We start from the raw sequence: 55,721 nt of genomic DNA, 5'->3' as shown, positions 1-55,721 counted from the left end.
TTCATCAGTGAAAAATCCTATCCGCCGGTGAAAACCATCCGCAGGATGATCGAGGAGCGGGGATTAAACCTCATCTGCTATACCCCCGAGCAGATCCAGTATTACTACAACATCGCGGCCAGGGAGGACGACATCCGCGAGGACAGCGTCGAGCATTTCAGGCGGTGCATCTATGCCGCCGCCGAGATGGGCGCGCCCAAGATGCTCATGACCTGCGGCTGGGGCTACCAGGACGAGGACCGCGAGGAGGCCTGGAAGCGTTCGCGCGAGTCGCTGCATAACCTCGGCGAATACGCTGGGAAGATGGGGATCATCCTGGCGCTGGAGAACCTGCAGCAGGTGGAGAGCAACCTGATCTATACCCTGCCGCAGCTGAAAAAGATGCTCGACGAGCTTCAGTGCCCTGCCTTCAAGGCGATTGTGGACACGGTGCCCATGCACCTGGCTGGTGAGACGATGAAGGACTACATCGAGGCCTTCGGGGACGACCTGGTGCACACCCATCTGGTGGACGGCAACCCGACCGGGCACCTGGCCTGGGGCGAGGGCGAGCTGCCGCTGGACGAGGACGTGCAGACGCTCTGCGACCTTAGCTACAAGGGGACCATGTCCTTCGAGGTCTGCGGCGGGAACAACTTCGACCCCGAGGGCGAGATGAAGAAGAGCTTCACCCGCATAGGGCCGTATCTTGGCTAGGAGGGCGATATGAACAAGCTGAAATTTGAGCAGTTCGCCATTGGGAGCTTTCATTACCCGCGCTATCCGCTTTGCTATTTCCTCGATTCGGTGCAGCGGCTGGGGGTAAAAAACATCGAGCTCTGGGGCGTGGCGCCGCACCTCTATGTGGACGACCTGACCGGCGCGGACGTAAAGGCCATCAAACGGGAAATCGATGCGCGGGGGCTTCGGCTCATCTGCTACTGCCCGGAGCAGAACACCTATCCCTTCAACATTTCGAGCACCAACAAGGCCCTGCGCGAGCGCAGCATTGCCTTTATGGAGCGCTCGATCGTACTGGGCGCGCAGCTCGGCGCCCCGACCTTCCTGCTCTGCCCGGGGACCGGGTTCTTAAACGAGGACCCCGGGGAGGCCTTTAAGCTCCTGTGCGACGCCGCGCAGCGCCTGCTGCCCACCGCGCACCGGGAGGGGGTCACCATCGTGGCCGAGACTCAAACCTGGCACGACTGCAACATCCTGCACACCGCGGCCGACCAGCGCCGTCTGCTCGACGAGGTGAACGACCCGGCCTTCAAAGCCATGCTGGACGTCAGCCAGATGACGATCTACGGCGACACCATCGCGGACAACCTGCAAATTTTGGGCGACGACATCCGGCATATGCACCTCACCAGCTCCTACAGCGATTCGCTGGACCTGACGCTGCAAGGGGACGCGCTGCGCCAAAAGTACCCGGACGGGCGGCCGCTGAGCACACATATCGGTTTTCGGGCCGGGAACAACCCCATCATCGACTACCTGCGTCAGATGGGAGAGGGGGGTTACTCCCACTACATCAGCCTCGAAATCTGCGCGCGGGAGTGCTTCGGCGACCCGGAGTTCTATGCGCGCGAGGGGCTCGAGATGATGAAGCAGGCACTCTAAGCAAGCTTACTCATTACTATCTCCATTTTATTTTCCGGCCGTCCCGGGACGGCCCTGCCCGGTTCTGAGTGGAACCGGGCGTCTTTTTATCCTTACGGGGGCCCGCTTTCGGTTGACAGCGGGTAGCGCATGTTGTACACTAAGAGGGACAAATCAGCCGCCAGAAGGCTATGCTGAAATACAGAATACGGGGTGGTCAAAATGGATATCAAAGAGTTGCAGCGCCTGAATCCGGACAAGAAGATTTATTCGATCGACGACGAGGCTTATAAGCCCTACGGCCGGGTGCTGGGCGACGTGTGCGTCAAGGACCTGGTGGAGTACATCGACAAAAACATCGAGATTCCCGCCTCCGGCAGCAAGTATGTGCCGAGCGTGCCCGAGCTCGAGGCATTCGATTGCGTCAAGAAGATCGAGGACCTGGTCTATGGCCAGATGGAGGTCGAGGCCGGCTACTGCGCGGGCTACAACGACGTGCTGGGCGGGCTGGAGTTCCATCAGGGCAGCGAGGTGGCCGTCACCACCACCGACACCCTCTTCATCGTGGGCAAGAAGCAGGATATGTCCGACGAGGGCGACATCGACGGGAGCAAGCTCGAGTACTTCTACATCAAGCGCGGCCAGGTCGTGGAGATGTATTCCACTACCCTGCACTACTGCCCGGTCCATGTGGACGATAACGGGTTCTTCACCCTAGTCATCCTGCTCAGAGGAACCAACACCGCGCTGGACCATCCGAGCGCGAACAAGCTCTTCACCAAGAAAAACAAAGGATTTATCTGCCACACCTCCAACACGGCGAAGATCGAGGCCGGTTCCTATCCGGGGCTCAAGGGCGACCTGATCAAGATCAACCTGAAATAAGCCGGGACAATGCTCTTATGCCGCGGGCGGGTACCTTTCGGGTATCCGCCCGTTTGGGGTTTTTTCGGGTGACGGGAAAGGAATGGTGATCAACATGGAGAGACGGTTTCACACGGTGGGGATCGCGGGCCTCGGGCTGATCGGCGGCTCGCTGGCGCTGGCGCTGCAGCGCCTGGGCGGGATCACGGTCTGCGGCTACGACCTCGACGGGGATACCCTCGAAGCGGCGAAGCGCGCGGGTGCGATCGTGCGGGCCAACGAAGGACTGGAGGAGTGCGACCTTGTGGTGGTGGCGCTCTATCCCGGCGCGGCGGTGCACTTTGTCGGGGAGCATATCGCGGAGCTTCGCCCGGGCACGGTGGTGGCCGACTTCTGCGGGATCAAGCGCTTTCCCTGCGCGGTGCTCGAGCCGCTCTGCCGCGCGCGGGGGCTGTATTACCTCGGCGCCCACCCGATGGCGGGCAAGGAGATCAGCGGCTTTGCGGCGGCCGACGCGAACCTTTTTCGCGGCGCGAGCCTGATTCTGACCCCGACCGAGGAGACCGATCCGGCGGCGCTCGCCGCCTTCCAGGAGCTGTGCCGGGAAGTGGGCTTCGGCCGCCTGGTGCGCAGCACCCCCGAGGGGCACGACCGGATCATCGCCTACACCTCGCAGCTCGCGCACATCCTCTCGAGCGCCTACATCCAGAACCCGCTCTCCAGCGACTTTAGCGGCTTCACCGGCGGCAGCTTTCAGGATTTGACCCGGGTGGCGCGGATGAACGGCGAGATGTGGGCCGAGCTCTTTGAGCGCAACCGGGATATGCTCATCGAGCAGATCGATGAACTGACCCTGAAGCTCGGGGAGTACCGACAGGCGCTCGAGAATGAGGATTCGCGGGCGCTTTGGGCGCTGATGGAGCAGGGGACCGCGATCAAGAACCGGCTGCTGGCGGGGGCCAGCGACCCGAAGTGGGAAGAGGTCTGATCCTCTGCGCCGGCCGCGAAAAAGAAGTAAAATTTTGCGGACAAGGTGTTGACAGGGCGGGATTTTTATCGTATAATTATTAGCGTTGTCGGTATGAATCGGCAGCGGTTGCGGGAGCATAGCTCAGCTGGGAGAGCACCTGCCTTACAAGCAGGGGGTCACAGGTTCGAGCCCTGTTGTTCCCACCAGCTAACAAAGGCTTCTGCCGCTGACGGTCGCACCGGCCTTTGTTAGAAATTTGGCCCGGTAGTTCAGTTGGTTAGAACGCTAGCCTGTCACGCTAGAGGTCGTGGGTTCGAGCCCCATCCGGGTCGCCAATTTTTCTTTTTGCACAGTCTTTGCCCCGGATGGGGCGAGAACAGGCCGACCGCTCGCAAGAGCGGGGAAATCGTGCCGGTGGCACGATTTTAGGCCGCGGGTAGAGCCCGTTTATCCGGGTCGCCAATTTGTTTTTCCTGCGCGCGGGCGCATCTTGCCTTTGTAGCTCAGTTGGTAGAGCAGAGGACTGAAAATCCTCGTGTCGTTGGTTCGATTCCGACCGAAGGCACCACGCCGCTGCTTGTGCAGCGGCGAACATGCGGGTTTAGCTCATCCGGTAGAGCGCCACCTTGCCAAGGTGGAGGTAGCGAGTTCGAGCCTCGTAACCCGCTCCAAAGCGCTTGTATTTTCTGCGGAAAATGCAAGCGCTTTTCACATTGTTATAAGCGCGAAGCGCTTCGCGGGCGGAACTAAGCTCCCCCTCGGACCACCTCCGGCCTTCGGCGGGAATAAGGGCAAGGAACGAAGGCAAGTATGTTTCATCTACAATGACCCAATGGCATAAATAAAAAACGATTTGCTTTTGCAAGTCGTTTTTTATTTATCTTGCCTTGACGGGGAGCGCAAAGATAAACCGTAAAGAATGGCGCCCCTTGAAGCAGCACCCTTTACATTTCCTGCCTTCCTATTTTCCTTATGATGTGTTATACTGTAGTCGATTAAATGGAGAAAGGAAGGGTCAAGGAAATGGATCAAAACGTCGAATTTATCCTCGAGCGCCGCGTGGAGCGCACGATGGAGGCCCTGGTGAAAAACCGGATGGAGGCCTACTACGCGCCGAGCGCCGGAAAGGCGAAGGAAGCGGTAATATCCCTCCTGAGAGAGGGGGCCGTCGTCAGCCACGGCGGGAGCCAGACGCTGATCGAGTGCGGAATCATCGACGAGCTGCGCAGCGGCAAATACAACTACCTCGACCGCAGCGCACCGGGGCTGAGCAAGGAGCAGGTGACCGAAATCTACCGGCGTTCCTTCTTCGCGGACTACTACCTCGGCAGCGCCAACGCCATCACCGAGGAGGGCGAGCTCTTTAATGTGGACGGCAACGGCAACCGGGTGGCCGCCTACATATACGGCCCGCAGAACGTCATCCTGGTCGCCGGGATCAACAAGATCGTGCCGGATATCGAGAGCGCGCTGACCCGTCTGCGCAAGATGGCGGCCCCGGCCAACGTCAAGCGGCTGGAGTGCGAGACGCCGTGCTTCCGCACCGGCGAGTGCATGAACTGCCACACGCCGGGGAGGATCTGCTGCGACTACGTGGTGCAGGGCTTCCAGCGGGTTCCGGGGCGGATCAAGGTGGTCCTGGTCGGAGAGCCGCTCGGCTACTGAGGAAAAGGAAAAAGCTGTCCGCTGATGGAATCAGCGGACAGCTTTTATTTTTGGTCGTGTTCAGCCTTCCAGCGCCTTGCGCTCGTTGAGGATATTGTCCAGCAGCTCGGTTTGGTACTGGTAGTTCTCCTTTGCCTTCTTGTTTTTCGACGCGGCATGGGTGTCCGCCGCGCGGAAGGTCAAAAAGAGGCTGTCGCCCAAGGCTTCGGTCAGCGGGTCGTCGCAGAAGACGGTATCCGAAAGCGGGATCTTGCGCCCGTCGTCGAAGGCTTTGTCGCTGTAGGCGCTCAAATCCACGAAGTTGAGCGGGTCGCCGATCATATCGTAGGCGTAGTCGTCCATGATCAGGATCATCGACTCGCCTTCGGTCATCTCCACCGAAAAGCGGGTCTGGGCCGCCATGAAGACCTGGGCGTTCATCCCGGTATCGTCGTCCTCGGGGAAGCCAATCGCCACCACGTCGACGTTGACCTTCCCGTCGCCGTCCCGGTCCACCTCGTACTGCTCGGCGATCTCGCAGAGGCGCTCGCGCTGCTCGTCGCTGATATAGGCCTTGCCCACGATGGTGATGGTCGAGTCGAACTTTTCCTTGGACAGGATGTCGTAGGCGAAGGAGACGAGCATGATGGCGGCCACCACGCCGATGATGGTGTGCCATTTAAAATGGTACCAGTAATTCTCAAACCACTTCTTGGTGCCGAATTTGGGTGGGCCGTTTTCCCACTTTTCCATAATGATAGCCATTCCTTTCTCGGGGAGAAGCGCCCGGGCAGCCGCAGAGAGCCCGGGCGCGGAATCCATGAGTTTGAATCAAAATAATTGCCGCGTGGAAAACACGTACCCTCTCTATAACCTCAGTTTTCGCGGGGCTTCATGGTCGGGAAGGAGATCACGTCGCGGATCGATGCGCTGTTGGTCAGCAGCATGACCAGCCGGTCGACCCCGATTCCGAGCCCGCCTGTCGGGGGCAGGCCGTAGGACAAAGCGTTCAGGAAATCCTCGTCGATGTCGCAGGCCTCGTCGTCGCCCGCCGCCTTGAGCGCCGCCTGATGCTCAAAGCGCTGGCGCTGGTCGATCGGATCGTTGAGCTCGGAGAAGGCGTTGGCGTACTCCCGCCCGGTGATGAACAGCTCGAAGCGCTCGGTGTAGTCGGGGTCGTCCTTCATGCGCTTGCTCAGCGGGGAGATGTCCACCGGATGGCCGGTCAGGAAGGTCGGCTGGACCAGCTTCTCCTCGCAGTACTCCTCGAAGAAGAGGTTGAGGATGTCGCCGATCCCGTGGCGCTCCTCGTATTCGAGATGGTGCTCCTTGGCAAGCGCGCGCGCCTGCTTGAGGGTGGAAACCCCGTTAAAGTCCACCCCGGCGTACTTCTTGACGCATTCCTTCATGCTGATCCGCTCGAAGGGCTTCTCCAGATCGATGGTCAGCTCGCCGTAGGGGATAACCGCGGTGCCGAGCACCTCGTGCGCGACCGTGCGGATCAGTTCTTCGACCAAGTCCATGATCCCGTTGTAGTCGGTGTAGGCCTGGTAGAGCTCAAGCATGGTGAATTCCGGGTTGTGGCGGATGGAAATCCCCTCGTTGCGGAAGACCCGGCCGAGCTCGTAAACCTTGTCGAAGCCGCCCACGATCAACCTCTTGAGGTGCAGCTCGAGGGCTATTCGCAGGTACATGTCCATGTCGTGCGCGTTGTGGTGGGTGATAAAGGGCCGCGCCGCCGCGCCGCCGGCCTGGGTGTGCAGCACCGGGGTCTCCACCTCGATGAAGCCCTTCCCGTCGAGGAAGGAGCGGATGGCGGTGATGATCCGCGAGCGCTTGACGAAGGTGTCCTTGACCTGCGGATTCATAATCAGGTCGACGTACCGCTGGCGGTAGCGCATTTCGGTGTCCTTGAGCCCGTGGAATTTTTCGGGCAGCGGGGAGAGGGACTTGGTCAGGAGGGTGACCTCCGTCGCCTTGATGGAAACCTCGCCCCGGCGGGTGCGGAACACCTCGCCCCGAACGCCGATGATATCGCCGATGTCCCAGTATTTCAGCTGGGCGAAGCACTCCTCGCCGATCATGTCGATCTTGACGTAGAGCTGGATCCGGCCGCTGGAGTCCCGCAGATCGAAGAAGCTGGCCTTGCCCATGTCCCGCCAGGCCATGATCCGGCCCGCCAGGGAGACGCTCTTGCCCTCGTACTCCTCGAAGTGCTCCTGGATGTCGTTTGCGTAGGCATCGGTTTTATAAGAGGTCTGCTGGAAGGGGTCCTTCCCCTGGGCTTGCAGATCGCTCAGCTTTTCGCGGCGCACCCGCAGCACCTCGGAAAGGGATTGCTCCTCGCTTTCCGGGGTTTGGTTCTGTAGCTCCTGGTTGTTCTCTGACATTACACAACACATCCTTGTCGTTTGGGGCGCTCGCCCACGTTTTAAAGCAGAGACACCTCTGCTGCCAATATCCCTTATTATAACAAAAAGCGGGCTTTTTGCAAAGCCCGCAAAGGATTTTCTTTGTAAAATCCGCTCTCAGATCGAGATTTCCAGGATTTCATACTGGACGGTGTCGCCCGAGGGGAGCTTGACGTCCACCTTCTCGCCGACCCCGTGGCCGAGCACGGCGGCACCCACCGGGGACTCGTCGGTGATGGTGTCCATGTCCGCGCTGCTCTCCACGGCGCTGACGATGCGGTAGCTCTCGATATCCCCGAATTCCATGTCCTTTATTTTAACGGTGGTGCCGATGGAAACTGTGTCGGTCGAGAGGTGCTCGTAGGAGATGACCTTGGCATTCTTGAGCTGTTCCTCCAGCTTTTGGATGCGGGCCTCCACTAACGCCTGCTCGTTTTTCGCCTCGTCGTACTCGCTGTTTTCCGACAGGTCGCCGAAGCCGCGCGCGACCCGGATCTTCTCCGCGATCTCCTGACGCTTTTCGACCTTGAGGTTCTCCAGCTCGTCAACGAGAGCCTGATAACTGGCGCTGGTCATGATGAGTTCTTTCGCCATGAACCGGTTCATTCCTTCCGTAGTCAGATTCGGCCCCCGCGCGGGAGCGCGGGAGCAGGACGGGCGGGAAGCGCAATTGCCCATCCCGCAAAAAAGGTCCGGCGGGAGGGATATTTGGCTCCTCCCGCGGACAATAAGAGTATTATATGCAAACCGGGAGAGGTTGTCAAGCTGTAAACGGTGAAATTATCTAAAAATTCACCTTTTTCTCGGTTTTGTTCTAGTATACCCGATGAAATTTTATATTTCGCGCAAAAGTATTCCAGCTTATTCCAAAATCCGTACCTGTTCCTGGTTTTGCGACAGCTGAGCGGCGATCTGGGGCACCGTGACGCGGCGGCTTTTGCAGAGCATCGAGCTGGCGCACAGCCCTCCGACCGCCTCGACGCCGCACAGCTGCCACAGGGCGGTGTAAAATTCATCCCGGTCGATCCCCGGCGGAATTGCCTCGTCCGCCTCGGGCAGGCCGTAGTGCGGCAGTACCAGGGAAAGGTTGTGCTCAATCGGCTCGGCGCGCATGGAAAATACCGGCACCGGATAAAAGGAGGGGAGGGGCAGGGCGCCGAGATCGAGCAGTGCGGCGCAGCCGCCGAGCGCCGGGAGCTCCCCCGTGAAGGTGATGGGTGCGCCGTATTCCTCGAGCATCCGCTCGGCGTAGGGGGCGTAGCGTTCGGGGCGGTCGGTGCAGACCAGGACGACGGGACAGTACTTGATCAGCTTTTCGAGCAGGAAGGGGTAGAGGCACTCGGGGTCGATCAGCCCCACCCGCCGGCAGTAGAGGGGGAGTGCGCTGCGCTGCAGCGCGCGCAGCAGGGTGTTGCAGAGGACTTCGGCGCGCAGACGCGCGACCTGGTCCTCGCTGACGGCTAGGCGAAAGCCCTGCGGCAGGGTGAGGCCGCGCGCCGCCAGCGCGCCCCGCCGCCCGGTGAGCAGGCTGCGCTCATGCGCTTGCAGCAGGCGGCCGTCCTTCCAGTAGGCGCGCACGTCGAAAAAGAAGCTGCCGCAGACTTCGATTTTTTGTATCTCGGGCTTCGGCGGCTTTATTTTGTCCCGCAGCGACCGGGTTATTCTCCGCAGCGCGCCGCCCTGTGGCGGCGGCAGCTCATCAAAGGTTACGAACATCGTACGTCCTCCCGCCCATCTTGTCCGGAACAGTCCGGCTTTTCATCCGCACCCTATACATATGCCCGGCCCTTTCAAAAAAGTCGCGAAAGGGCGCGCCTTTTTTCTTCAGGGCGGGGGTTGACGCTGCGCCCTTCTCAAAGTATTGAAAGCTGCGCTTCCAATACTTTCATATGGGTGCTCCCGGAAAGGGCGGGTGTTTTTTGGAGGGCCTGAGGTTGCCGCATGGCTGTTCCTGAAACGGAATTTTTGGGGGAAGCGGGGTTGTCCAAAATTTTATGAAAAACCTTCTTGACAAGGGAATGGATATTGGGTATAATATCAAAGGTACTCACGGGGGCGTAGCTCACTTGGGAGCCCGGTTGAAGCGGTAAACAACCCCCGTACAGGGAACATAAAAATTAAACATCACAATCTCTCTTATCTGGGGGTATAGCTCAGCTGGGAGAGCGCTTGAATGGCATTCAAGAGGTCAGCGGTTCGATCCCGCTTATCTCCACCATCACCAAGAGATTGTGAACGAAAACCTCACTTCTTCGGAAGTGGGGTTTTTGCTTTATGCAGCGATGGCAACGATGTCCATGCCCATGCTGAACTGCTCAAAGTCAATGTTAAAGTCGATATGCAACTTGTAGTCCCGGTAGACCTCCACCCGCTTGATAAGGCAGTTGACGATCATTTTCTTTGCCTCCATGCTGGCGGTGTCGTACATATCAGCCCAAGAGATAATGTCATCGTATTGGGCGTTCAAGTGTTCCAGCACAGCCTGTCCTTCGTCATAGGCCAGTTGCGCCGCCTCAAGCTGCTGCTGAACTTCGAGACATTTTGTCTCACAGTCAGAAATCAGAGAGCCGAGCAAGTCCTGCGAAAAAGCACTTTCGCCGCGCAGGGATTTAATGACCTCGGCCTTCAGCATATTCAGCTCGGCAGATACTTTTGTATGTTCGGCCCGGATGCTGCGGAGCAGCGCTTTCCGTTCCTCCATCTTTTCTTTGTATCGGATATTGACGATCTCACTTTTGGGGACAGCTTTCATACGCTCAAAGATCTGTCGCACCACCTTATCAATGATGCCGTCAAGGGTATGTGCCGTGTACCCGGTCTGACCGTCACATTCCGTTTGCTTGCGGGTTTTGCCGTAGCAGATATACCGTACACGCTTTACAATGCGGTTTGGATCGTCCTTGCAGGGATAAGCCTTGCCGTTTGTGGTGAGTGAGAGCCGGGAGCCACAATGACCACAAAACACATTCCCGGCCAGCAGGGACTGGCCTCGGGTGTTGAGAGGAACACGGCGCTCCTGTTCGGCAGAATTGGCACGGGAAGTGCGGATATGCTGTGCGGCCTCAAAGAGTTCCGGCGGGATAATCTGCAAGTGCAGCAGCACTTGGGATCGGCTATCGCCGCTGCGGAGTACGCCGGTATAGGTGAGGTTGCAGATGATACCCCGGATGCTGGCGTGGTGCCACATCTTACCCGACCTTGCCCGATACCCGAGCTTATTCAGATAGGTGGCGATCCGCTGGGCTCCGTAGCCCTCATGCACATACTTGTCAAAGATAATCCGCACCACAGCGGCCTCGGCCTCGTTGACAACCAGCTCATAAACCTCATGCTTTCGCTTGTTGAAGCGGCCACTTTTTACGAGATCGTAGCCGTAGGGAGCAAGCCCGCCTTTGAAACCGCCGTCCTCGACAAGCTGGCCGAGGGCGGTTTTTGTGCGGATAGAAGTCTTTTCGCTTTCACCGTCAGCTTGCCAGAAGCGGATATAGTTGGTGAGTTTGTCGGTGTGGGTATCAAAACGCTGCTCACCCTCTTGGGTACTCCATACCCGGATGCCGTTCTTGACAAACCATTCCACCACAAAGGGCGTTTCGTCAGCGATACGCCCGATGCGGTCAAACATGAACACCAGCAGAATATCGAACTTGCCCTGCTTGGCCCGTTCTTTGATGATTTGGAGTTTGTCGCGGTTTTCGGCCCGTACCTTGTGGCCGGATACGCCGTCCTCCTGTTCTTCGTGAACAATCGTCCAGCCCATCTTTTCACAGAAGCGGTGGCACTCTCTGCGCTGCATGGGGATGTCGGCTTGGCTTTTATCGTCATAGTCCACTTGCTTGTCGGTGGACACTCTATACAAACAGTCAACGCGAGTTCCGATAAGAATGTTATTTTCCATATTGATCCGTCCTTTCATTTGTCATAAGGGCAAACCAAAAGAGCGAATCAATACGCGGGAGATATGAACTTTTCAAGGTACATAGGGGCTACCCCCACTATTATTATCGCTCCGATTGGGGTGGATTGCAAGGATGTCGCCGTGGGTATGCTTGGCGGCATTGTTGGCAAAAGAGGATAGCAAAATCTGTTTCACATGGCCGAGGGCCGTTGTGTTTCTGCTATCGGCAAAGGTAGCGGATATTTGATAACCGTCAATGGCGAAAGTGGTTAATTCTCTTGTGCGCTCCATAGATGACCTCCTTCACAAATGGCGTAGAACTGATTGATCCCCGTTGTCTGTTGGGGAAACACGAAAAGGCGGCACCCGCGATTGGGTGTCGCCCTTTTGCCTTTCTCCACATTGGGACAATTTGTCTCGAAGTTAGAATAAGGAGCGCCGCGCTCATTTTCTTGGCCCGTCATAAGACAGCTATACTCGGCGCGACGCTCCTTGCTGGGGTGGTGCGGCAGCTCCGGGGGACAGGCTGCCAGCCTGTCCACTCGCGGATCGTGGCCGTGGGGTGGCAAGTCCCCACTTGCGGCGTTGGTGTGGATCGCTCGTCCTCCGTGTTGGAGAAGTCCTGGCGCACCCGCCGCCCGGCTCCTCGCACTATGCCCGGAGCCGCCGCTATTCAGTTGTGGAGAGGATCAACTCCTCTCATATACCAAGGACATTTGGAAGATGTTTTTTAACCCCCTACATCAAACATTTTGCAAATATTTTTTCATGGACTTCAAACCCTGCTGGATAGATTTATGTACGGCGGCCACGCTTACGCCATCGGCCTCGGCAACCTCAGTCATGCTCTTGCCTTCAATGATACAGGCATCAATGCGAAGCCCCTGCGTTTCGGGCAAAGTGTTCAGCGCGTTCCACAGATCGCAGAAACGCTCCATGCGCTCCAGCAGCTCCTGCGGGGTCGGCTCGGAAAGGCAGGCAGAGTATTCGATCCCATCATCACAGTCGAGGGAATACTGTGCCTTATTGCGGATTATCCGCCGCTGGTAGGCAGCCTCATACAGCTTGTCGGCCCGCAGCTCGGCGGCCACTTCATCGGAAACTTCGATATATTCATCATGGGTGTGCCAAGAGTAAAAGTCCTTCAGATTGATAGTAGTCATTATATTTTCCTCCGTTCAGATTTTTGTTGTGGGTGGACGATCTGAACGGGGGATGGCGGGGATCGGCAGCCGGGGCCGCCCCTGCCTACCTCGGGACAACTTGTCCCAAGGTGGGTATAGAAAAACGCGCTCGCATGGCGTGATGCCACACAAGCGCGTGAAATGACATTATTCTTAATGTACTGGCAAATTTCGCGTCCAATGCCGGACTTGCCCGGAGGGGGAGCTACGCTTTTTTTAGCTGGTGAAGATCATGCGTACTATGAAAAAGCAAAATGAACACGACGATCCCTCCTCGGAAACCGCCGTGTTCCTCATAAAGTCGTCGTATAACGCGGCGGCTTTAATTGACAGCCGCCGAAAACAAAAGAGCCGATAATCCGCGCCTGAGGGCTAACGGGTTATCGGCTCTGCGTCTGTGCGTCTGGCTCTGTGATAACTAAAATCTTAAATTTTTCTACGCTGATTAAAGTTTCTTGTTTGCATTTAGGACAAAACAAAGGAAAGTTTTTCAGCTCAGTATCTAACCGCAGCTTGATACGAGTTTTACTGTTACAGACAGGACATAGCAGCCACTCGAAGCTATCCATATCGTTCATTTCAAATTTCCCTGAGCGTCCAAACTTTTTGAGCTGTGATAACAGAACCAATCGCAATTATCATAGCCAATAGGAAGAACGAAAACTGTATTCCACTTATTGCCACTGTGTAAACATCGAAGAATTTTAATGGCGTTAAGCAGTACAGCATTGGAGCTTCAAGATATTCGGCGGTGATGCTGATGCCATAAAAGAGCAATAATATTCCCGCGCCTATCCGAACAGCCCCTTTATAGGTTCTCGTCAGGCTGGAGGCCAGAAGCGTGATTGCAAACAAAGTCAACCCTGTCAAAAACAGGCCCAATGTGGTGGTAAAAGCAGCGTTTCTTTGCTCTAAACCGCCTAGCGGTAAAATGGCGGTAAAATAATTACATAACCCGCTGAATACCGCAAGTGCAAGCAAATTACATACACAGGCAACTGCTTTGGCACAGACAACCTTGTTGCGACCCACTGGTTTTGTAAATAGATATTCTGCCGTTCCCTGCGCCTGTTCTTTCGCTACACACGAAACACCGAGATAGACCGCATAGCTGTTGGTTAGCATCGTGACCCAATAATACATACAGCCATACCAGCCCAAAGCAGAAGTCAGATCACCGCTCACACCAAACATAGCTTTCAGAATTTTCGGAAAATTCGATATTAGCCCTGTCAGCTCATTGAGGCTTTCCTTTAGTGACAAATACTCAAAGTAAGCGAAGCCACACAAAATCAAGACAATTCCCATCCAGATCAGCAGTAGTTTTCTTGTTAAGCGCAGCTCGTTTTTCACTAACGCCTTCATTCGTTTCCTCCTTTACACAGCCAACGCAATATCCCGCTTCAAGATTTTCCAGTATGCCAGCAGCGCAAACCCAAACAGCAGGAGCAGATACCAGAGCATATAGTCCCATGAATAAGTTCCAGCATTGTGGATTTCCGCTGGACTGAAAAAAGAAAACGGCGATAAAAAGCCGATTGCCCGGATATTGACAGTCCTCGAAAAAGAAGTGATACAATATTCCACAAACACAACCAATCCGGCTGTCAGAAGTGGGGAACGATTATTGGGGTGAAATATTCCAACCATCAGTCCCAATAGTGCAAAAAAGAGGGAGATGAGAATAAACGAACCTGCCACCAAGAAAAATTCCCCGATGGGAAATCCGAAACGGAACAGAGTCATCGTTAGAAATGAAGTCGCCAGATAAAAAATCCCTGTTACACATATTCCGGCAAGCGCACATAGCAGCTTTCCCATATAAATCTGTTTCCGTCCACAAGGCTTTGTGTATAAGTATTCAGCCGTATTTCCCGTACACTCTTCTGTATGTAACGACAGCCCCAAGTGCATCCCGAAAATCCCCCCTGCAACCATAAAAAAGCCTGTGAGGAACGAGTACATACCAAGTGGCTCCATCAATAGCTCCAGAGAAATACCAACCGTTTCAAAAAAGCCTCCCTGTGTAAATTCCACAGGCAAAGTTTCCACCGTTTCAATCATGCCATAATACACTGGCGTCATGGAGAAGATACAGACCGCAAGAGTTGCGGCCCAAATCAGAATATATTTTCGTTTTCGTTTCCATTCAAATCGAAAAATCAACATAACGACCTCCTATTCGTAGTAGTGGAGGAATACTTCTTCCAATGACGGTTCCTCAATTAAAATATCCTCCAGCTCCAGCCGATGAAGCTGGTTCATAATCATCATAACTGGTCCGCTGAACATAAAGGATACAGAAGTCTTGCTCTTGTCCCACTCTAAATTAGCCGTACCGGGAACAGAAAAGAAATCCTCTGGAATGGCGCTTTTTGCTGTCAGCGAGATTTTCTTGTATCCGTTTTCCCGCAGTTCCTTCATGGATTGAACACTGATCAGCTTCCCCTCCCGCAGAATGGCTACACGGTCACAAAGTCTTTGCACCTCACTCAAAACGTGGGAGGACAGAAAAATGGTCACACCTCGTTTGTTTTCTTCTTTCAGAATATCATAGAAAGCCTGCTGGATGAGCGGGTCAAGGCCACTGGTAGGCTCGTCCATAATCAGCAACTTCGGAGAGGGTAACAGAGCCGACACAATGCCAACTTTTTTCTTGTTCCCTAAAGACAAATCGCCAATTCGCCTGGATAAGTCTAAATTCAACCGCTCCGCTAATTCTTCCATCCGGCTGTGGGCATTCACACCATAGAGTTCTGCTGTGTAGAAAAGCATTTCTTTTACTTTCATATTGTTGTAGTAACAGTTTTCGCTGGGAAGATACCCCACATCCTTTGCGATACGGGCGGGCTCCCGACTACAATCTAACCCAAAGATAGAGGCTCCTCCGTTGGAGGGTTTCAGCAGGCCCATTAGAGTACGGATTGTGGTAGATTTTCCTGCTCCATTGGGGCCAATAAAGCCGAAAACCTCGCCTTGTTCAACAGTAAAGCTAATGTTTTCAATTCCTCGATGTTTTCCATAGCTTTTTGTAAGTTCGTTTAGGACAATTACCGGCTTGCTCATGGCAAATATTCCTCCTTGTAAAAGTTGTGTTTCAACATATCTAGGATGTTTCGAAACTCTTTCATCATGCTGTCATAATCCACTCCACTTTCCAACTGAACGGACATACCCTTTGCAAGCATCATAAGCATCTGAAACACTAATTCTGCATCCTCCGGGTGTCTGAATTTTTTATAATCCCGCTCATGCAGAACAAGCGATGCGATATATTTTTCATTTGCTTCTGAAAATATGGCACTTTTCAATTCAGGCGTTGGTTCCACTGCCACACTTGCAATAAACGACGCAATATGCGGGTGCTTTTTTAAGATTTCCACTTTCATAACGCTGGCTTCCCATACACGGTCAAAGAAATCCGTAGTTTCCTCCAATGCACTCGTGTTATAGGCTTGCTTCATTTGGGCAGCGCAGTAATCAAATAAATACTGGTAAAGTGTCTGCTTATTTCCAAAATACTGGAATATAGACGCCTTTGAGATACCTGCCGCTACCGCAATATCATTGATTGACGTTTTTTCATATCCATGTCTTGCGAAACAGGCAAGCGCCGCATTACGGATTGTTGCCTGTTTCTCCTGTGAAAGCGCTAAAAATTTTTCCATTACTATTCTGCTCCTTCAAATAACCGAATCGGTTATTTGTATACAGTGTAACATAAATAACCGAATCGGTCAAGACGTTTTGCGCTATTTTGAGAGGAGCGCACGAATGGCAAGCAGGGCAAGTGTAGCCACACTTGCTATTTTTGCATCCCGTGGGGGCTGCAAAAACGCTTGTTGGGGAGCCTCCCCAAACCCGGCACTTTGGGACAAGTTGTCCCGAAGTCTGTTGTCTGCGTCACCGTTGCTTATCGCTCCTGTTCCTTATTTTTGCGCTCGTCCGACAGGCCGAGCAGATGATCGATATTCGCCTTGACCGCCACGGCCTCCCGCATTTCCTGCTGGGCCGCCCGGTACTCGGCATAGAGGGCTTTTTTTCGCGCTGCAAGTTTGCGGCGTTTTTCTTTTAGCGCGTCCATCTTCGGGAGCTTTTCACCGTCCAGCAGCTCATTGAGTGCCGCCTTCGCTGCCCGGTAGTCGGCCAGCTCCGGGCCATGCTCGGCCAGATATTTCTTGCTGTACCGGGCCGCCTTGTACCCCTCGAACACAGGCCGGGACTTGGCGTACTGCACCACAGCCTCCATCAGCGCGGAGGTTTTGGCGAGGTCAGCCTCGGTCTGACGCAGTTCCCCGGCCAGCGCATGAAACCGCTGGGCCGTTCCGTCAGCTTGCGCAGCGAGCTGGTCATACTCGGTGAGCTGGTGCTCCTGCAAAAACATGAGGGCTGCTGCCATCTGTTTGAGGTTATACACCTTGGCCCACCGTTCATAGGCCGGGCCTTTGCCGGAGCGCAGACGCTCCTGTATATCCACAATGAGATTGACACGCCTGGGCGTGGGAGCCGCCGCATCGTGGATATGCGGGACGGGTCGTTTCCCGGCAATCACGGCTCGAATGTTCTCGGGATCGTAACCTTCCCCAAGGGTGGATGCCCGGAGCCGCGTTGCCCGTTCCTGTCCGGGAACAAGGAACGAGATCACACCGCCGCGCCCATGCTTGACCGCATACCCGGACTCCGCCATGAGCCGCAGAAAGTCGGCAAAATCGGCGGGGCCTTTTGCGAGAGCATCGTTGATGGCAAGGCGCAGCCTTTCTTTATAAGAGGGCTGGCGCTCGGCTCCCAGCCATGCCCCATAGTGAAGAAAGCGGCCCTTGCTATGTAGCTTGGGATTGAGGATCACGGACAGGTCATTTTCCAGACACACCCGATCCGAGAGCCGCCGCACAGCGCGGGCCGAGCCGATGAAATCCCGGAACTTCCGGGTACAATCCAGCGAAGTAGAATTGTAGTAAATATGGTTATGGATATGCTGGCGGTCTGTGTGGGTGGCAACGAAAAAGGCGTACTTGCCCTTCGTCCAGCGCATCGCCGTTTCGTAGCCGATGCGATTGGCCTCCTCCGGGGTAATCTCTCCGGGCTTGAACGCCTGCCGGATCTGATAGCACAGCACATCGGCATCCCGGCGCTGCTCCCGGCCCGTGACAGCCCGGTACTTTGCCTTGCTTAACAGGAACTCCGCATCGGCGGTCATGTGGTCGCAGGCATAGGAAGAAATCAACTCGCCACCCTGCGTCTTATCCGGGTTTTGTCCGTATTCAAACCGATCCTTCAGCGATTGCGCGATAGTTTCTCCCTTGCTGATTTTGTGCTTTTTGAGATAGGTCGTTGCCGTAGGCAGCCCTCCTTCCTGTAAGAAAAACGGCGGCTGTGTTCAGCCGCCGTCATGCTACCTTGGGACAAATTGTCCCGAAGTATCAGCCTGTGATGAAGCCCCGCAGAGCAAAGTTGAGATTGTGCAGCTTATCCACCAGCCACTCCGCGATGGCCGGGATGCCATAGGGAGAGATCAGAAACGCAAGGACAAGGAACACGATCCCGCCCAGCGTCTGGCCGCTGATGAACAGGGCCACGGCAAGCAGGGTCAGCACCACACAGGCCACAACGAAAACCGCAGTTGCCATACAGAACAGAAAAGACACCACGGCGGCCAGAACGGTGAGCACCACCACAAAGGGGGCGGCAAGGATTTTCAGAACGATCATAAGCGGCTACCTCCTGTAAAAGTTGATGGGTTTCCTCCTACCAATATTATAACTCCGCCCATATAAGCAAACAAGGATGTCGATGGCCGGGCTACTTTGGGACAAAATGTCCCAAGGATTATATCTCAATGATGCGAATTTCCTTTTCGTTTGCCTGTGCAAAACGAATGGTGTAAAAAGTGCCGCCCGTGGATCTCCCGTCATAAACGGCAATTACCCGATCCGAGGAAAGTACCATGTAGCGGTTGCGTTCATGGTAGCATTGGCGATTGGATTTTTCAGACTGAACATACACGCGATCACAACAAGCAAGCAATTCTTGAAACAAGGGAGATTTAGCATTGATACGGTTTCGATATGGGAGCGCGGCCTCCAACTGCAAACAGCTATTTTGTTTCTTTTCCGCTGCAACTATGGCGGCAAAAGTGAGATCAACACCATCGGCAAACCCGGAGATAAAACGGGTATATCCCGCTGCAATCGCAGCCAGCACTTCTTTCCGTAGTGCTTCTTCCACATACTGCTCCTTGCCGACTGGCACATCACGATGGCCTGTTACACAACAAGTTTTCTCTCCCATTATCCAAACCTCTTTTCTGAAATTGCCCCGCCTTGGTATGGGCAATATTGCCTATCACGCTTTAGGTCAATTATAGGCAATAATGTTTATATAAGCAAGCGTGAAAGGAGGTAGGCCGGATGATCTCATACGCCCCATTGTGGGAAACTATGAAGCGCAAAAATGCAACCACATACACTTTGCAGGTCAAAGGGGAGATCAGTAGCTCCACGGTGCGTAGGCTGAAAGCGAATGAATCCGTTTCTACCAACACGCTGGATGCCCTTTGCAGAATACTTGATTGTGAGCTTGACGACATAATCGCATATTTGCCCGATGAAACAGAATAATGCGGGGAGCAAGGTATAAACCTGTGCTCCCCGCGTTTTGTTATAGCTCCACCACCTCCGACAGCTTTTTAATCAGAACGGACAGCGGCCCCCACAGGTCTGCATAGTCCTTTTGCAGCGCAGCGATCTCCGAGGGGTAGATGCCGTAGGTATTGGCATGGATCGCCACTTGGTTGAGGTTGTTTGCACACCGCCGCTGCAAGGACACCAGCTCCCGCACATCCGCAAGATCAACATGGAGCACATACCCATTGAGGGCCATTTTCCGCATATATGCTCCCATATTTTGAATACCCGCCTCGGCCATGCGCTCATAGATCAGCTCCTGCTCCTCGGGCGTTACCATGACATTGAGATGGACGCAGCGACGGCGCTTTTTCGTCAACGCTCCTCGCGCTCCCTGCTGCGGCGTTTGGGCGGGATCTCCCGCACCTTATCCAGCGGCTTTTCCTCGGGCGGGAGCACCGGGGCCGGGCCGTTGTTCAGAATACCGTCGATCATATTATAGTTCTGCTCGGTGGTGAGTTCCGCGCTTTTCAGCGGGTCATACTTTTCGGGCATAGCGATCCTCCTATCTGTCGCCCCTGTCGGGGGTAGTCTTTTTCGGGGCAGCGCGGCCCCGGTCAGCCTCGGCCAGCTTTGCGGCCTCTTTCATCTGCTGGGCAATCGTGCGGGGCTTGACCTCCTGCACCTTATACATCCGCTTGTAGTCGGCGGCTCGATCCTTGAAATCCTTTTGAGCCGATGCCTCGTCTGCGTGGTAATGGCCCCAATAATAATCCCGCCGCCCGTTCTCTTCGGCAAACTGCCATGTGACAAAGGGAGCCGGGACTTTGGGGTTTCCATGCTCCGCGATGGCAAATCCCCGTTTGTTGTCAAAGAGAACGGACTCGCGGATCACATATCCGGCGTTTTTCTCCACGGTACACCTCCTTCAAAAAGTGGAAAGTATTTTGCGAAAACAGGGGTGGGGTATGAAATGATACACCCCACCCCACAAGCGGCCCCGAAAAGCCTTGATACAGGCGGTTTTTTCGGGCCTAATTTTCCACGGGTCAGCGCCTTGTTTTACGCATATAATCCCGCTTCTGTTTTCGCAGGGCAGTAGCGGAACAGGCCGCAGAGCAATACCGTGTCCGGCCATCCGGGAGGAAAGGTCGCCCACAGATCGGGCAGGGCCGCGTTTCCGGGACCGGGCCTTCGGCGGTCAGCGCCGCCTCCAGCACCGGATCATTGGGCAGAACGGCATCCCGGAAGTAGCGGCAGTAGGCTCCCGTCCAGCATTTCCCCAGCATATAACAGGGGCCGTCCAGCGGTAAGCACCCATACTCCCGATCATAGTTCGCACACAGGGAAAACACCAGCTTGCGGATCGCCCTCTTTTCCTCGCGGGTCAGTTCCCGGCTCATACCTCGTCCTCGTCCCAAGGGGGCGTATCGTCCTCGAGATCGTCAAAGGCATCCAGCTCGTCCCCGTAGTCCTCCTCAACCGCTTCTGTGGCCCGCTGCTGCTTGGGGCGGTAAACCTTGAAATACCAGCCAGCACCGCCGCCCACGGCGGCAATCGCCAAAATGAGCAGGATCGTACCCATATTGCCGTCTGTGTCCTCGGGCTGCTCCGGCTCGGGATCGTCCACAGGCTCGGTGTCCTCCACCGGCTCGGGCTCCACGCCCACGCACTCGGTCATGTTGGTGGCGCATACGGGGCAATCGGTGTTGATGGCCCCGGCCATGCACTTATCCGTACAGGCACAGGCGGGGACTTCCATCCCGGCGGCTTCCATAGCAGCCAGCAGATCGGCCTCGTCCACAATGCTGAAAAAGTATGTTTCGTACTGTTCGCCGTCCTCGTCCACGGGCTTATCGTAGTCAATGACGATATAGAATGTATTGCCGCCGCTGGTCTGGACGGTGATAAACTGCTTGTTGGTGTGCTCGTCATAGAGCAGATCGCGGGTGACAAGGTTGCCCTCGTCAGAAAAGCCTACCCCCGGCTCGGTGGTGGGGGTAGGCTCCTCCAGCCCTTCCCACTGGTCGGTAGGCTCGATGTACTCGTCACCGCCCCCGGCATGGGCCGTCACGGTAAAGCCGCACATGAACACGGCCACGCAGAGCGTCAGTAAAAGAACACGCAGCTTTTTCATTCCGCAGCCACCTCCTCGGACTTCGGGACATTTTGTCCCAAGGTTTTCCCGGCCCGGAGCTGCTGGAGCACCAGCGGCAGCTCCGCGAGAGGGATGCTCATGCCGCGCACGATGTCCACGATCTCGCTGTTTTCAGCCTCCACCTTGCGCTGTTCCAGTTCTTTCAGTTTGGTCTGCTGTTCCGCGATTTTGGCCTTGACCTTTTCGATCTCGGCTTCGATTTTCGCGCTTTTCGTAGTTGCCATAGATAACCTCCTTCACGATAACCGCCCGTAGGCGTAGAAATGAGACTGCCAGTAGCTTGTGTTGAGATTGGCATACCCGATGGGATCGCCACAATGGAGCATCCAGCCATCGCCCACATAGATACCCACATGGGAAACGCCGGGGGTATCATAAGTCCCGGTGAAGAACACCAGATCGCCGGGGCGGGGTGAGCTGGTGCGGCGGCTGATGTTATACAGCCCCTGCGCCCCCAACCGCCCAAAGTCCCAGCCGCATTGATTGTAGACATAGGACACGAAGCCGGAGCAATCAAAGGATGTGCTGGGCTTGTACCCACCCCATACATAGGGATAGCCGATATATTTCTCGGCCTCCTCCAAAATGGCGGCAAAGGTTTCGTCGGCCAAATACGCCTCCGGGATCTCATGCTCCACGGGATCGGCGGTGTACTTTGCCACATAGGGGGACGATGGAAACAGGTCTGGACGGTTGCCCAGCGCCGACATATACAGGGCGTACCGGGAGAGCTGATCCTCGCCCATAATGTAGATGGGCAGATGGGACAGGTTGAAGTTTTCCAGCGTCACGGTGCAAATGTAGTAATCGTAATAGACCCGGTATGTGTCGGTATGGGTGTTGCCCTCTTCGTCCGTCCATGTGTCCGTTTCGAGGTAGTAGCGGCGCTCCGTCACCACCGTTTCCGTCAGAATGTACTGCTTTTCAAAGAGCATTTGCAGCGTTCCCTGTACCTCGTCCACCGTCCACGCCCCTTCGTGTATGGCGCTGATAATAGACAGCAGCACATAGGGATCGTGTTCAATGTCATCCAGCTCAAAGTGGTATTCGTCATAATCGTGAGTGCTTTCGTAGCTGTCCAGATAGTCTTGCAGCTCGGCCTCCAGCCCGCAGTAGGCGGCCTCGGCCCCGCGCAGATCGGCATCCTCGGCGGCATAGGTGGACGCGCCGATGGCCCCCACCACGCCGTTGCCAATCGTCACCGCAGAGGACATACACGACTGCATGAGCACCAGCAGCAGAAAACAGGCAAGGAACAGCAACACCCCCACAGGATGCCGCTTGACAAAGGCCACGGCCCGGGCCGCCAGCTTTTCCGTTGTGACCGCCGTTTTCTCTGCGGCCTTGGCCGTCTGCTTTGCAGCCTCCCGCGCTTGCTTTGCGTATTGCCGCTTGATTTTCTGCTTTTGGATATACCGGGACACCGCGCCGCCCTTTTGCATTTCCGGGTGGGCCTCCACCGTGGCCCGGTACCGATAATCCGCCGTAGCCTTGATGTGCCTGGACTCGGCCTTTTGCACCGCTTTGGCCGGGTGCTCCCGGATTTGCTTTTTTACATACCGGGATGTGGAGCGCAGGGCGGCCTCACCGACCAGCTCGGATCGGTGGGCGCTTTCGGTGCCGACATTCTCATGCTCTACCTCATATAGCTTGCCATGCACATACCCATGAACGGTTGCACCCGCCGCCCGGCCCGCCTTTTTCACGGGGCCGGACTTTTTCGGCGGTTTCTGCTTTGCCAGCTTTTTCTTGGCCTTATCCAGTTGTTCGCCGCGCTTTTCCATACGCAGCTTGGACTCGGCGGTTTGCTCCTGCTGGCTTTTGGCTCTAAACTTGCTTTTGGGGGACTTTGGGACTTTTTGTCCCGAAGTGGCCCCGCCCTTATTCGTCCTTTCGCTCATGGGCCATATCCTCCGGGCGGGTGGTCAGCAGATTGTAAATCTCACCCTTGGGGAAACGATCCACAAACGGGATGGTCACGGAGCCGTAGAACAGCAAACCCTCGCCGGAATTGCTATGGGTGATATAGGAGAGCTGATGCTCGGAAATGCCGAGCTGCTTTGCGAGGATCGCCCGGTCACTTTGGGCCTGTGACAGCAGGATCATAAAGTCGGTGTTATCCAGAATGGCCTCGATTTCCCGGCTTGCCAGCAAGTCCTTCACATTCTGCGTCAGCGCCGAGGGGACGCAGCCCTTTTTACGGAGCATCTTCCACACGGCCACAAAGTAGCTGGCCGTCAGCGGATCGCGGAGCAGAATATGGAACTCATCAAAGTAGCACCAAGTAGCAAGGCCCTCGGCATGGTTGGTGTTGACAGCCGATGTGACAAACTCGTTTGTAATGTGCATGGCGATCTTGCGGAGGTTTTCGCCCATGCCTTTCAGAACGATGCACACCACACGGGCATCCGTCTGGACATTGGTGGGGTGGTTGAACAGGTTGAGGGAGCCTGTGCAGTAGAGCTCCAGCGCCGTTGCCACACGCCGGGCCTCCGGCTCCGGCTGTTTCAGCAGTTCCTCATACAAGTCCTGCAGCAGCGGCATATCCCCGCTACCGATCCCCAGCGCCAGCTCCCGGTAGACCAGCCGCACACAGCGGTCAATGACCGTCTTTTCGATGGGCTGCAAGCCCTCCTTGCCGCCCACGATCAACTCGCACAGGGACAACAGGAAGTCGGCCTTCATGGACAGGGGGCTGTCCTCGTCATTGGTGGATAGCTGGATGTCCATAGGATTGATATGGTTGGGGCTGTCCGGGGCGATCTCGATGACCTGTCCACCCAGCCGCCTCACCAGCGGGGCATATTCGCCCATCGGGTCTACCACCACGATCCTGTCGCTGGTGGCAAGGAACACATTGATCAACTCTCTTTTTGCCGCAAAGGACTTGCCCGATCCCGTGGAGCCGAGGTACATTCCGTTGGCCGATTTCAGCTTTTTGCGGTCAGCCATGATGACATTATGGGAAAGGGCGTTCATGCCGTAGTACAGGGCCTGTCCGTCCATACGCAGCTCACGGGTCATAAAGGGAATAAAGATCGCCGTGGAGCTGGTTGTCATACCGCGCTGGATCTCAATGCCGTTGTACCCCAGCACCAGCGAGGACAGGAAACCCTGCTCCTGCTGCCAGTCCAGTCTTTTCAGAGCGCAGTTGTATTTCTGCGCGATGCCGGACACGGTAAATACATCGTTTTCCAAACGCTGGCGGCTGGGCGCAAGGTTGATGACGGTAAAGGTCAAAAGGAACATTCGCTCGTTGCGGGATTGCAGATCGGCCAGCAGCTCTGCCGCATCCTTGGAAAAGGTAATGAGGTCGGGGGGCAAAATCTCCATATCGTACCCGGCCCGGACAGCCTTTTTCTGTTCCTCGGCCTTCATGCGTCCAATATCGGAGATTTTACCCTTGATGGTTTTAATGGCCTTGAGCTGATCCACCGTCTGAACATGGAGCGTCACCGTCAGCTCGGCATCCAGCTCCAAGATTTCAGCCAGCAGCTTATCCGACATTTCCGACGCCAAAATCTGCAAGTAGGACGCAGCTCCCCAAGACTGGCCCACCCGGAATGTACGGCTCTGCCGGAAGTCGAAGCTGTCCGGGGCAATAAAGTCTTTCGTACCCATGCCAGTTCTGGGAATATCCTTCCACGCAAATCGGAAAGGCTCCCGACTGCCGGGGTGGAGCTGCCCATGCAAGGCGGCCAGCCGATCCCGGCCATCGAGGGGCCGGGACTGTACCCCCAGCCGCTTGAAGTTGCCCATCACATCGGCCTCTACACGATCCAGACGGGGCCGGGCCTCGGCCACGCTGCCAGCGGGCAGACCAAAGGTGATGTATTTGGAGCGTTCAATGCCGTTGTTGCTTTTGGCAATCTGGCCTTTGAGCATATCCACGAACTCGCCCCGGATGCTGTTGAACGCATCCTGCTGGGCCGGGATATTCACCTTGTAACGGTGGGTAGACCGGGAACGCCGATTGACGAAAGAAAGCTGGAACGGCAAGGAACTGTCAAAGTAATTGAGGAATGAGCTCCAGCCGCCAAAGATAGCAGTCTGATCCTCGGTGGACGCAACGGCATAATTGATGTCCTCATATTCCACCGTTTTCGTGTAAAGCCCGCCGGGGAGCTGACAGATGCCGTCCGGGTGCATCGCCACATAGGGGATCGTCTGCTGGGCAGACACCACGGCCCGGCGCTTACTTGCCTTTGGCTTGCTTTTACTTTTTGTTTTCTGCAATAGGCTCCTCCTTTCCTGTGAATGACGCATAGATGTTCTGCGTCTTGTAGGGCCTCACACCGGGCCGCAGAAACCGGGTGTTGAGGATGTTTCGCAGCACCTTTTCAAAGGGCAGCCCGTCTTTTTCATACATGGCCATCATAAAGGCCGGGAGCATGATCACCAGCATGACGAACAGCGCCCCGGTGTTGCCGATGGCACCACGGGAGAGCAGATAGGCCGGGACGCCCACCGCCGCGCCGATGCCGAAACAGACAAGCTGGCGTTTGGTGAGGTTAAAGGCGATTTTCGTTTTGATTTTGGATAGGTCGTTGGGGACATTTACATAGGGCATCCGTCACACTCCTTCCTTGGGACAAATTGTCCCGAAGTCCCGGATTGTCGGCTCCACCTCGTTGCCCCATACATCCCAGCCGGGCGGGGTCTGACGGGCGAACAGCTCCACACGGGGCAGATCGCCCATGAGGGAAATAATTTTGTCCCTCGTTTCGTCCGGCTTTTTGCTATGGGCCTCGATGGGAGAAATGATAAACTGGTGGACATCGGCGGCCTGCCGTTTGGGGTGGCCCCGTGTGGCAAGCAGACAGATCTCCGCGTTGCCCCGCGTCCAGAAACCCAGCCCATAAAACCAGCTATCGGCCTTCTTGTTCTTTTTCAGCCACACAAAGGCCACGGATTTATAGTTGAAGCCCCACGCCTTAATGAGCCGCAGGGCCTCCGGGAGCTGCGGGAATGTTGCCCACATGAAAAGTGCGCTGTCCGGGGCCGCAATCTCGGCCACAGGCAGCGCACATAACTCGTCTATGCTCATGGTGGGGTAATGGTTTTCAGCCGCCCCCTGTACCTTGCTCCGCTGGTACTGCCAAGGGGGATCGGCATAGATGATGGAATATCCTCCGATATTGTCACACTCCTTTCCCGCCCCCGGCCACGGCCAGCCGCGCCTGTTCAATGCGTTCCACGGCGGGGCCGTAGAACACGGGGGCATTTTCAAAGCAGATGAAGCGGCGGCCTGTGTTCAGCGCGGCAACGGCAGTTGTGCCGGAGCCGGCGCAGATGTCAGCCACCACCTCGCCCTCGTTGGTATAGGTCTGAATGAGGTACTCGCACAGCTCCACAGGCTTTTGTGTGGGGTGGATCGTGTGCGACACCGTAGGCACAAAAAGGACGTTGCTGGGATAGCGTCGCCCATCGCTGGACTCGGTGCCGACCCGTTCAAACTTGCCATAGTTGGGACTGCTCCCGCTTCGGGCATGGGTTTTGCGGTACGGCTCCCCATAGGTGAACTGCGGATTATATACCGGGGGCTTTTGGTAGAACACCAAAATGTTCTCGGACTTTTTCAGCGGGGCGCGGTTGGCATTGAGAAAGCCTGTTCCGCGCTCTTTGTACCATATCCACTCATAGCGGAGCATGGCAAGGTTGGATGCCCCCAGCACCTTATCATAGGGGCATTGGGAAAACAGCAGCACCGCGCCGTCCGGCTTGACCGCCCAGCGCACCGCCTCCCAAAACTCGATCAGCGGCAGCGGCACATCCCAATAGTTCCGGGTCGTGCCGTATGGGGGATCGGTCAAAAGCATATCCACCGAATGACGGGGCAAGGAGCGCAAGCCCTCGATCCCGTCCATAAGGAACAGGCCGCTGGGCTCCAACACCCGGCCATCCGGGGCCTTTGGGACTCGTCGGCACAAACTCCGCTCTGCTACTTCGGGACAATTTGTCCCGAAATCCGCCCGCTCCGTTGCGCCTCCTCTCCCCACAAAGTCTGCCGACTTTGCGGGGTACCCCTTGTTTTCCAAAGTGGTTTTGTTCATGGCGTTGTCCTTTCTTAATGCGCGCCGAATATGCTCTTTGCCACCGAGCCAGTTTTGAACAGGGTGAAGCACAGCAGCACCGTATAGCCGATGCAGCTCCAGATCGCCCCGATGGGATCGCCGCTAGTGGCAATACCCTGTACCAGCACCGCATAGATGGCCACGCACACAAGGATCAGCAGACCTTGGAAACCGACAGCAAACAGGGACTTGATATAGTTCTGGCCCATACTGCCAATTTCACGGTTGGAGAGCGTAGCCACGGGTATGGGGGCCAAGCTGGTGAGCAGATATATTTCAATCATGCGCCCATAGACGATGACGAAAATAATAATGTTCAGCGCAAGCATGGTAATGTGAATGAGGAACGACTGGAGCCACAGACCCAGCAGGGGGCCGACTTCCATCGCCTCCAAGGTAGCCTCCAGATTATCCAGCATGGACGCGCTGATGTCGGTGGAGCCGCGCACCAGCCCTGCGGCGTTGGCAATCACGCTCTGGGACATATCAAATACCGCCATGACGATATTGAATGTATTGGAGAGAATGAGAATAGCCGCCGCCGTTTTGAAAATCCACTTGAAGAAAATCCAGTAGTCCAGATCGTGTAGGTTGTTCTTTTCGATAATGAGCTGGATCAGCTCATAGGTGGCAACAAAGGTTAAAATCAGACCGGCAATCGGCAGTATCACCGTTTCAGAAAGCTGCCGTATGAGGGAAAAGACCCCGGCGTTCCAAGCCGCCGGGGTCGTCCCTACTTGCACCGCAATCTCTCCGACACGGGTATTGACCGTATCAAAAAGGCCCGTGAGGTTGCCCATGATACCCTCAATCAGCAGCCCTTTTATCCAGTCTGTAAGCCAGTCGGTGAGAAATCCCATAAGCTAAACCCTTAAAACAGGGAGGACAGCAGGGGGATCAGAGTGGTGCCGAGCACGATGATGCCGCCGCCAGCCATGAGCTGCTTCATACCCTGGCTCTTCGCGCCGGGGTTATCGGAGCCGTAGCCCTCCAGCAGGTTGACAACGCCCCACACGCCAAGGCCAGCGCCGAGGGCAATAACGAGGGTCTGCAAAGTGTTGATGGCAGAAGCGAAAAACTGCATATATTACTCCTTTTCTCCGGGCTATACCCGGCCATGAAAAAAGCCGCCCCGTGTAGGGCGGCAGCGTCCGTACCTCGGGACTCGTCGGCACAAACTTCGCTTTGCTACTTTGGGACAAAATGTCCCAAACTCCGCACGCTCCGTTGCGCCTCCTCTTCCCACAAAATCGCTGATTTTGCGGGAACCCTAAAAGCCCAAGGTTTTATACAAAAGCGTCTGGATCGTCGAGGTCGTCATAGTTGAGGATGTCCTCGTCCTCTTCTGTGAGCGCCTCGGCGGGCACATCCACTTCGTACACCTCACAAGCCTCGTTGGGGCCGGGCCGCCTGCGGCGGTTTATCAGCCTGTCGAGGTTAAAGGCGTTTTTCTTGTCGGCCTCAGCCGTAAACTTGTAGTTGGGGTGTTGCTTCAGATCGTATTTGCGGGAATAGAACGGGGGCAGGCCCCGGAGCTGCAAGATGCACCGATCACCGGGCATTGTGGCAAGCTCGCTGGGGGTCATCAGCTCCCGGCCCAGCCGCTGGATGTTTTGGCTGTAACTTTCGGACTGGCCCCGTGTGCGGCCATCCGTCTGCATGGAGATCGTGGACTTGCCCAGCCAGTTTTCCGATATTTCCTTGATAGTGCTGGCCTCGCGGCCACCGAGGAATATCACGCTGTCCATGTTGCCGAGGATCGTTTCCGCATTTTTATCGTAAATGGCCTTGCATTGAGCAAGCTGCTGATAGAGCAGTACAAGGCTCACCTCGCGGGAACGAATGACGGCCACCAGCTTTTCCAGCCCCGGCACTTGGCCCGTATTGGCCGCCTCGTCCCACAGGACGCGCACATGATGGGGCAAGCGGCCCCCATGCACATTGTCGGCCCGTTCACACAGGAGATTGAACATCTGCGAAAAAGCGAGAGCGACCAAAAAATTGTAGGTGCTGTCCGTATCGCTGATGCAGAAAAATGTTGCCGTCCGTCTGTCACCCATACGGTCAAGTTCCAGTTCATCGTAGCTCATAATCTCCCGGAGCTGGGGGATGTCAAAGGGAGCCAGACGAGCACCGCAGGAAATCAAAATGCTTTTGGCCGTCTTGCCGCTGCTTAACTTGTACTTTTTGTACTGCTTCACAGCAAAGCAATCCGGCTTTCGCTTTTCCAACCCGGCAAACATATAGTCCACCGCGTTCATAAAGTCCTCGTCATCCTCCTTGACCTCCATGCCGGAGATCATGTCCACCAGCGTATTCATATTGCGATCTTCCTCCGCGCCCTCGAAAATGATATAGCCCAGCAGGGCGCAGTATAGGAGCGTTTCGGCCTTCGTCCAGAACGGATCGCCCTCTTTGCCCTCGCCCTTGGTGTTGGAAATAAGGGCATTGACGAACTTTAGGATGTCGGACTCGTTCTTGATATACGCCAGCGGGTTATAGTGCATGGACTTGGAGAAGTCGATGCTGTTGAATACCTTGATTTTGTACCCCCGCTTTTGGAGAAAGCTGCCCACTTGGGACAGGACGCCGCCCTTCGGGTCTACCACCACGAAAGAGGAATGGGCCTGTAAAAGCTGGGGCGTGAGCCAAAAGCGGGTTTTGCCCGAGCCGGACGATCCGATGACACAGGTATTGAGGTTTCGGGCGTTGGCCGGGATCTTGGGCCGGGTGTTCATGGTGAGAAACTCCGTCCCGGTCAGAATGACATTGTTTTCAAACTTGGGATCGACAAAGGGCTTGATGTCCTTTTCGTTTCCCCACCGGGCCGAGCCGTACTCCTCGTCACGCCGGAACTTCTTGGCTTTTTTACTTTTCATGTGGATGAACAGACGGAACGCCACGGCTCCCACGATACCAACCAGCCAGTCAACAGGGTTTAGCCCCGGCGCGAAATCGGCAAAGGCCGGGCCGATAGTCTGGCCGATCCCCATCACTTTTGTTAGGAAACCCGCACCAGCGGCCAGCCGATAGGCCGTACTCAATTTGAGGAACGCCCAGCCGATGAACACATACGGGATATTGGGAATGAGGAATTTTCGGAGCTTATCTGTTTTCATGCGCCGCCTCCTTCACACGCTCCCGCTGTTTGGGCTTTTCACGGGTGAGCTGATCTCCGGCCCGCTTGATCTGATCCCGGATGGGGATGCGCCTGGACTTGGACTTGTTCAGCACCTTTTTGGAATACTCCGAGAAACAGGCGGTCATGGCATCAGCCTGTCCCGCCTTGAAAAACAACAGGTATTTGTCCGGGCCTGTCTTGTAAAAGGCATAATCCACATTCCACTTCCGGGCCACCCGGTCAAAACTTTTGGTATCGCCGGACAGCTCCAGACTGTTGGTAGACACGCCATGCCGCATAAGTTGCTTGACCGTCTGTTTGCCGTGAGGGATCTGCCGGGCGCGGTGTTCTTTGGCGATTTTGCGCCCCACAGCGGCCACCACATAGGCAAGGCTCCGCGCCGTCAGCTTACTGGCCCGGACGGAAACTGCAACAGTACGCCGGGAAATATCTTCTTCTATCAGCTATGCCGCCTCCTTTCTCACCTCGGGACAAGTTGTCCCAAGGTGGGGTTATCGTTCCGTATGGCCCAGCGTGGGCCGTTTCCGTTCCCCCTCCAGCGAGGAACGGTCTATAATTTCCTTGAAAGCTGACATCTGCTCCCGGATGGACAGCTTGGGCATGGAGAAAACGCGGTGCTCGTCGGGAATGTCATCCCGGCCCGTGTAGTGCTCTATAAAGCTGCTGCGGTTGTCGGCCACATATCCACCGGGGGCATAGTGGCCGCCGTCATTGATCCGCACATCCCGCCCGTATGCCTCATAGTCGATATAATCAATGAGGTGTTCCGGGACTTCCACACCGCCGAACTCCAGCACATACATACGGCCCAGCTCCTCGTCACTACGGACACCGGAATAGAACTCAAAGCAATCCAGATTTTGCGTGAGGTTGATTAAGTCTTTTACGCTACCTGTGTATTCGCCAGCGTCTATGACCGCCTCAAACTTTTCTATATCGCTCTGATCCATTTCCGACAGCAGCGCGGCCAGATAGTTGAGCTCGTCAATGCTTTCATATTCGCCCAAGTGCTCATGCAGCCCCAGTACATCGCCGTCAAAGCTGGTTATGAAAATCTCCTCATACCGTATGCCGTCCACGCCGATGCGCTTTAAGAGGGACTGTACCTCCTCCGCCGTGGTGGGAAATTTCAGCGTTTCGCCCACAAGCTGCCCCTCGGCATATTTGCCGAGGTTGGTAATGTAGGCTTCCAGCAGGGCCGCCATATCAGCGGCGGCCCTGTCCCTTGACCGTCAAGATGCCCTCCAGCGTGGTTGCCGTGATACCCAGCCGCTGGGCAACAGCAATATCGTTCTTCATAGCCTCGGTGACGGTATGGCCGCACACCACCAGCACATGAGAGCGTTTGAGCAGATTACGGGCCATGTCGATCCCGCTTTTATGCTCCTCGGGAATGGCATCATTGAGGAACAGGGGATGGAACAGCGTGGGGCAGATGGGCGAAAAGCCCGCCTCATACACGCTGCGGCAATACTGCGCCGCCTGTTTTGCGTTTTCGGCATCGCTGCCGCACCACGCAGCGGTGATATATGCGAGGGGTCGTTTCATTGTTAAAACCTCCATTCAATGAAAAAACCTCGGGACAAATTGTCTCGAGGTTACAGGCTCTTATCCGTTTTCTTTTCGGGCTTGCCCAGCTCGGGGGGCTGCTTGGCCTTCCAGTCATCCAGCAGGGCCATGATCTGATCCTTCATCTGACGGGGGGACTTGTCCTTGCCGAAATACTTTTCCAGTTCCGCGCTATTGATAATCACCTTATCAACCTCCTTCTTTTCTTCCATCAAAATGCCGTCGATCACATCGCCGTTCAGCTTGCCCTCTTGATCCAGCTTGCGGAGCCGCTGGGCTTGGGATAGGGACGGAGAGGACTGCTGGCCCTCAATGGACACGGCGATATACTTCTGATGTTTGGGCCGGATAAAGGAAATCTCCACGGCGGGGGTAAATGCCAGCTTTTTTTCGTCCAGCATTTTCTGCAAATCCGGCACCAGCTCGGTCAAGCGGATATACCGCTGTACCTGTTTGTAGTTCATGCCGTTGCGATCACCCACGATCTGCGTGGAGCGTTTACCCGCCTCCTGTGCGTCCTCACCGGGACGAGCGCCTTGGTGCTTGATGGCCTCCACCTGCATTTTCAAAGACTGTGCCTTTTCCGTGGGCAAAATCTTTTCGCGGTGGCGCAGGTTGTCATCCGTCATAGCGAGGATGGCCTCGTCATCGGTCATGTTACGGACAATACAGGGCATATTCACAAACCCGGCCAGCTCGCTTGCCCTCTGGCGGCGGTGGCCCGCGATGATCTCATACCCGCCATCCTCGGTGGGGCGCACCAGCGCGGGCTGGTTTACACCACTTGCCCGGACGGACTCCACAAGGCCCTGCATCTCGGCATCGTCACGGACACCAAAGGGATGGTTTTTGAACGGGCGCAGCTCGGACAGATTGAGGTAGACAATTTCCTCTTTTTCTGCGCGGGTAGCGTCACGGGGCGCGGCGGGCTGCTCCGGCGCGGCAGGGGCGGGAGCCTCCTGCGGATTGGGTGCAGCATTTTCCGGGGCAGCCTTACTTTGGGACATTTTGTCTCGCGTGGGCGGCTTGGCCTTGTCGGGGGCCGCCTTGTCAGCCTTTGCCGGGCGGCCCTTGCTGGCCTTGGCCGCTGCTTTGTCCTTCGACTCCGTGGTTTTCTGCTTGGGAGCCTTTTCCTTCGGGGCCTTGTCCTTTCCGGCCTCCTCACGGGCGGCGGCGAAATCCACCACCTTGCCAGAGGGAGCAGGGGCAGGATCACTCTTGTCCGGGGTGGCAGTCTGCTTGGCCTCCTTGTCGGGCTTGAGCGGCTCGGGAGCCGCAGGGCTGGGAGCCTCCGGGACGGTGGGCTCCGCCTTTTCTGCGGGAGCTGCCTTTTCAGCCGGGGCGGGATCTGCCACAACGGGCTCGGCCTTGCCGGGAGCAGGCTGCTCCTGCGCGGGGGCCGTGTCAGTCGTTTCTGCCTCGGGGCCGATATTCTTTTTATCGTCTGCCAATGTCAAACCTCCTTTGTCTTGAAATGAAAAAAGCCAGCCCGATGGCTGGCAGCAGATAAGGGACTCCTCCTTTCAAGTTGTGGTGTATGAAAACGCCGCCCATAGTCTCACTCGGGCGGCGTAATGCTCAATATGAAATTGTTTTAGAATAAATACCTTGCTTGACAACTCGGATTTAATTTTAGATTAGATTTTTTCGCGGTGGCCTTCGTTCCACATTTTTTCATCGACATCGGCCATCATCAGCTTTAACAGGATGTCCGACATACTTTCACCGTTTTTATCATAACGGGGCTCCACGATAAAAACGCGATTGCCGATCTCATATCTTTGCGGCTCACCAGCTATATATTCTTTCTCCATACTCAACACCCCCTTTCGCTATGGAACAAGGAAATTATACCATGCGAAAAGGGAATTGCGGTATCGAGCTTGTTTTCAAATTTAGTATTGATATGCGGTCTGGCCCCAGCTATAATGAATTTCAAGAAAAACGCCGATGGTTTTGCGGCTTTTGGTGGGGTGTCCCGCGTATTGAACGCTCTATTGGCCCGATTTAGAGGGGTATGTAACCGATCTAACCGGGAGAGCGCTTGAATGGCATTCAAGAGGTAGTCGGTTCGATCCCGATCGTCTCCACCAGTAAAGACCGCACAGGAAACTGTGCGGTCTTTCTCCTTTTAACGCGAAGCGCTTTCCACTGCGGCGGAAAGCGCTTTTTATTCTGCTACCCGGAAGCTGACCGCTGCCTCTCCCGCCCCCAGGGCCTCAGACAGTCCGGCGGGATCATCTATCCGGCCAATCGTGGTATAGCGGTGGGAGGTGGAAAAGCTCTCATAAAAAAGCACCAGGCAGTCGGAGCCGTAGAGCATGAGATCCCCCGCCTGGATTTCGGATGGGCGGCCGGCGTCGGCGGGCAGGCTGTCGGAGAAATAATAATATTTTTCATTCCCGTTCATCTCGCTCATGCGGAGGGTCAGCGGCAGCATTTGCATCAAGGCGCGGGCCGTTTCGTTGTCGTTCAGGGTGACGGCGAAGCGCTTGTCGCCCACCGTGATTTGTAGCTGCGGCATCGCAGTGTTTTCCATTGGAGAAGCGGGCTTCTGTTGAGGGGCCTGTGGAGCCGGGGCAGGGATTTTGGCTTCCTGCGGCAAGGCGTCCTCTTCCACCTTATCGATCTGTACCTCCCCAGCGAGGGAGGGGATCAGCTCGGCGCCGGACACCGCCTCCCCGAGCGCATACAGCCCGGAGGCTCCGCCGCAATTCCCATAAAAGAGTGCCACGTCCCCCCAAGGCTCGTAATAGGCAAGGGTACCCGCCGGGCCCTGCGCCAGGGGGGCGCCGCTGGTATCAAGGCCCTCGGGCGGGTAGAAGATTTTTTCGCTCCCCGCATAGTCCTCGATCCCGACTGACAGAGGAAGCTGCCGGTAGAGGGAACTTGCCGCGGCGCTGCCGTTGAGCCGGAACATGACGGCAGCGCCGCCGTCCATCTGCACCTGGATCAGCGGGCCCTGCGCCTCGTCCGGTGAGGAGGTGGGCCCGGTGGCGGCAGCTTCGCTTTCCGGTAAAGAGCCGGACGAAGAAGGTGGGCTCTCATCCGGTGGGGCCTGCGGCGCGGGGCGCGCCTCCACGTCCCCGCCGCAGGCCGCCAGGGAAAGGGACAGCAGGAGCGCAGCTAAGGGGCGCCCAATATTTCTTCGGGACGGGGAGTGAAACTGCGCCCCTCCCAAAATATTGAAAGATGCGCCTTCAATACTTTCATATGGGTGCCTCCGGAAGCGCGACAGCCTTTTCATACCGCTTCCCTCCTTCAAATCGCCCTGCCCATCTCAAAGGCTTTCTCCAGGGCGTGGTTCCCCCGAATGGCGCCGACGGCATCGGCGCCGCCGCCGAAGACGGTGCCGGCCAGCCGCGCCTTTTCAAAGCAGGCGATCCAGCCCCCGAGGCCTTTGATGGCGCCGTCCATGGCGCTCTCCTCCTGCTCTGCCGCCGCGGCCAGCAGGTAGATGTCCCGGAAGGCGTAGCCGGCGCTGTACAAGGGGTTGGAGCGGTCGAGCATGGTTTTCATCTGACCGCACATCTCGTAGTAATAGATGGGGGTGGCGAAGACGATCACGTCGGCGGTGCGCATTTTCTGGGCGATGGTGTCCGCGTCGTCGCGGATGACGCACCGCTGGGTCTTCTGGCAGCAGAGGCAGCCGGTGCAAAAGCCGATGGTTTTGTCATGCAGGCAGATTTTCTCCACCTCATGGCCGGCTTCCCGGGCGCCGTGCGCGAAGGCCTCGGCCAGCGCGTCGGAATTGCCGCCCTTGCGGGGGCTGGTGGAAACGATCAGGATCTTCTTATTCATCAAAGTACCTCCTTCAGCCGGCTATAAACTGGCCTTCAAAATCCCCAGGACCTCTTCCCGGCTCAACACCTTATAACCACCCTCCATGATGAAGGTGCCTTGGGCTATACCCTCGAGCATCTCCTCGGTGACCCCGAGCTCCCGCAGGCTCATGACGAGGCCCAGCTCCTTCATCCAGGCTTCCATCCGCCCGAGGCCCAATGCCGCGATCTCGCGGTCACTCCCGCCCTCGGGGTCCACTCCCCAGACGTTGACGGCGAAGCGCCAAAACTTGGGCAGGCCGTAGGGCAGCAGGTAGCGGTAATAGGGCAGCGAAACGGCGGAGAGGGTCATGCCGTGGGTCGCGTCGGTATAGGCGCCGACCGATTGGCCGATCATGTGGACCATCCAGTCGGTGGCTTTGCCCTTTGCCACGAAGGTGTTCAGCGCCCAGGTGGCGATCCACATGATGTTGCTGCGGGCCTCGTAGTCCTCGGGATTTTGGAGGGTGATCAGGCTGCTGTGAATGAGGGACTTCATCAGCCCCTCCATCACATAATCGGAGGTGTTGTCGTCGGTTCCCGAGAAATACTGCTCGGTGATGTGGTTCATGATGTCGTAGAACCCGGCAACCATTTGGTAGCGGGGTAGTGTGAAGGTTAACCGGGGGTTCAGGATGGCGAACCGGGGGAATACGTTGTCCCCGAACACATGGCCGATCTTCAGCTTCTGCTGGTGGTTGGTGATGACCGCGCCGCCGTTCATCTCGCTGCCGGTGCCCGCCATGGTCAGCACACAGCCCACGGGGATGATCCGGTTATCCACCTCCTCCATGCGCAGGTAATACTTTTCCCAGGGGTCCTCCTTGCACCAGGCGCCGACGGACACGGCCTTGGCCCAGTCGCAGACCGAGCCGCCGCCCACCGCGAGGATCAGGTCCACGTCGTTTTCCCTGGCCGCCTTGCAGCCCTCGTACAGCTTGTCGGAGGTGGGGTTGGGCAGGATGCCGGGCAGCTCGACGACCTCCTTGCCGCTCTCCTTCAGGATAGCGGTCACCTGGCCGTACAGGCCGGACTTCTTGATGGAGCCGCCCCCGTAGGCCAGCAGTACCTTTTTGCCGTACTTTTTGAGCTCGCCGCCCAGATTGTCCAGGGCATCCTCGCCGAAATACAGGCGGGTGGGGTTGCAGTACATAAAATTGCCTAACATGGATGTTTCCTCCTTGATATTGTAAAATGGTCCGTTTTTCTATGACCTCCAGGCCGTCTTCACGGCCTGGAGGGGAATCTCTTTGATCACCCTGGCGGGGACGCCGCCCACCACCGTATTGGCGGGGATGCCCTTCGCCACCACCGCGCCGGCGGCCACGACTGCGCCGTCTCCGATGGTCACGCCGGGGCAGACGGTGGCGTTTGAACCGATCCAGACGTTCCTGCCGATGACGATGGGCGCGGGGTGCATATCCTTCCTGTGGTGGGGGTCCATCTCATGGTTGAGGGTCGCCAGCACGACGTTATGGCCGATCAGGCTGCCCGCGCCGATGGTGATGCCGCCCTGGTCCTGGAACCGGCAGCCGGAGTTGATAAAGACGCCTTCGCCCACGGTGATGTTCCTGCCGAAATCGGTGTGGAAGGGCGGGAACAGCGCGAAGGAGCGGTCCACCGGCTTACCGGTGATCTGTGAAAACAGCTCCCGGATTTCGTCGGGATCATGATAGCCGCTATTGAGCCGGGCCGTCAGCTTCATCGCTTCAAACGCGGCTTTGCTCATAAACCGGTGCTCCTGCGATCCGTTCACCACCCGTTCCCCACGGTTCAGATGATCCAAAAATTCCTGCAGCTCCATCTTTAAAACCCCCTTGCGTTTCCCTGCCCGGTCCGGCGCTGGAGAGGGCGCCGCCTTCAGGTCCAGTATAGCAGCGGGGATGATGGATAGCAAATACTTATATGACATATTTGTCTATAGTTGACAGGCATAATCGTGCATGCTATAGTGGAGAAAAAGGAGGCTTCTCGATGGAATTGCGCGTTTTACGCTATTTCTTGGCGGTCGCGAGGGAGGAAAGCATCTCCGGTGCGGCGGATTATCTGCATCTGACGCAGCCAACCCTCTCCCGCCAGCTGATGGATCTGGAGGAGGATCTGGGAAAAAAGCTCTTCATCCGGGGCAACCGGAAGGTCACTCTCACGGAGGACGGGGTCCTGCTGCGCAAGCGGGCCAGTGAGATTGTCGAGCTGGTGGAGAAAACCGAATCCGAGTTCCGGGAAACCGAGGAGGTCACCGTCGGCGACATCTACATCGGGGGCGGCGAGAGCGACGCCATCCGTCTGATTGCCCAGGCCGCCAGAGAGCTGCAGATCAAATGCCCGCAGATCCGGTACCATCTGTTCAGCGGCAACGCCGACGACGTGGGGGAACGGCTGGAGAAGGGGCTATTGGATTTCGGGATCATGATCGAGCCCAGCGACATGAAAAAATATGATTACCTCAAGCTGCCGGTCACCGATGTCTGGGGGGTGCTCATGCGCCGGGACAGCCCCCTGGCCCAAAAGGAGACCGTCCGTGCGGAGGATTTGTGGGGCGTGCCGCTGCTCCTTTCCCGGCAGGCGCTGGGCAAGAGCCGCCTGTCCGACTGGCTGGAGCGCGGCTACGATTCCCTCTGCGTCGCCGCCACCTACAACCTGATCTTCAACGCCTCCCTGATGGTGGAGGAGGGGCTGGGGTATGCGATCACGCTGGACAAGCTGGTAAACACCAGGGACGAGGGCAGCCCGCTGTGCTTCCGCCCGCTCGAGCCGCATCTGGAGGCGCCGCTCTACATCGTCTGGAAAAAATACCAGGTATTTTCCCGGGCGACACAGCGGTTTTTGCAGATGCTCCGGGAAAAATTCCAGTAACGGTGCTTCTATGCCGTTTTGATGCCGAAAGGATGTATACTGGCAAGGAGGAGGGAGCGAATGATTCAGATTCTGATTGTCGAGGACGAAAAGGCGATCTCCAACCTGATCCGCCTGAGTTTAAGCAAGGAGGGCTACGGCTGCACCTGCGTCTACGATGGGACCGCGGCCGCCGATCTGCTGGAGCAAAACAGGTACGACCTGATCCTGCTGGACGTCATGCTCCCTGGGATCGACGGCTTCGAGCTGATGGAATATATCCGCCCCATGGAGATCCCGGTGATCTTCATTACGGCGAAGAACGCGGTGGCCGACCGGGTGAAGGGGCTGCGGGCCGGGGCGGAGGACTATCTCGTCAAGCCCTTCGAGATCGTGGAGCTGCTCGCGCGCGTGGACGTGGTGCTGCGCCGGTACCTAAAAAGCGAGATGGTCCTTTGGGTCGGCGGGCTGGCGATCGACACCTACGCCATGCAGGTGAAGCGGGACGGCCGGGAGATCGGCCTGACGAAAAAGGAATATGATCTCCTTCTGCTGTTCGCCCGGAACCCGCGGCGGGCCCTCTATCGCGAGACCATCTACGAGCGGGTCTGGGGGGAGGAATACCAGTACGGCAGCAAGACGGTCGATCTGCATGTGCAGCGGCTGAGGAAAAAGGTCGGGTGGGAGAACCTGTTGCAGGCGGTCAACAAGGTCGGCTACCGCCTCGAGGTGTAAGATGAAACTAAGCGTGAAACTGACCCTCTGCATGCTGGGGCTGCTCTCGCTGCTGTTCGGGATCGGGGGCAGCCTTTTGATCTCGACCTCATTTCAGGTCACGCTCGAGCGTGAAAAGGAGGGGGCCTACAACGCCTATCAGATGGTGCTGGGCACCTTGCAGGTGGTCAACAGCATACAGGGCCCGTCCGACTACGAAGAGATTTCCCAGACGTTGGAGCAGCTGTCCCGGCAGAACGCCGGCTCCTTTTCGTCGCTGCGGCTCTATTCCGACGCCGGGCCGATCTATGAATACGGCTCAAAGCCCGTTTCGTCCGGCGGGAAGGCCCTTCCCGGCAGCTGCACGATCCGCTGCGCGCGGGGCGGGGACGGCGCGCGCCTCCTGACCCTCTCGGGGGCGCTCCAGGCGGGCGGGGAGACCCTCTACCTGGATATGGCGCGCGACATCTCGCCGCTCTTTGCATCGCGGCATACCCAGCAGCAGATTTATCTGCTGGTCTTTTTGCTGATGGCCGCGCTGTGCGCGCTGCTCTCCTACAGCATTTCCCGGGTGCTCACCCGCCCGCTGGTGCGCCTGTCCAAAGTGTCCCGCGCCATTGCCAAAGGGGAGCTGTCCAGCCGGGCGGATATCCGTACCGGGGATGAAATCGGCCTGCTCGCCCGCGATTTCAACGCCATGGCCGGGGCGCTGGAGGAGAAGATTGCCCAGCTTCGGGAGGCGGTCGAGCGCCAGGAGCGCTTTGTGGGCAGCTTTGCGCATGAGATGAAAACCCCCATGACCTCCATCATCGGCTACGCGGACCTGATCCGGGGCCAGACACTGAGCGCCGGTGAGCAGGCCGAGGCGGCGAACTATATCGTCAGCGAGGGGAAGCGGCTGGAAAACCTGTCGCAAAAGCTGTTGGAGCTGCTGGTGCTCAAAAACACCAGGATGGCTTTTTCAAAGGTCCGCCCCGCCGCATTGATTGGGGGGCTCGCCGCCCGCCTCGGACCGGTATATGAGCGGCAGGGGATCGTCCTGAGCTGCGTGTGCGGGGAGGGGGAGTGCCTGCTGGAACCGGAGCTCGTAAAATCGCTGCTCATCAACCTCCTCGACAACGCGCGAAAGGCGATGGAGGGGAAGGGCGGCAGGATAACGGTGCGCGCCGTCATGCTCCCGGACGGCTGTGAAATCGCCATATCGGACGACGGGCGCGGCATCCCGCCCGAGGCTTTGGAGCACCTGACAGAGGCCTTCTACCGGGTGGACAGGTCCCGCGCGCGCCAGCAGGGCGGCGTGGGACTCGGGCTGGCGCTCTGCCGGGAGATCGCCAACCTGCACGGGGGCTCCCTGCACTTTGACAGCCGCCCCGGCGAGGGGACGACGGTGACGGTAAAGCTCAGGGGAGGCGCGGCATGAAACGAATGAAAATTTCCAATATCCTCGCGGTTCTGTGCACCCTTTTGCTGGTGGCGGCGGGCGCCTGCCTGCCGCAGGTCGTCTCCCGGCTCCTCGACCGCCGCCTGTGGCGGGAGACGACGAAGCGGGAGGATGCGTACGTTTCCCTCCTGCTCTCGCAGACCCCCGACCTCTTTCGCACATTGGAGCTCTTTCGCACCCAGCACTCCGAGATACTCCTGTCCGAGGGCTACCGCATGACCGAGCAGGAGGTGAAGGACGCCGCCGCCGGGGCGCTGACGGAGTTTTTGACGCCGGCCCTGCAGGAGGATGGGGCCGTCTACGTCCACCCCAAGGTTACGCCGGTTCTGCTCACCGGCGGGGAGGCCCCCGCCCTGTCCGGCGTGTTCTGGCACTGTGTGTGGGAGGATGGGATCGGGGAGGACGAGGTCCTCTGGCTGGACGACGAGAGCGGGAAGATGGTGGCCTATGAGGGCTATCTCAGGCAGCCGACCTTCGTCGAATCGGAATATCTGATCGCCTATGCCGTGGGCACGCCGGAAGACGCCGCCCGGCAGGTGGCGGAGTTTTGCCGCCGGTATTACCCGGTCGACGACGTGCAGCTGGCTTTGGAAAAAACGGATGTCGACGGGGAACGCTATTCGCTGGTCCTGTCCAAGGACAGCGATGGGCGGACAAAAACCTGCAGCGTGCCGCTGGGCCTGCGCGACGGATGGATCTCCTTCAATTTTTGATGGCGTTTTGATCCCGTTTTGCTGCCAATGTGAAAAAACACCTTGCTATCCTGTTGTTTAGAAACAGATGGGAAGGTGTTTTTTATGTCCGGACATGGACGGGCCCGCAGGGGCCGCGCGCGCAGGAGGAGAGGGAACATCCGCCAGGCCGGTTTGAAAATTTTCCTGACGGCAATCATCGTGGCTGGCGGGCTGTTGGCCGGAGCGATCGGGGCAAGCCGTGCGCCGGGCCCCGGTTCCGGGGCGGCGCAGCCGGGCGGGACGCAGTCCGGCAAAAGTTTTCAAGGGGAAGCGGATGTTGGACAGGCGCCGCTTGGGGAAGAAAAGACGGGGGAGCCGGACGCCGTCAAAGACAGCTCTTCCGCACAGGCCGGGCAGCCTCAAAAGGAGGACTGGAGGCTGATCCTGGTCAATCCCTGGAATGCGATCCCGGAGGGATACGGGGTGGATTTGGCCCAACTCAAAAATGGACAGGCCGTGGATGAGCGCTGCTATCCCGACTTGCAGGAGATGATGGACGACTGCCGGGACCAGGGCCTCTCGCCGCTCATCTGCTCCTCCTACCGTTCACAGCAAAAGCAGGAAGCGCTGTTTGAAAACCGGCGAAACAGCCTGCTGGCGCAGGGATATTCCCAGGAGGAGGCGCGCGCCGAGGCCGGGAAGGCCGTGGCGCTCCCGGGCACCAGCGAGCATCAGCTGGGCCTGGCCGTGGATATTGTGGACCTTTCCAACCAGAACCTGGACGAGAGCCAGGAAGATACCGCCGTCCAGGGCTGGCTGATGGAGAACAGCTGGAAATACGGCTTTATCCTGCGCTATCCCAACGGCAAGAGCGCGTTGACGGGGATCATCTACGAGCCGTGGCACTACCGCTACGTCGGGCGGGAGGCGGCACAGGAGATTTACGAGCGGGGCGTCTGCCTGGAGGAGTACCTGCAGGCGTGAGAAGGCGGGGGCCGTTGAGCGGATCAACGGCCCCCGCTTTTGATCCGGGGATTTTACAACTCGATAACAACCCTATAGTAGAATCGGAAGTGAGGTGAAAGTGATGGCAAATATTTTGGTGGTGGAGGATGAGGTGCTCATCAGCGAGCTGATCCGGCGCAACCTCTCGCTGGTCGGGCACGGCTGCGACCCGGCCTTCGACGGGGACGAGGCGCTGGAGAAGCTCTCCGGCGGGCGGTACGATCTGATGATCCTGGACGTCATGCTCCCGAAGCGGGACGGCTTTGCGGTGATGGGGGAGGCAGAGGGCCTGCCGACCATCTTCCTGACGGCCCGCGACGGCCTAAATGAGCGGATCACCGGCTTTTCGCTGGGGGCGGACGACTACATTGTCAAGCCCTTTGAAATGCTGGAGCTTTTGGCCCGGGTGGAGGCCGTGCTGCGCCGCACCCAAAAGCATGCCGGCACATTTGAGCTGGACCAGGCCCGGGTCGATTTCGGCAGCCGCCAGGTGTACCGCGGGGATGCGCTGCTGGAGCTGGTCTGGGGCTATGACTTCGAGGGGGAGTCGAGGACGGTGGACGTGCACATCCAAAAGCTGCGCCGCAAGCTCGGCTGGGAGGAGCGGATCAAAACGGTGTATAAGCTGGGCTACCGGCTGGAGGCGCACGGATGAAAAACAGGACCTTTTATGCCACCTTCCTTTTGTTTGTGCTCGCCATTTATGCCGGGCTCTTCGGCCTGTCGCTGGTCACGCTGCACGACGCTGTGCGGCAATCCAGAGAGCAGTGCCTGAGCGAGCAGTACATCATCTCCTCGGCGCTCTACCGCGACATGGGCTCCTTGGCCGGACGCGCGCTCGAGCCCGGCGCGCGGCTGGAGAGCCTGGTGCAGCCCTACCTGTACCTCGCCGGCAACCGCGGGGCGGCCCTGGGCGTGTACCGCGACGGGCGGCTGCTCCATGCCGCCGGGGCGTCCAGGGAGGAGCTTTCGGGCGCCCCGGCGAGGGGAGCCGGCGCGGCGCGTACCGCCGTGATCGAACGCAGCGGCGGCCGGTATTATTGCAGCGTGTCGGGCGCGCTGCCCGAGCCGTTCGGCGGATTCCAGGTGCTGTACCGCGCCGACATCACCGCGCGCATAAACGAATGGGAGCGCCGGGACGGCGCCATGATGCTGCTCGGCGGGCTTCTCTCGCTGGCCTTGGCGGTGCTTTTGCTGCTGCTGCTCGGCCGGCTGTTTTGGCCGCTGTCCGAGATTACGCGGCTCTCCCGGAGGATCGCCTGCGGGGACTACGCGGACCGCCTGCCGGAACAGGGACGGGATGAAACCGCGATGATGGCCCGCAGCTTCAATCATATGGCCTCACAGATCGAAGGCAAGGTGACCGAGCTGGCCGCGGCGGCCGAGAGCCGGCAGCGCTTCATCGACAACCTCGCCCATGAGCTGCGCACCCCGCTGACCGCCATCTACGGGTATGCGCAGTATCTGCGCAGCGCGGCGCTCGGCGAGGAGGAGACCCGGTTCGCGCTGGACGCGATCCTTTCGGAAAGCAGGCGCATCCAGGTGATGGCCGGCCAGCTGATGGAGCTGTCCGGCCTTCGCGGCGGGGAGATCGGGATGGAGCGCCAGGACCTTGAAAAAATCGTGGAGGCGCTTCGGAGCACACTGGCGCAGAGGCTTTGGGAGCGGGGGATCGTGCTGAAGGTTTCCCTGGAGGTGAAGACGGTCACCGGGGACCACTTCCTCCTGCAAAGCCTGCTGCTCAATCTGATCGACAACGCGCTCAAGGCGAGCGGAGACAATTCGGCGGTCGCCGTCACGTCCTACCGCCAGGACGGTTGCCCCGTGATCGCGGTCACGGACTGGGGGAAGGGGATGGAACCGCAGGAGCTCGAGCGCATCACGCAGCCCTATTACCGCGTGGATAAGGCGCGCAGCCGCAAGGACGGCGGGGCGGGGCTCGGACTTGCCATCTGCCTGCAGATCGCGCAGCGGCACCATGCTAGGCTCGTCTTTCGCAGCGCGCCCGGGCGCGGCACCACGGCGCTGGTTATTTTTACAGCTCCATGATAACTTGATGATCACTTTACAACACCTGGCGGGTATCCTTGGAACTGTGATCACAAACAAAACAAAAAGGAGCGGTCAATATGAACAGGAAAAAACAAATGGGACAGGGGAACGCGAAAGCCCTCCTGGCGGCCGCGCTCACCATAGGCGCCGCTACGTCGGCGTTCTGGGGGCTCACGCAGGTCGCGCTGGCGGCGCAGGTCGGCAAGCCGCAGACGGTGCAGACCAGCTATCCGTCGGGGCAGGCCGCAGGAGAGCAGAAGAAATCCCAATCGGTATCAAACGAAAAGCCAACGTACCGCCTCGTGGACAACGACCTGGAATATTACCGGGACAAAAAGCCCACCAGCTTGGACATCTCCCGCGAGGAGGCGGCCGAACGCGGCGTGCAGGGACTTTACAAGGTGTTCGGGCTGGACATGGACGGCAAGGAGATCGAAATGGCCTATAACCCGGCCCAGGGCGGCCACCGGGCGACCTGGGAGGGGAACTGGTGGCCCGACGGCAGGAAGAGCGGCCCAGAGGCTTATGTGCAGTCCTATGGCTTCAGCGTGGATGCGGTTTCGGGCGAGCTGCACGCCGTGAGCCACAGCAGGGTATTGTCCCAGGAGACGAATACCGGATTCGATGCGGGCCTCTCCCGGAGCAGTGGGGAGTATGGCGGCCTTGCCAGGGAGCTTGCGGTGAAGCTCGGCGCGGTTCAGGGGAAGGTCAAAACGGTGGATTACGCGGGCCAGGGGACGTCGAACAACGACCCCGACATCTTCTTCAACATTACCGGGGAGGGCGGCGAACGCGCCCAGCTGCGGTTTTCCCGTTTCGATCAGGAGCTGCTGGGCGTCACCTTCGATCCGGGCATGAAGGAGATGGACGTTTCCATCCGCGATGCCGAGGAATTTGCCAAGCGGGCCGAGGCATATTTTAAACTGAACCCCGATGCGGCCACCTATGAGGAATAGGGGCAAAAGGCCGGGCAACCGGAATCCGTCATAATTGCGCCGCCTCCCTCGTAAGTTGTTGATAGCGGTACCATCCGCAAAGCTGACGGAGGAGGCCCGGCGATGAATCTGGACCAGGAATGTAAGGCAGCGCTCGACCTGCCCTATCCCCCCGTGCAAACGAAAAGCCGCCGCCTGGACTATGCCCACGCCATGCAAAGCAACGTGGGGAGCGGCAATTCCGAAATGACGGCGGTCAGCCTGTATTTTTACAACAGCGTGATCCTGAACCCGGATTACGCGGACTTTGCGCAGTGCTTTCACAGGATTGGCATCGTGGAGATGCACCATCTGGATATATTCGCAACCCTCGCTCATCAGATGGGGCTGGACCCGCGGCTGTGGTGCACCCGCAACCGGACGAAATGCTACTGGACGCCCGCTTACAACTCCTATCCGCGCCGGGTGCGGGAGGTCGTTGAGCATTCGATCCGGGGGGAAGAGGCCGCGATCAAAAAATACAGCAGGCAGGCGGATGAAATCTGCGACGAGGACATTGTGAAAATCCTCGAGCGCATCCTGCTGGACGAGCGGCGCCACATCGAAATCTTTCATGCCATGCTGGCTCTGCTGGCATAGGTGACCGACAAAATGAAAAGAACCGCCGCACCAAAAGGTGCGGCGGTTCTTTTCATTTTCGGCTATTTTTCCTGGGGCGCGCCCCCGTTTCCGGCAGAATGCAGGCAGTCGGCCAGGGCCTGGCACAGGCGCGTCAGGTCCACCGGCTTTGGCACAAACCCGTTCATCCCCGCCGCGGCCGCGGCCTCCTCATCCTCTTTGAACGAGTTGGCGGTCATGGCGATGATAGGGACGCTCTGCGCCTGCGCATGGGCGCAGGCGCGGATTTCCCGGGTGGCCTGCAAGCCGTCCATGACCGGCATGCGGATGTCCATCAGGATCACCTGGAAATACCCCGTCGGGCTCTCGAGAAAACGTTCGAGCGCCTGCTTGCCGTCGCCGACGCGCTCGGTGCGGACCCCCTTCGTTTCCAGCAGCTCGACGGCGATCTCGGCGTTGAGGTCATTGTCCTCCGCGAGCAGCACCCGCAGCCCCTGCAGATCCTGTTCCCCGTCCTTGTGCTCGGGCGGGGCGGCCTCCTGTCCGGCCGGGAAGGAGAGGGTAAAGAAGAAGCGGGTGCCCTCGCCGGGCGTGCTTTCGAGCCCCAGCTCGCCGCCCATGGCGTTTACAATGCTCCTGCTGATGGGGAGCCCCAGCCCGGTCCCCTCGCTGCGCGCAGAGCTGGTGCCCAGCTGCTCGAAGGCGTAGAAGATTTTTTCCTGGGCCTCGCGGGGGATCCCGATGCCGTTGTCCTCCACCTCGAACGTGTAGGACGACCCCTCGTCGTTACAGGACGCTTCCCTTACCCGCAGCCGGATCTCGCCGCCCTCGGGGGTGAACTTGACCGCGTTGGAAAGCAGGTTGACCAGCACCTGCCGCAGCCGGACCGGGTCGCCCGCAAGGGCGTCCCGGCCGAGCCGGCAGTCCATTGTGAACGTCAGCTGACGCTGCTCGGCCTGGGAGCGGATGACGGCTTCGGTCTCCTGCAGCACCGTGTGCAGGGAAAAGGCTTCCCGGCCCAGATGCAGCTTGCCGTTTTCGATCCGGGACATGTCCAAAATGTCGTTGATCAGTGCCAGCATATATTGGGAGGAGCTGCGGATTTTTTCCAGCTTCTGCGAAGCGCCCTGCGGCAGCCCCGGCTCCATGCTCGCAAGGTCGGTCAGCCCCACGATGGCGTTCATCGGGGTGCGGATTTCGTGGCTCATATGCGAGAGGAACTCGCTCTTCGCCTGGCTCTTGGCCTGCGCCTGTTCGAGCTGCGCGCGCATGAGCGCGCCCTTGACCCGCACCCGCATGGCAAAGAGGATGCCGAAGAGCACCATCAGCAAAAAGACGCTGAGGATGGCGGCGAAGGTCATGGGATTGGCATAGATCAGGTCGGGAAGGGACATGGAGGTGTAGCCGAGAGACACCAGGTTGCGGTCCAGGATGGCGTTTTTGTCCGCCTCGCTCAGGCTTCCGATGCCCTTGTTGAGGACGGTGAGCAGCTTGGGCTCGATGGGACGTGCCAGGGCGAGGGAGACGCTGGTATTGTTTCCGGTCCGGGTGATCGGCGTCACGTTGACGTAGCGGTGGGACTGCATCTCCCGGTCGATCTGGGCGGACAAGCCGTAAAAGAAGTCCAGCTCGCCCCGGTTCACCGCCTCGAGCCCCGCGCGCATGCTGTCGAAGTAGAGCACCTGCTCCGACCCGATTTCAGGCGGCATGGCGCGCCCCTCGATGATGCCGCCCACCAGCCCGTCGGCGGGGAAGCTGACCGCCTTGTTCTTGGCGACGATGTTGTTGAGCCCGGCGTATTCCTTGGTCAGAGCCAGCCCGTGCTCGAAGGCGTCCTCCTGTGAGTCGATGTATCCGCCCATCACGTCCGCCTCGCCCGCCAGGACCATCTGGATGGCCTGCTCATAGGTGTCGGCAAAGACGTACTCGGCTTTCAGCCCCGTGTATTCCTCCAGCATGTCAAAGAGTTCGACGAGCAGCCCCTCGTGGCTGTCCCGCTCGTCGCCGACACAGTAAAAGGGATGCCAGTTTTTGAGGGTCGCCACCTGCAGCGTCCTCTTCCCGGCGACATAGGCGCGCTCCTCTTTGGTGAGCAGGAGGGAGGCCTTGGTCATATTGGGGAAATGCCGGGCGTAGCTTTCATTGGCAAACTCCGGGTCGGACTCCAGGATGTTCCCGAGCGCCATGTCGAGCCCCTGCAGCACCTCGTCGTTCCCCGGGGCTGTCACGATGTAATAGGGCTGCGCATCGAACGAGGCGACCGCGCGGAATCCGCTGTACATCTCAAGGTCGTTGCCCAGCAGCAGGTCCACCTCACCGGAGAGCAGGTAGGAGTACAGGTCCTCCCCGTTTTCCATATCCTCGTAGCGATAGTAGACCAGCTCGCAGTTCAGATCGTTCATGGTCAAAAATTCGTTGAGACGCCGGATTTTTTCCGTCGCCCTCTCATAGACGCCGATCCGCATGCCGTTCAGCGTTTGCAGGTCATACCCCTTGAGCCTTTCGTCATCCCTGCGGCAGAGCAGGACCGCCCTGCTGTGGCCCATACTGTACTGGGGATAGGCGAAATACTGCTCAAAGTCGGGGGAATAGTAGGTTCCGCCCATCAGGTCGAACCGGCCGTCTATAAAGTCGCTGACCACATCGTTGGAATCAACATCGATGTATTCGTATTCCCATCCGGTATATTTGGCGATTTCGTTGAGGTGGTCCACCAGCATCCCCTTGCGGTTGCCGTATGAATCGAGCTCGCTGACCCCGGGGGTGGTGGGGAAAGCGACCCGCAAAACACGGTCCTCCTGCGCCTGCGCGGCCGCCACAGGCTGCACGGCGAGCATGCCGGCCGCCGCCATCAGCACGGCCAGCGCCTTTGCCGCCCGTCTTATCCATCTGGAAGGACTGATCGCTCGCATTCTCATTCTTCCACTCATTTCATCGGGTATTAGGTTACTACCCCTTTATCTTATAATAATCGGGGTCAAAACACAAGGACTATAAGAAATCATCACCATTCATTTATATAATAAATAAGTTTTTATTAAGACTTTTTAAAAACATATTTACAAATAGAAATTTGGCGTGTATAATGAGGGTACCAAAATATTTTGAGGAGGGAATCCCTATGACAAAGCGTATGGTACGATTTGCGGCAACCTTCGCCCTGGCCTCCCTGCTGTTTGGATGCAGCACGGGCGGGACGGACACCGACCAGCCCGCGCCGGACAGTGCCCCGGCCGTAAGCCAGGGGGGACAGGAGCCGGCAGTCCCGGTCATCCCCGAGACTGCCATTAAAATCGTCCTCGAACCCTATTATGTTTGTTCGGCGGCGTCAATTGGGATTGAAAAGGGATGGTACAAGGAGCTGGGGATCAGCTTCGACCCCGAACCCTATGGCACCGTTATCACCGGCGAGGACACCACCCAGTATGTCGCCTCCCGAAAGGGAGATATGATCGACCAGCCCACCGTACAGATCATGGGCGCAATCAAGGACCTGCCCCCGGTCAAGACCTTTGCCTTCAACTCCATCTTTTACGGCAGCGTGGTGCTCGGGCAGCCGGGAACCAAGACGGTGGAGGATTTTAAAAAAGAGGGCCACAGTGAGGCCGAGGCCGTGAAGCTGGCCGTCGCGCAGCTGAAGGGCGGCAGCTTCGCCTATGACGGCACCGCCTCCTCCCACAGCTTCGTCACCTCGGCCTTGCAGATGGGGGAGCTGGGCCTGCAGGACGTCAGCTTACAGGCCTTCGGAGACTCGGAGATTGTCTCGATGATGCTCACCGGGCAGCTGGACTTCTGCGGCGGAATGGGACTGAGCGCGGCACAGGAGCTGATGAATAAGGGGATGGTCGTGGTGGTGAGCGCGAGCGACATCGTGGCCTTCGCCAAGGCGTCGGTCGATTCGCCCGAGTTGCGCTCGGTTTTCCAGGTGGGCTGGACCACCTACGACAGCTATATCGAGGAAAACTATGACACCATCCTGCGTTTCTCCAGCGTCGTCTTCAGGGAGGCGCGCTTCATCAACGAAAGCCGCCAGGAGGCGATTGCGATCCATCTGCCCTTCATGAACTCGATCAGCGGCAGCCAGAATACCGAAGCGGATATGGAAAGCGCCTACAGCGTGCTGACTCCTTATTTTTCCTTCGAGGATCAGTACGATTGGTTCTACAATAAGGAATCCCCGCTCTACTTCGAGTATTCGATCGGGGCCTATATCCAGGACTGGGTCGAGAAGGGATATATCCAGCAGGGTGAACTGTCGGTGGATGACATCTGTATCGCCGACGAGGTCTACGCCAAAATGCTCGAACTAAAAGAAGAGGCCGAACTGAACTTTACACAGGCCGATGCGGCCATCGCGCAGGGGAGCGAGAGCGAGGCGCTGGAAACGGCGAAGGAACTGCTGGAGAAGGCCCGATATTATCATGAAAACTACGATTACCTGGATGCGAAGAATTTTTCCGAGGCGGCCATACAGTGGGCGGACTATTCCAAGATTTAGGCGGTGAAGGGGGAAGTCAAAGGTGAAAACGAAGGGCAGATCCCGCTTGCAACTGTGCGATCTTCTCAAGGTTCTCTCGATCCCGGTCCTGCTGGCAGTGTGGCATCTGATGTCCCTGTGGCTGGGCAGCTACCGGCTGCCCAATGAGATCACGGTGTTAAAGGGCCTGTTTACCACGCTCTTTTCCTCGGAGAAGCTCAATATGGCGGGCGCCGGCGATCACGGCTTCTGGCCCCATGTGGCGGCGACCTTCTTAAAGGTGACGGCAGGGTACACCCTGGGCAGCCTGCTGGGGGTGCTGGCGGGGATGCTGATGAAGATGCACAAAAGGCTGCGGTATTTCCTCCACCTGCCCATCGATGTTTTGCGAACCGTGCCGCCCATCGCCTTCGTGCCCATCCTGTTCATGCTTCTGGGCAGAAGCGTGGCGGTGCAGCTGGCGGTGATCGTGCTCTACTCCTTTCTGACCATTGTCGTCAACACGATGAACGCCATTGGAAACGTCCCGCCCATCTACCAGCGCTATGCCCTGACGCTGGGCGCCTCCCGCACACGGGTGCAGCGGGACGTGATCCTGCCGTGCATCCTGCCCGAGCTGCTGGGCGCCTTTCGGGTCGGGATCATCTGGGCCTGGGGCTATCAGGTGATCATCGAGATGATGGGCTCAGAGCACGGGCTGGGTAAGGTGTTTTATCATACCAAGCTGATGAATGCGCTGGATTTGGTGTTGATCGGGGTGGTCTGGGTGATCATCCTGGCAGGGGTCACCGATCTGCTGCTTGGCCTGTTCTGGGGGCGTGCGACCAGGTGGCAGGAAAAAGTGAAAAGCGAGGCGGTGAAGAGATGAAGGATAAGATCGTGCTGCAAAACCTCTCTAAAACCTTCCAAACTGAGTCGGGAAGGGCGGTACCGGTGCTGGAGGATATAAACCTGACCATCCGCGACAACGAGTTTTTGCTCGTCATCGGCCCCTCCGGCTGTGGGAAAACGACGCTGCTCTCCTGTATAGCCGGCTTCGAGGAGCCCACATCAGGGGAAATCCTCATGGACGGGGAGGTGGTCAAAGGTCCCTCAGCCCAGCGGGGGGTGGTCTTTCAGGAGACGGCGCTCTTCCCCTGGCGCAGGGTGGAAAAGAATGTAGAATACGGCCTCGAGGTGCGGGGAATGCCACGCCAGGAGCGCAAAAAGATCGCGCAGAAGTATCTTGAAATGGTTGGGCTGCAGGACTTTGCCGACGCCTATCCCAAGGAGCTGTCGGGCGGGATGAAAAAACGTCTGACCATCGCCACGGTCTACGCGAACAACCCTGAAGTGCTGCTGATGGACGAGCCGTTTTCCGCGCTGGACTATCCGACCAAATGCCGATTACAAATGGATTTGATGGACCTGTGGACCAAGGAGAAAAAGACGACCGTCTTCATCTCCCACGATGTGGAGGAGGCGGTGCTGCTCTCCGACCGGATCATTGTGCTCAACCGGCATAAGATCGCGCTGGAATATCAGAATCCCTTCCCGCGTCCGCGTCGTGACGAGCTGCGCTCCGACCCAAAATTTATCGAGGCCAAGGAGTACATAAAGGGGGCCTATTGGAATGAAAGCCAGAAAGCACAATAGGGAAAAGCTGCTGTTCGAGCTGATGAGCGTTTTTTTGATTGTCCTTTGCTGGGAGGGTTTAGCGGCCCACTTTGCCAAAAGCTATGAAAACGGCTCCTACCTTTTCCCCTCCCTCTATTCCGTCCTGACGCGCTCCTTTTTAAACCTTTCGGCTTTCTACGGGATGGGAGGGTTGGGGACGGGAAATTACGGGGTTGCCCCCTCGGCGTTCGTCTCGCTGAGCGTAATTGCCTACCACACCGCGCGTACCTTCCTGCGGATCGCGGCGGGCTTCCTGATCGGGGTGTCGCTGGGAATATTCTGCGGGATCCTGTATAAGGCGAACCGGTATTACCACGCCTTCACCAGCATTCCATCGCGGATTGTGAGCATCGTGCCGCAAATGGCGCTGATCACCCTCTTTCTCGCTTGGTTCGGCGATTCGGAGGCGGGTTATATCCTGTTTATCGCCTTCGGCATTTTTGTGGCGGTCTACATCAATACGGTCAACGCCATCGAAAACCTCCCGCCGGTCTACCACAAGTTTTCCAGTACGCTGGGCGCTGGCAAGGCTCGGTTTTATTGGAGCGTCGCTCTGCCGGGGATCATCCCCGAGCTGAGCGGTTGTATGAAGATGATCGTCGGGCAGGCATGGGCGCTGTCGATGGCCTCGGAGTTCATCTCCTCGCAGAATGGCTTGGGGCGGATCATCGTGCTGGCCAGGCAGCGCCTGGACACCGGGATCATCCTGATCGTTTTGTTTTTGTATGTGATCTATACGCTGCTCACCTTGAAGGTGCTCTATCGTTTGTGCGCCTACCTCACGCGATGGCAGCCGCAGATGGAATCTAGCGCGCAGACGACAAATGGAAAGAAGGGATAAGCGGTGGATGAAAAAACCTATTTTGAGGAATATATCGACGAAATCGAGATCATCAACACCCACGACCACACCATGGCGCCCGAACAGGCGCGCCGCCGCGCGCAGAAGGAGTCCTACCTCTACGATGTGCTGCTCGCCAACAACAACAGCGGCTTTTTGAGTTATCTGCCGGACGAGAGGTGGCGCACCACCCAGTTCGATTTTGGGGATGCGCTGGGCAATCACCGGGACAGCTGCGAGGCTTCGCCCGCCCAGCTTTGGGAAAAGCTCGCGCCGGTCATCTGGCGGGGAAAGGCCTCGCCCCACTTTCGTATGTTCATGGAGGGCTGCCGCGACCTGTTCGGGTTGGATTTTGCGATTCCCGAAAGCGAGGAGCAGTGGACCATCTTTTCGCAGCGCATGCAGGCGTCGAACCAGCGCGAGGATTGGTACGACCATGTGCTGCGCCAAAAGGCGCATATTGAAAAGACCCTCGTGGTCGGGCGGGCGGACCCGAGACAGGTTGAACGCGAATACTTCCTGCCGCTGCACAATCTCGGGGATTTCCTCTCCGGCTTCGATTCGGGCGTGCTGCAAAAATTGGAGCAGCAGTACGGCAGGAGGGCTGAGAGCTTCGCAGACTTCGAGGAGCTGCTCCGCCACGCTGTCAAAACGGCCAAGCAGCAGGGCGTGGTGGCCATCAAGGACATGCAGGCCTACAAGCGGTTTATGAACTACAAAAATGTCACCCGCAACGATGCCAGAAAGGCGTTCGAGTGCGTCTCCCACAACGGCTGGGCGATGAAGAGCATAAGCGGCGAGGACATCACCCGCTTCCAGGATTATACCATGCACCTGATCCTCTCTCTGGCCGGGGAGTATGGTCTGCCGGTGCAGATCCATACCGGCTCCCCCGCGCCGACCGACCAGAGCAATCCCCTGCTGCTGATCGACCTGATCGAATCCCATCCCGGGACGGACATCGTCGTCCTCCACTGCGGGGGGGCTTACTACCAGCAGTTCGTGATGACCGCCAAATACGCCAGCCATGTCTATCTGGACCTGGCCTGGCTTCTGACCGGCTTCCCCGGACCGAGCGGTACGCGCAGGCTGCTGGGTGACTGGCTGGAGCTCGTCCCCTGGGACAAGTTTACCTGGGGGGCGGACTGCGCGGTGGTCGAGGAGACTTACGGCACCTTCCTCACGGCCCGGCGCGTTCTTGCGCAGGTCCTGGCCGATAAGGTGGGGGAAGGATTTATCAGCCGCGGCGAGGGGGAGCAGATTGCGCGGATGATCCTGCGCGAGAATGCGAAAAAACTTTATCATATTTAGCGGCGTGCAGGAAAAATAAGGATGTTTTTCTGGAACAATGTGGTTGTGAACTTTTCTGGTATATGTTACATTGTTCTTATAAAAGCATAAGAGCGGAGGCAACATCCTTGCAGACGAAGAGACTGGATAAGCTTTATAATGAATATCTGATCGTAAATTCCCTCAAGACCAGCGGGAAGCTGAGTATTCCCTCGATCGCCGCGTCGACCGGGTTGAGCCGCCCCACGGTGGATACCATCGTCTCCCAGCTCGAACGTGAGGGCATGGTGGAGACCGACGGGTTTGCCCAGTCGGTCACCGGGCGCAAGCCGGTGCTGTGGCGGCTGCGTTCAGACAGCGGTTATTTTGTCGGGGTGGATTTCGAGCCTCCCGTGGTGCGGCTGCTGATCCTCAATATGTGTCGTGAGACGGTGTTCTCGCGCTCCATCCAATTTCCGCAAAGCTTTCATGCGGATGAGGTGCTTAAGCTGCTGGTGTCGGCGATCCGCCAGGCGATGGAGGAGGCGGGCGCACCTCTTGCCAAGCTGCGCTCGATCAGCGTGGGGAACCCGGGGAGCATCGACAAGCAGCGCGGGCTCTCGGTGGCCATGCACAACTGCCCGAACTGGAATAATGTCCCGATCTGCGAGCGGCTCGCGCAGGAATTTGACTGCGAGACCGAGATCGAGAACGTCATCCTCTACATGGCCAACGTCGAGCGCGAGCGGCTCGCCGGTCAGAATGTGCGCGATTTCGTCTATGTCGCGCTGCGCACCGGTGTGGGCGCGGGGGTATGCCTTAAGGGGGAGTTGTACAGCGGCGCCTCGGGAAACGCCGGGCATTTCGGCTTTCTCAGCGTGGGCAGCCCGCTGTGCCGCAGCGAGCATAGGCTGGAGGAATATGCCGATACCGCCATGCTGCTGCGGCGTATGCGGGAGGAAGGTTTGCTTTCCGGCGGCGAGGGGGAGCAGGACGGTGAACGGCAGATTTGCATCCTCGCCGAGCGCGCCCAGGAGGGCAACCCGGCGGCCATGGATATCCTGGAGGAGCTTTCGGACTTCTGGGCGTATGGGCTCTCCTGCGCCATCAACCTGTTGGATATCCCGCTGTATGTGGTGGGGGGCCTTCTGGCCCGCATGAACGTCTATGCACCCGAAGTGGGCAGCCTCTTTTTGGACATGGTCCGAAAGCGCTGCGTGCAAAACTATCTGTATGAAAAAAAATATTCCTTTGAGCTGTGCTATGCC

General features: G+C 57.7%; 60 protein-coding genes and 5 tRNA genes (2 of these 65 cut by a window edge). 26 read left to right on the top strand and 39 right to left on the bottom strand.

All coding sequences use genetic code 11. From position 1 onward, the window contains the following. The 9 genes from B5477_RS01395 to B5477_RS01355 form a co-directional block, all read left to right on the top strand. Window positions 1–696, top strand: the 3' portion of a protein-coding gene (locus B5477_RS01395) for a sugar phosphate isomerase/epimerase family protein (protein WP_079698027.1). 135 nt of this gene lie to the left of the window's left edge; only the last 696 of its 831 coding nucleotides appear in the window; the start codon falls outside the window, past its left edge; it ends in the stop codon at window positions 694–696. Between the two features lie 9 nt (window positions 697–705). Then, a complete protein-coding gene (locus B5477_RS01390) occupies window positions 706–1,602 on the top strand; it encodes a sugar phosphate isomerase/epimerase family protein (protein WP_079698026.1) in 897 nt (298 codons plus the stop codon). A gap of 201 nt (window positions 1,603–1,803) precedes the next feature. Continuing rightward, complete coding sequence (locus B5477_RS01385) at window positions 1,804–2,466, top strand: DUF4867 family protein (RefSeq protein WP_079698025.1); 663 nt, start codon at window positions 1,804–1,806, stop codon at window positions 2,464–2,466. 94 nt (window positions 2,467–2,560) lie between these two features. Continuing rightward, window positions 2,561–3,433 carry a prephenate dehydrogenase gene (locus tag B5477_RS01380; protein ID WP_159448889.1) on the top strand — a complete coding sequence of 291 codons (873 nt, stop codon included), beginning with the start codon at window positions 2,561–2,563 and terminating at the stop codon, window positions 3,431–3,433. A 112-nt stretch (window positions 3,434–3,545) separates the two neighbouring features. Then, a tRNA-Val gene (locus tag B5477_RS01375) sits at window positions 3,546–3,621 on the top strand. Window positions 3,622–3,673: 52 nt separating this feature from the next. After that, window positions 3,674–3,750, top strand: a tRNA-Asp gene (locus B5477_RS01370). 157 nt (window positions 3,751–3,907) lie between these two features. Further along, window positions 3,908–3,983: transfer RNA gene (locus B5477_RS01365), tRNA-Phe, on the top strand. A gap of 27 nt (window positions 3,984–4,010) precedes the next feature. After that, window positions 4,011–4,086, top strand: a tRNA-Gly gene (locus B5477_RS01360). 352 nt (window positions 4,087–4,438) lie between these two features. Next, entirely contained in the window at window positions 4,439–5,080 is a 642-nt protein-coding gene (locus B5477_RS01355) for a lactate utilization protein (RefSeq protein WP_079698023.1), read from the top strand. Between the two features lie 60 nt (window positions 5,081–5,140). Here the strand turns inward: B5477_RS01355 and B5477_RS01350 are convergent, their stop codons facing one another. The 4 genes from B5477_RS01350 to B5477_RS01335 all read right to left on the bottom strand — a co-directional run bounded on the left by B5477_RS01350 (window position 5,141) and on the right by B5477_RS01335 (window position 9,186). Beyond that, on the bottom strand, window positions 5,141–5,812 hold the full coding sequence (locus tag B5477_RS01350; RefSeq protein ID WP_079698022.1) for a hypothetical protein: 672 nt from the start codon (window positions 5,810–5,812) through the stop codon (window positions 5,141–5,143). Between the two features lie 122 nt (window positions 5,813–5,934). Beyond that, complete coding sequence (lysS, locus tag B5477_RS01345; protein ID WP_079698021.1) at window positions 5,935–7,449, bottom strand: lysine--tRNA ligase; 1,515 nt, start codon at window positions 7,447–7,449, stop codon at window positions 5,935–5,937. A 138-nt stretch (window positions 7,450–7,587) separates the two neighbouring features. Further along, complete coding sequence (greA, locus tag B5477_RS01340; protein WP_079698020.1) at window positions 7,588–8,064, bottom strand: transcription elongation factor GreA; 477 nt, start codon at window positions 8,062–8,064, stop codon at window positions 7,588–7,590. A 267-nt stretch (window positions 8,065–8,331) separates the two neighbouring features. Beyond that, complete coding sequence (locus tag B5477_RS01335; RefSeq protein ID WP_079698019.1) at window positions 8,332–9,186, bottom strand: hypothetical protein; 855 nt, start codon at window positions 9,184–9,186, stop codon at window positions 8,332–8,334. A gap of 426 nt (window positions 9,187–9,612) precedes the next feature. Between B5477_RS01335 and B5477_RS01330 the strand changes: the two genes are divergently transcribed. After that, window positions 9,613–9,688, top strand: a tRNA-Ala gene (locus tag B5477_RS01330). A gap of 54 nt (window positions 9,689–9,742) precedes the next feature. On the opposite strand, the gene B5477_RS01325 is transcribed toward B5477_RS01330, so the two are convergent. The 11 genes from B5477_RS01325 to B5477_RS01275 all read right to left on the bottom strand — a co-directional run bounded on the left by B5477_RS01325 (window position 9,743) and on the right by B5477_RS01275 (window position 18,837). Next, complete coding sequence (locus B5477_RS01325; protein WP_015574134.1) at window positions 9,743–11,365, bottom strand: recombinase family protein; 1,623 nt, start codon at window positions 11,363–11,365, stop codon at window positions 9,743–9,745. A 72-nt stretch (window positions 11,366–11,437) separates the two neighbouring features. Continuing rightward, complete coding sequence (locus B5477_RS01320; RefSeq protein WP_015574135.1) at window positions 11,438–11,656, bottom strand: hypothetical protein; 219 nt, start codon at window positions 11,654–11,656, stop codon at window positions 11,438–11,440. Between the two features lie 452 nt (window positions 11,657–12,108). After that, window positions 12,109–12,528 (bottom strand): sigma-70 family RNA polymerase sigma factor, encoded by a 420-nt coding sequence (locus tag B5477_RS01315; protein ID WP_015574136.1) that lies wholly within the window; start codon window positions 12,526–12,528, stop codon window positions 12,109–12,111. 401 nt (window positions 12,529–12,929) lie between these two features. After that, entirely contained in the window at window positions 12,930–13,118 is a 189-nt protein-coding gene (locus B5477_RS01310; protein ID WP_117508171.1) for a cysteine-rich KTR domain-containing protein, read from the bottom strand. A gap of 10 nt (window positions 13,119–13,128) precedes the next feature. Beyond that, window positions 13,129–13,914, bottom strand: a complete 786-nt coding sequence (locus tag B5477_RS01305) for an ABC transporter permease subunit (protein ID WP_015574138.1) — start codon at window positions 13,912–13,914, stop codon at window positions 13,129–13,131. A 12-nt stretch (window positions 13,915–13,926) separates the two neighbouring features. Beyond that, window positions 13,927–14,718: an ABC transporter permease subunit gene (locus tag B5477_RS01300; protein WP_015544018.1), complete on the bottom strand. Its 792-nt coding sequence runs from the start codon at window positions 14,716–14,718 to the stop codon at window positions 13,927–13,929. A gap of 9 nt (window positions 14,719–14,727) precedes the next feature. Next, a complete protein-coding gene (locus tag B5477_RS01295; RefSeq protein ID WP_015574139.1) occupies window positions 14,728–15,615 on the bottom strand; it encodes an ABC transporter ATP-binding protein in 888 nt (295 codons plus the stop codon). Continuing rightward, window positions 15,612–16,217 (bottom strand): TetR/AcrR family transcriptional regulator, encoded by a 606-nt coding sequence (locus tag B5477_RS01290; protein WP_015574140.1) that lies wholly within the window; start codon window positions 16,215–16,217, stop codon window positions 15,612–15,614. Before B5477_RS01290 ends, B5477_RS01295 begins: the two co-directional genes overlap by 4 nt. Window positions 16,218–16,462: 245 nt before the next feature. Next, a complete protein-coding gene (locus tag B5477_RS01285; RefSeq protein WP_071429069.1) occupies window positions 16,463–17,827 on the bottom strand; it encodes a relaxase/mobilization nuclease domain-containing protein in 1,365 nt (454 codons plus the stop codon). A 142-nt stretch (window positions 17,828–17,969) separates the two neighbouring features. Beyond that, window positions 17,970–18,257 carry a CD1845 family protein gene (locus B5477_RS01280; RefSeq protein ID WP_015544968.1) on the bottom strand — a complete coding sequence of 96 codons (288 nt, stop codon included), beginning with the start codon at window positions 18,255–18,257 and terminating at the stop codon, window positions 17,970–17,972. 118 nt (window positions 18,258–18,375) lie between these two features. Beyond that, the gene (locus B5477_RS01275) at window positions 18,376–18,837 is read right to left on the bottom strand and encodes an SLOG family protein (RefSeq protein ID WP_015574141.1); all 462 of its coding nucleotides are present in this window, start codon (window positions 18,835–18,837) and stop codon (window positions 18,376–18,378) included. A 119-nt stretch (window positions 18,838–18,956) separates the two neighbouring features. Here B5477_RS01275 and B5477_RS01270 point away from each other — a divergent pair, with 119 nt between their 5' ends. Further along, window positions 18,957–19,166, top strand: a complete 210-nt coding sequence (locus tag B5477_RS01270) for a helix-turn-helix domain-containing protein (protein ID WP_015544970.1) — start codon at window positions 18,957–18,959, stop codon at window positions 19,164–19,166. A 40-nt stretch (window positions 19,167–19,206) separates the two neighbouring features. On the opposite strand, the gene B5477_RS01265 is transcribed toward B5477_RS01270, so the two are convergent. From B5477_RS01265 to B5477_RS01150, 23 genes are all read right to left on the bottom strand, one after another. Then, a complete protein-coding gene (locus B5477_RS01265; protein WP_022131683.1) occupies window positions 19,207–19,551 on the bottom strand; it encodes a plasmid mobilization protein in 345 nt (114 codons plus the stop codon). Beyond that, window positions 19,548–19,727 (bottom strand): DUF4316 domain-containing protein, encoded by a 180-nt coding sequence (locus tag B5477_RS01260; protein ID WP_015544971.1) that lies wholly within the window; start codon window positions 19,725–19,727, stop codon window positions 19,548–19,550. The genes B5477_RS01265 and B5477_RS01260 overlap by 4 nt, the downstream gene beginning before the upstream one ends. A 10-nt stretch (window positions 19,728–19,737) precedes the next feature. After that, entirely contained in the window at window positions 19,738–20,088 is a 351-nt protein-coding gene (locus B5477_RS01255) for a hypothetical protein (protein ID WP_022131682.1), read from the bottom strand. 133 nt (window positions 20,089–20,221) lie between these two features. Continuing rightward, window positions 20,222–20,575, bottom strand: coding sequence for a cysteine-rich VLP domain-containing protein (locus B5477_RS01250; RefSeq protein WP_015544972.1), 354 nt, complete (start codon window positions 20,573–20,575; stop codon window positions 20,222–20,224). Next, the gene (locus tag B5477_RS01245; RefSeq protein WP_015574142.1) at window positions 20,572–21,309 is read right to left on the bottom strand and encodes a DUF4366 domain-containing protein; all 738 of its coding nucleotides are present in this window, start codon (window positions 21,307–21,309) and stop codon (window positions 20,572–20,574) included. Before B5477_RS01245 ends, B5477_RS01250 begins: the two co-directional genes overlap by 4 nt. Continuing rightward, a complete protein-coding gene (locus B5477_RS01240) occupies window positions 21,306–21,554 on the bottom strand; it encodes a DUF4315 family protein (protein WP_015574143.1) in 249 nt (82 codons plus the stop codon). Before B5477_RS01240 ends, B5477_RS01245 begins: the two co-directional genes overlap by 4 nt. A gap of 12 nt (window positions 21,555–21,566) precedes the next feature. Further along, the gene (locus tag B5477_RS01235; RefSeq protein ID WP_143533521.1) at window positions 21,567–23,231 is read right to left on the bottom strand and encodes a C40 family peptidase; all 1,665 of its coding nucleotides are present in this window, start codon (window positions 23,229–23,231) and stop codon (window positions 21,567–21,569) included. Further along, on the bottom strand, window positions 23,212–25,596 hold the full coding sequence (locus B5477_RS01230; protein WP_407937709.1) for a VirB4-like conjugal transfer ATPase, CD1110 family: 2,385 nt from the start codon (window positions 25,594–25,596) through the stop codon (window positions 23,212–23,214). The genes B5477_RS01235 and B5477_RS01230 overlap by 20 nt, the downstream gene beginning before the upstream one ends. Further along, complete coding sequence (locus tag B5477_RS01225; protein ID WP_015544973.1) at window positions 25,547–25,900, bottom strand: PrgI family protein; 354 nt, start codon at window positions 25,898–25,900, stop codon at window positions 25,547–25,549. The genes B5477_RS01230 and B5477_RS01225 overlap by 50 nt, the downstream gene beginning before the upstream one ends. A 3-nt stretch (window positions 25,901–25,903) precedes the next feature. Continuing rightward, window positions 25,904–26,452, bottom strand: coding sequence for an MT-A70 family methyltransferase (locus B5477_RS01220; RefSeq protein WP_430408022.1), 549 nt, complete (start codon window positions 26,450–26,452; stop codon window positions 25,904–25,906). A 19-nt stretch (window positions 26,453–26,471) separates the two neighbouring features. Continuing rightward, on the bottom strand, window positions 26,472–27,197 hold the full coding sequence (locus B5477_RS01215) for a DNA-methyltransferase (RefSeq protein ID WP_076918095.1): 726 nt from the start codon (window positions 27,195–27,197) through the stop codon (window positions 26,472–26,474). A 200-nt stretch (window positions 27,198–27,397) separates the two neighbouring features. Next, window positions 27,398–28,264, bottom strand: a complete 867-nt coding sequence (locus B5477_RS01210) for a VirB6/TrbL-like conjugal transfer protein, CD1112 family (protein ID WP_015574146.1) — start codon at window positions 28,262–28,264, stop codon at window positions 27,398–27,400. 11 nt (window positions 28,265–28,275) lie between these two features. Next, on the bottom strand, window positions 28,276–28,488 hold the full coding sequence (locus B5477_RS01205; protein WP_058722652.1) for a Maff2 family mobile element protein: 213 nt from the start codon (window positions 28,486–28,488) through the stop codon (window positions 28,276–28,278). A 202-nt stretch (window positions 28,489–28,690) separates the two neighbouring features. Continuing rightward, the gene (locus B5477_RS01200) at window positions 28,691–30,523 is read right to left on the bottom strand and encodes a VirD4-like conjugal transfer protein, CD1115 family (protein WP_015574149.1); all 1,833 of its coding nucleotides are present in this window, start codon (window positions 30,521–30,523) and stop codon (window positions 28,691–28,693) included. Next, window positions 30,510–30,896, bottom strand: coding sequence for a PcfB family protein (locus B5477_RS01195; protein ID WP_441210045.1), 387 nt, complete (start codon window positions 30,894–30,896; stop codon window positions 30,510–30,512). Before B5477_RS01195 ends, B5477_RS01200 begins: the two co-directional genes overlap by 14 nt. Before the next feature lie 141 nt (window positions 30,897–31,037). After that, window positions 31,038–31,751 carry an antirestriction protein ArdA gene (locus B5477_RS01190; RefSeq protein WP_015574150.1) on the bottom strand — a complete coding sequence of 238 codons (714 nt, stop codon included), beginning with the start codon at window positions 31,749–31,751 and terminating at the stop codon, window positions 31,038–31,040. Window position 31,752: 1 nt separating this feature from the next. After that, entirely contained in the window at window positions 31,753–32,094 is a 342-nt protein-coding gene (locus B5477_RS01185; protein ID WP_015574151.1) for a DUF7768 domain-containing protein, read from the bottom strand. 50 nt (window positions 32,095–32,144) lie between these two features. Beyond that, window positions 32,145–33,566 carry a ParB/RepB/Spo0J family partition protein gene (locus B5477_RS01180; protein WP_087154058.1) on the bottom strand — a complete coding sequence of 474 codons (1,422 nt, stop codon included), beginning with the start codon at window positions 33,564–33,566 and terminating at the stop codon, window positions 32,145–32,147. Window positions 33,567–33,752: 186 nt separating this feature from the next. Beyond that, on the bottom strand, window positions 33,753–33,929 hold the full coding sequence (locus tag B5477_RS15155; RefSeq protein ID WP_015574152.1) for a hypothetical protein: 177 nt from the start codon (window positions 33,927–33,929) through the stop codon (window positions 33,753–33,755). Window positions 33,930–34,285: 356 nt separating this feature from the next. Beyond that, window positions 34,286–35,362, bottom strand: a complete 1,077-nt coding sequence (locus B5477_RS15260; RefSeq protein ID WP_242942090.1) for a cyclophilin-like fold protein — start codon at window positions 35,360–35,362, stop codon at window positions 34,286–34,288. Window positions 35,363–35,376: 14 nt separating this feature from the next. Next, on the bottom strand, window positions 35,377–35,916 hold the full coding sequence (locus B5477_RS01160; RefSeq protein WP_079698015.1) for a flavodoxin family protein: 540 nt from the start codon (window positions 35,914–35,916) through the stop codon (window positions 35,377–35,379). Window positions 35,917–35,937: 21 nt separating this feature from the next. After that, on the bottom strand, window positions 35,938–37,104 hold the full coding sequence (locus B5477_RS01155) for an iron-containing alcohol dehydrogenase (protein WP_079698014.1): 1,167 nt from the start codon (window positions 37,102–37,104) through the stop codon (window positions 35,938–35,940). 39 nt (window positions 37,105–37,143) lie between these two features. Further along, the gene (locus B5477_RS01150; RefSeq protein WP_079698013.1) at window positions 37,144–37,740 is read right to left on the bottom strand and encodes a DapH/DapD/GlmU-related protein; all 597 of its coding nucleotides are present in this window, start codon (window positions 37,738–37,740) and stop codon (window positions 37,144–37,146) included. A 170-nt stretch (window positions 37,741–37,910) separates the two neighbouring features. On the opposite strand from B5477_RS01150, the gene B5477_RS01145 reads away from it, so the two are divergent. The 9 genes from B5477_RS01145 (at window position 37,911) to B5477_RS01105 (ending at window position 46,231) form a co-directional block, all read left to right on the top strand. After that, a complete protein-coding gene (locus B5477_RS01145) occupies window positions 37,911–38,792 on the top strand; it encodes a LysR family transcriptional regulator (RefSeq protein ID WP_079698012.1) in 882 nt (293 codons plus the stop codon). A 60-nt stretch (window positions 38,793–38,852) separates the two neighbouring features. Next, on the top strand, window positions 38,853–39,506 hold the full coding sequence (locus B5477_RS01140; RefSeq protein ID WP_079698011.1) for a response regulator transcription factor: 654 nt from the start codon (window positions 38,853–38,855) through the stop codon (window positions 39,504–39,506). A gap of 1 nt (window position 39,507) precedes the next feature. Then, window positions 39,508–40,905 carry a sensor histidine kinase gene (locus B5477_RS01135; RefSeq protein WP_079698010.1) on the top strand — a complete coding sequence of 466 codons (1,398 nt, stop codon included), beginning with the start codon at window positions 39,508–39,510 and terminating at the stop codon, window positions 40,903–40,905. Next, window positions 40,902–41,639 (top strand): hypothetical protein, encoded by a 738-nt coding sequence (locus tag B5477_RS01130; RefSeq protein ID WP_143533520.1) that lies wholly within the window; start codon window positions 40,902–40,904, stop codon window positions 41,637–41,639. The genes B5477_RS01135 and B5477_RS01130 overlap by 4 nt, the downstream gene beginning before the upstream one ends. Before the next feature lie 84 nt (window positions 41,640–41,723). Beyond that, window positions 41,724–42,584: a M15 family metallopeptidase gene (locus B5477_RS01125; protein ID WP_079698008.1), complete on the top strand. Its 861-nt coding sequence runs from the start codon at window positions 41,724–41,726 to the stop codon at window positions 42,582–42,584. A gap of 103 nt (window positions 42,585–42,687) precedes the next feature. Beyond that, window positions 42,688–43,260 carry a response regulator transcription factor gene (locus tag B5477_RS01120; protein ID WP_079698007.1) on the top strand — a complete coding sequence of 191 codons (573 nt, stop codon included), beginning with the start codon at window positions 42,688–42,690 and terminating at the stop codon, window positions 43,258–43,260. Next, on the top strand, window positions 43,257–44,654 hold the full coding sequence (locus B5477_RS01115) for a sensor histidine kinase (protein WP_079698006.1): 1,398 nt from the start codon (window positions 43,257–43,259) through the stop codon (window positions 44,652–44,654). Before B5477_RS01120 ends, B5477_RS01115 begins: the two co-directional genes overlap by 4 nt. An 80-nt stretch (window positions 44,655–44,734) precedes the next feature. Next, complete coding sequence (locus tag B5477_RS01110; protein WP_079698005.1) at window positions 44,735–45,613, top strand: hypothetical protein; 879 nt, start codon at window positions 44,735–44,737, stop codon at window positions 45,611–45,613. 102 nt (window positions 45,614–45,715) lie between these two features. Beyond that, complete coding sequence (locus B5477_RS01105; protein WP_079698004.1) at window positions 45,716–46,231, top strand: ferritin-like domain-containing protein; 516 nt, start codon at window positions 45,716–45,718, stop codon at window positions 46,229–46,231. Between the two features lie 62 nt (window positions 46,232–46,293). On the opposite strand, the gene B5477_RS01100 is transcribed toward B5477_RS01105, so the two are convergent. Then, window positions 46,294–49,122 (bottom strand): ATP-binding protein, encoded by a 2,829-nt coding sequence (locus B5477_RS01100; protein ID WP_079698003.1) that lies wholly within the window; start codon window positions 49,120–49,122, stop codon window positions 46,294–46,296. A gap of 209 nt (window positions 49,123–49,331) precedes the next feature. Between B5477_RS01100 and B5477_RS01095 the strand changes: the two genes are divergently transcribed. The 6 genes from B5477_RS01095 to B5477_RS01070 form a co-directional block, all read left to right on the top strand. After that, entirely contained in the window at window positions 49,332–50,708 is a 1,377-nt protein-coding gene (locus B5477_RS01095; protein ID WP_079698002.1) for a type 2 periplasmic-binding domain-containing protein, read from the top strand. 22 nt (window positions 50,709–50,730) lie between these two features. Next, entirely contained in the window at window positions 50,731–51,555 is an 825-nt protein-coding gene (locus tag B5477_RS01090; protein WP_143533519.1) for an ABC transporter permease, read from the top strand. Next, on the top strand, window positions 51,552–52,322 hold the full coding sequence (locus B5477_RS01085) for an ABC transporter ATP-binding protein (RefSeq protein WP_079698000.1): 771 nt from the start codon (window positions 51,552–51,554) through the stop codon (window positions 52,320–52,322). The genes B5477_RS01090 and B5477_RS01085 overlap by 4 nt, the downstream gene beginning before the upstream one ends. Next, window positions 52,300–53,184, top strand: coding sequence for an ABC transporter permease (locus B5477_RS01080; RefSeq protein WP_079697999.1), 885 nt, complete (start codon window positions 52,300–52,302; stop codon window positions 53,182–53,184). Before B5477_RS01085 ends, B5477_RS01080 begins: the two co-directional genes overlap by 23 nt. A gap of 3 nt (window positions 53,185–53,187) precedes the next feature. Next, complete coding sequence (locus tag B5477_RS01075) at window positions 53,188–54,495, top strand: amidohydrolase family protein (protein ID WP_079697998.1); 1,308 nt, start codon at window positions 53,188–53,190, stop codon at window positions 54,493–54,495. A 107-nt stretch (window positions 54,496–54,602) separates the two neighbouring features. After that, window positions 54,603–55,721: the 5' portion of an ROK family protein gene (locus B5477_RS01070; protein ID WP_159448888.1), read on the top strand. Its footprint extends 111 nt past the window's final position; the window shows 1,119 of its 1,230 coding nt (coding positions 1–1,119); it begins with the start codon at window positions 54,603–54,605; its stop codon lies off the right edge, out of view.

Origin of the sequence: Provencibacterium massiliense (assembly GCF_900169495.1) — a bacterium.
GTDB lineage: Bacteria > Bacillota > Clostridia > Oscillospirales > Ruminococcaceae > Harryflintia > Harryflintia acetispora.
Note: the sequence above shows the minus strand (reverse complement) of the source record. Positions and strands in the feature narration are given on the sequence as shown.

Bases quoted from the DNA above. Each gene is read 5' to 3' on its own strand.
- B5477_RS01080 (WP_079697999.1), top strand. From the start codon at position 52,300: ATGAAAGCCAGAAAGCACAATAGGGAAAAGCTGCTGTTCGAGCTGATG.
- B5477_RS01190 (WP_015574150.1), bottom strand. From the start codon at position 31,751: ATGGCGGCCCTGCTGGAAGCCTACATTACCAACCTCGGCAAATATGCC.
- B5477_RS01280 (WP_015544968.1), bottom strand. From the start codon at position 18,257: ATGATCGTTCTGAAAATCCTTGCCGCCCCCTTTGTGGTGGTGCTCACC.
- B5477_RS01235 (WP_143533521.1), bottom strand. From the start codon at position 23,231: ATGAGCGAAAGGACGAATAAGGGCGGGGCCACTTCGGGACAAAAAGTC.
- B5477_RS01100 (WP_079698003.1), bottom strand. From the start codon at position 49,122: ATGCGAGCGATCAGTCCTTCCAGATGGATAAGACGGGCGGCAAAGGCG.
- B5477_RS01315 (WP_015574136.1), bottom strand. From the start codon at position 12,528: ATGACTACTATCAATCTGAAGGACTTTTACTCTTGGCACACCCATGAT.
- B5477_RS01260 (WP_015544971.1), bottom strand. From the start codon at position 19,727: ATGCCCGAAAAGTATGACCCGCTGAAAAGCGCGGAACTCACCACCGAG.
- B5477_RS01350 (WP_079698022.1), bottom strand. From the start codon at position 5,812: ATGGAAAAGTGGGAAAACGGCCCACCCAAATTCGGCACCAAGAAGTGG.
- B5477_RS01385 (WP_079698025.1), top strand. From the start codon at position 1,804: ATGGATATCAAAGAGTTGCAGCGCCTGAATCCGGACAAGAAGATTTAT.
- B5477_RS01105 (WP_079698004.1), top strand. From the start codon at position 45,716: ATGAATCTGGACCAGGAATGTAAGGCAGCGCTCGACCTGCCCTATCCC.
- B5477_RS01240 (WP_015574143.1), bottom strand. From the start codon at position 21,554: ATGGCAACTACGAAAAGCGCGAAAATCGAAGCCGAGATCGAAAAGGTC.
- B5477_RS01215 (WP_076918095.1), bottom strand. From the start codon at position 27,197: ATGGACGGGATCGAGGGCTTGCGCTCCTTGCCCCGTCATTCGGTGGAT.
- B5477_RS15155 (WP_015574152.1), bottom strand. From the start codon at position 33,929: ATGGAGAAAGAATATATAGCTGGTGAGCCGCAAAGATATGAGATCGGC.
- B5477_RS01185 (WP_015574151.1), bottom strand. From the start codon at position 32,094: ATGAAACGACCCCTCGCATATATCACCGCTGCGTGGTGCGGCAGCGAT.
- B5477_RS01085 (WP_079698000.1), top strand. From the start codon at position 51,552: ATGAAGGATAAGATCGTGCTGCAAAACCTCTCTAAAACCTTCCAAACT.
- B5477_RS01120 (WP_079698007.1), top strand. From the start codon at position 42,688: ATGGCAAATATTTTGGTGGTGGAGGATGAGGTGCTCATCAGCGAGCTG.
- B5477_RS01355 (WP_079698023.1), top strand. From the start codon at position 4,439: ATGGATCAAAACGTCGAATTTATCCTCGAGCGCCGCGTGGAGCGCACG.
- B5477_RS01155 (WP_079698014.1), bottom strand. From the start codon at position 37,104: ATGTTAGGCAATTTTATGTACTGCAACCCCACCCGCCTGTATTTCGGC.
- B5477_RS01295 (WP_015574139.1), bottom strand. From the start codon at position 15,615: ATGAGCAAGCCGGTAATTGTCCTAAACGAACTTACAAAAAGCTATGGA.
- B5477_RS01380 (WP_159448889.1), top strand. From the start codon at position 2,561: ATGGAGAGACGGTTTCACACGGTGGGGATCGCGGGCCTCGGGCTGATC.
- B5477_RS01160 (WP_079698015.1), bottom strand. From the start codon at position 35,916: ATGAATAAGAAGATCCTGATCGTTTCCACCAGCCCCCGCAAGGGCGGC.
- greA (WP_079698020.1), bottom strand. From the start codon at position 8,064: ATGGCGAAAGAACTCATCATGACCAGCGCCAGTTATCAGGCTCTCGTT.
- B5477_RS01200 (WP_015574149.1), bottom strand. From the start codon at position 30,523: ATGAAAACAGATAAGCTCCGAAAATTCCTCATTCCCAATATCCCGTAT.
- B5477_RS01245 (WP_015574142.1), bottom strand. From the start codon at position 21,309: ATGAAAAAGCTGCGTGTTCTTTTACTGACGCTCTGCGTGGCCGTGTTC.
- B5477_RS01125 (WP_079698008.1), top strand. From the start codon at position 41,724: ATGTCCGGACATGGACGGGCCCGCAGGGGCCGCGCGCGCAGGAGGAGA.
- B5477_RS01250 (WP_015544972.1), bottom strand. From the start codon at position 20,575: ATGAGCCGGGAACTGACCCGCGAGGAAAAGAGGGCGATCCGCAAGCTG.
- B5477_RS01305 (WP_015574138.1), bottom strand. From the start codon at position 13,914: ATGAAGGCGTTAGTGAAAAACGAGCTGCGCTTAACAAGAAAACTACTG.
- B5477_RS01320 (WP_015574135.1), bottom strand. From the start codon at position 11,656: ATGGAGCGCACAAGAGAATTAACCACTTTCGCCATTGACGGTTATCAA.
- B5477_RS01210 (WP_015574146.1), bottom strand. From the start codon at position 28,264: ATGGGATTTCTCACCGACTGGCTTACAGACTGGATAAAAGGGCTGCTG.
- B5477_RS01140 (WP_079698011.1), top strand. From the start codon at position 38,853: ATGATTCAGATTCTGATTGTCGAGGACGAAAAGGCGATCTCCAACCTG.
- B5477_RS01230 (WP_407937709.1), bottom strand. From the start codon at position 25,596: ATGCGTCATTCACAGGAAAGGAGGAGCCTATTGCAGAAAACAAAAAGT.
- B5477_RS01115 (WP_079698006.1), top strand. From the start codon at position 43,257: ATGAAAAACAGGACCTTTTATGCCACCTTCCTTTTGTTTGTGCTCGCC.
- B5477_RS01310 (WP_117508171.1), bottom strand. From the start codon at position 13,118: ATGGATAGCTTCGAGTGGCTGCTATGTCCTGTCTGTAACAGTAAAACT.
- B5477_RS01270 (WP_015544970.1), top strand. From the start codon at position 18,957: ATGATCTCATACGCCCCATTGTGGGAAACTATGAAGCGCAAAAATGCA.
- B5477_RS01130 (WP_143533520.1), top strand. From the start codon at position 40,902: ATGAAACGAATGAAAATTTCCAATATCCTCGCGGTTCTGTGCACCCTT.
- B5477_RS01095 (WP_079698002.1), top strand. From the start codon at position 49,332: ATGACAAAGCGTATGGTACGATTTGCGGCAACCTTCGCCCTGGCCTCC.
- lysS (WP_079698021.1), bottom strand. From the start codon at position 7,449: ATGTCAGAGAACAACCAGGAGCTACAGAACCAAACCCCGGAAAGCGAG.
- B5477_RS01145 (WP_079698012.1), top strand. From the start codon at position 37,911: ATGGAATTGCGCGTTTTACGCTATTTCTTGGCGGTCGCGAGGGAGGAA.
- B5477_RS01225 (WP_015544973.1), bottom strand. From the start codon at position 25,900: ATGCCCTATGTAAATGTCCCCAACGACCTATCCAAAATCAAAACGAAA.
- B5477_RS01325 (WP_015574134.1), bottom strand. From the start codon at position 11,365: ATGGAAAATAACATTCTTATCGGAACTCGCGTTGACTGTTTGTATAGA.
- B5477_RS01275 (WP_015574141.1), bottom strand. From the start codon at position 18,837: ATGGGAGAGAAAACTTGTTGTGTAACAGGCCATCGTGATGTGCCAGTC.
- B5477_RS15260 (WP_242942090.1), bottom strand. From the start codon at position 35,362: ATGAAAAGGCTGTCGCGCTTCCGGAGGCACCCATATGAAAGTATTGAA.
- B5477_RS01135 (WP_079698010.1), top strand. From the start codon at position 39,508: ATGAAACTAAGCGTGAAACTGACCCTCTGCATGCTGGGGCTGCTCTCG.
- B5477_RS01335 (WP_079698019.1), bottom strand. From the start codon at position 9,186: ATGTTCGTAACCTTTGATGAGCTGCCGCCGCCACAGGGCGGCGCGCTG.
- B5477_RS01290 (WP_015574140.1), bottom strand. From the start codon at position 16,217: ATGGAAAAATTTTTAGCGCTTTCACAGGAGAAACAGGCAACAATCCGT.
- B5477_RS01300 (WP_015544018.1), bottom strand. From the start codon at position 14,718: ATGTTGATTTTTCGATTTGAATGGAAACGAAAACGAAAATATATTCTG.
- B5477_RS01150 (WP_079698013.1), bottom strand. From the start codon at position 37,740: ATGGAGCTGCAGGAATTTTTGGATCATCTGAACCGTGGGGAACGGGTG.
- B5477_RS01205 (WP_058722652.1), bottom strand. From the start codon at position 28,488: ATGCAGTTTTTCGCTTCTGCCATCAACACTTTGCAGACCCTCGTTATT.
- B5477_RS01390 (WP_079698026.1), top strand. From the start codon at position 706: ATGAACAAGCTGAAATTTGAGCAGTTCGCCATTGGGAGCTTTCATTAC.
- B5477_RS01110 (WP_079698005.1), top strand. From the start codon at position 44,735: ATGAACAGGAAAAAACAAATGGGACAGGGGAACGCGAAAGCCCTCCTG.